Source organism: Microbacterium resistens (assembly GCF_021172025.1).
Lineage (GTDB): Bacteria > Actinomycetota > Actinomycetes > Actinomycetales > Microbacteriaceae > Microbacterium > Microbacterium resistens.
In genome coordinates, this window is record NZ_CP082781.1 from 57,672 (window position 1) to 114,656 (window position 56,985).

49 protein-coding genes (2 of these 49 running past the window's edge) are annotated in these 56,985 nt (G+C 71.5%); 32 read left to right on the plus strand and 17 right to left on the minus strand.

Translation table 11 applies throughout. The features are described 5' to 3' along the window. Positions 1-569, plus strand: the 3' portion of a protein-coding gene (locus K8F61_RS00285; protein WP_231820308.1) for a GlxA family transcriptional regulator. The gene continues 364 nt to the left of window position 1, outside the view; 569 of the gene's 933 nt are visible here — the last part of the coding sequence; its start codon lies beyond the left edge, outside the window; the stop codon is at positions 567-569. A gap of 159 nt (positions 570-728) precedes the next feature. Beyond that, entirely contained in the window at positions 729-1,196 is a 468-nt protein-coding gene (soxR, locus tag K8F61_RS00290) for a redox-sensitive transcriptional activator SoxR (protein ID WP_219085499.1), read from the plus strand. Positions 1,197-1,258: 62 nt separating this feature from the next. On the opposite strand, the gene K8F61_RS00295 is transcribed toward soxR, so the two are convergent. The 4 genes from K8F61_RS00295 to K8F61_RS00310 form a co-directional block, all read right to left on the minus strand. Further along, on the minus strand, positions 1,259-2,710 hold the full coding sequence (locus K8F61_RS00295) for an MFS transporter (RefSeq protein ID WP_231820309.1): 1,452 nt from the start codon (positions 2,708-2,710) through the stop codon (positions 1,259-1,261). An 870-nt stretch (positions 2,711-3,580) separates the two neighbouring features. Continuing rightward, complete coding sequence (locus K8F61_RS00300) at positions 3,581-3,976, minus strand: VOC family protein (RefSeq protein ID WP_231820310.1); 396 nt, start codon at positions 3,974-3,976, stop codon at positions 3,581-3,583. Positions 3,977-4,024: 48 nt separating this feature from the next. Continuing rightward, on the minus strand, positions 4,025-4,753 hold the full coding sequence (locus K8F61_RS00305) for a helix-turn-helix domain-containing protein (protein WP_231820311.1): 729 nt from the start codon (positions 4,751-4,753) through the stop codon (positions 4,025-4,027). A gap of 377 nt (positions 4,754-5,130) precedes the next feature. Next, a complete protein-coding gene (locus tag K8F61_RS00310) occupies positions 5,131-6,534 on the minus strand; it encodes a GntR family transcriptional regulator (protein ID WP_231820312.1) in 1,404 nt (467 codons plus the stop codon). A 467-nt stretch (positions 6,535-7,001) separates the two neighbouring features. Here K8F61_RS00310 and K8F61_RS00315 point away from each other — a divergent pair, with 467 nt between their 5' ends. The 7 genes from K8F61_RS00315 (at position 7,002) to K8F61_RS00345 (ending at position 18,862) form a co-directional block, all read left to right on the plus strand. Beyond that, positions 7,002-11,963, plus strand: coding sequence for a DUF7507 domain-containing protein (locus K8F61_RS00315; RefSeq protein ID WP_231821585.1), 4,962 nt, complete (start codon positions 7,002-7,004; stop codon positions 11,961-11,963). Positions 11,964-12,237: 274 nt separating this feature from the next. Then, a complete protein-coding gene (locus K8F61_RS00320) occupies positions 12,238-13,059 on the plus strand; it encodes a tryptophan synthase subunit alpha (protein ID WP_231820313.1) in 822 nt (273 codons plus the stop codon). Beyond that, positions 13,056-13,898 carry a GntR family transcriptional regulator gene (locus K8F61_RS00325; protein ID WP_231820314.1) on the plus strand — a complete coding sequence of 281 codons (843 nt, stop codon included), beginning with the start codon at positions 13,056-13,058 and terminating at the stop codon, positions 13,896-13,898. Before K8F61_RS00320 ends, K8F61_RS00325 begins: the two co-directional genes overlap by 4 nt. Positions 13,899-13,921: 23 nt before the next feature. After that, positions 13,922-15,427: a sugar ABC transporter ATP-binding protein gene (locus tag K8F61_RS00330; RefSeq protein WP_231820315.1), complete on the plus strand. Its 1,506-nt coding sequence runs from the start codon at positions 13,922-13,924 to the stop codon at positions 15,425-15,427. Beyond that, positions 15,424-16,404 carry an ABC transporter permease gene (locus K8F61_RS00335; RefSeq protein WP_231820316.1) on the plus strand — a complete coding sequence of 327 codons (981 nt, stop codon included), beginning with the start codon at positions 15,424-15,426 and terminating at the stop codon, positions 16,402-16,404. The genes K8F61_RS00330 and K8F61_RS00335 overlap by 4 nt, the downstream gene beginning before the upstream one ends. Position 16,405: 1 nt before the next feature. Further along, positions 16,406-17,875, plus strand: a complete 1,470-nt coding sequence (locus K8F61_RS00340) for an FGGY family carbohydrate kinase (protein WP_231820317.1) — start codon at positions 16,406-16,408, stop codon at positions 17,873-17,875. A 33-nt stretch (positions 17,876-17,908) separates the two neighbouring features. Further along, the gene (locus K8F61_RS00345) at positions 17,909-18,862 is read left to right on the plus strand and encodes a sugar ABC transporter substrate-binding protein (protein ID WP_231820318.1); all 954 of its coding nucleotides are present in this window, start codon (positions 17,909-17,911) and stop codon (positions 18,860-18,862) included. 66 nt (positions 18,863-18,928) lie between these two features. Here the strand turns inward: K8F61_RS00345 and K8F61_RS00350 are convergent, their stop codons facing one another. Together K8F61_RS00350 and K8F61_RS00355 are read right to left on the minus strand one after the other, a co-directional pair. Beyond that, on the minus strand, positions 18,929-19,957 hold the full coding sequence (locus K8F61_RS00350; protein WP_231820319.1) for an ABC transporter substrate-binding protein: 1,029 nt from the start codon (positions 19,955-19,957) through the stop codon (positions 18,929-18,931). Between the two features lie 152 nt (positions 19,958-20,109). Next, positions 20,110-20,490 (minus strand): VOC family protein, encoded by a 381-nt coding sequence (locus K8F61_RS00355; RefSeq protein ID WP_231820320.1) that lies wholly within the window; start codon positions 20,488-20,490, stop codon positions 20,110-20,112. A 145-nt stretch (positions 20,491-20,635) separates the two neighbouring features. Here K8F61_RS00355 and K8F61_RS00360 point away from each other — a divergent pair, with 145 nt between their 5' ends. The 3 genes from K8F61_RS00360 (at position 20,636) to K8F61_RS00370 (ending at position 23,216) form a co-directional block, all read left to right on the plus strand. Continuing rightward, positions 20,636-21,565, plus strand: coding sequence for an aldo/keto reductase (locus tag K8F61_RS00360; protein WP_231820321.1), 930 nt, complete (start codon positions 20,636-20,638; stop codon positions 21,563-21,565). 257 nt (positions 21,566-21,822) lie between these two features. After that, entirely contained in the window at positions 21,823-22,224 is a 402-nt protein-coding gene (locus K8F61_RS00365) for a PLD nuclease N-terminal domain-containing protein (RefSeq protein WP_067249778.1), read from the plus strand. Next, entirely contained in the window at positions 22,221-23,216 is a 996-nt protein-coding gene (locus tag K8F61_RS00370; protein ID WP_418888061.1) for an epimerase, read from the plus strand. Before K8F61_RS00365 ends, K8F61_RS00370 begins: the two co-directional genes overlap by 4 nt. On the opposite strand, the gene K8F61_RS00375 is transcribed toward K8F61_RS00370, so the two are convergent. Continuing rightward, a complete protein-coding gene (locus tag K8F61_RS00375) occupies positions 23,203-23,826 on the minus strand; it encodes a TetR/AcrR family transcriptional regulator (RefSeq protein ID WP_231820322.1) in 624 nt (207 codons plus the stop codon). The genes K8F61_RS00370 and K8F61_RS00375 overlap by 14 nt on opposite strands. Before the next feature lie 94 nt (positions 23,827-23,920). Between K8F61_RS00375 and K8F61_RS00380 the strand changes: the two genes are divergently transcribed. The 4 genes from K8F61_RS00380 to K8F61_RS00395 are packed head-to-tail and all read left to right on the plus strand — an operon-like array spanning position 23,921 to position 28,009. Further along, positions 23,921-24,733, plus strand: coding sequence for a sugar phosphate isomerase/epimerase family protein (locus K8F61_RS00380; protein ID WP_231820323.1), 813 nt, complete (start codon positions 23,921-23,923; stop codon positions 24,731-24,733). Then, on the plus strand, positions 24,730-25,854 hold the full coding sequence (locus tag K8F61_RS00385) for a Gfo/Idh/MocA family protein (RefSeq protein ID WP_231820324.1): 1,125 nt from the start codon (positions 24,730-24,732) through the stop codon (positions 25,852-25,854). The genes K8F61_RS00380 and K8F61_RS00385 overlap by 4 nt, the downstream gene beginning before the upstream one ends. 56 nt (positions 25,855-25,910) lie before the next feature. Further along, entirely contained in the window at positions 25,911-27,005 is a 1,095-nt protein-coding gene (locus K8F61_RS00390; protein WP_418888093.1) for a Gfo/Idh/MocA family protein, read from the plus strand. Continuing rightward, positions 27,002-28,009 carry a sugar phosphate isomerase/epimerase family protein gene (locus tag K8F61_RS00395; protein WP_418888062.1) on the plus strand — a complete coding sequence of 336 codons (1,008 nt, stop codon included), beginning with the start codon at positions 27,002-27,004 and terminating at the stop codon, positions 28,007-28,009. Before K8F61_RS00390 ends, K8F61_RS00395 begins: the two co-directional genes overlap by 4 nt. Before the next feature lie 25 nt (positions 28,010-28,034). On the opposite strand, the gene K8F61_RS00400 is transcribed toward K8F61_RS00395, so the two are convergent. Genes K8F61_RS00400 through K8F61_RS00410 form a run of 3 tightly spaced genes read right to left on the minus strand, consistent with a single transcriptional unit; the run spans position 28,035 to position 30,954 of the window. After that, positions 28,035-28,997: an epimerase gene (locus tag K8F61_RS00400; protein WP_231820326.1), complete on the minus strand. Its 963-nt coding sequence runs from the start codon at positions 28,995-28,997 to the stop codon at positions 28,035-28,037. Between the two features lie 13 nt (positions 28,998-29,010). After that, a complete protein-coding gene (locus tag K8F61_RS00405; protein WP_231820327.1) occupies positions 29,011-29,958 on the minus strand; it encodes an NYN domain-containing protein in 948 nt (315 codons plus the stop codon). A gap of 9 nt (positions 29,959-29,967) precedes the next feature. After that, a complete protein-coding gene (locus tag K8F61_RS00410; RefSeq protein ID WP_231820328.1) occupies positions 29,968-30,954 on the minus strand; it encodes a Gfo/Idh/MocA family protein in 987 nt (328 codons plus the stop codon). Between the two features lie 32 nt (positions 30,955-30,986). Here K8F61_RS00410 and K8F61_RS00415 point away from each other — a divergent pair, with 32 nt between their 5' ends. Then, a complete protein-coding gene (locus tag K8F61_RS00415; protein WP_231820329.1) occupies positions 30,987-31,862 on the plus strand; it encodes a sulfurtransferase in 876 nt (291 codons plus the stop codon). Between the two features lie 112 nt (positions 31,863-31,974). Here K8F61_RS00415 and K8F61_RS00420 read toward each other — a convergent pair whose 3' ends face one another. After that, the gene (locus K8F61_RS00420; protein WP_231820330.1) at positions 31,975-33,513 is read right to left on the minus strand and encodes a UDP-N-acetylmuramoyl-L-alanyl-D-glutamate--2,6-diaminopimelate ligase; all 1,539 of its coding nucleotides are present in this window, start codon (positions 33,511-33,513) and stop codon (positions 31,975-31,977) included. A 62-nt stretch (positions 33,514-33,575) separates the two neighbouring features. Then, entirely contained in the window at positions 33,576-34,394 is an 819-nt protein-coding gene (locus tag K8F61_RS00425; protein ID WP_231820331.1) for a shikimate 5-dehydrogenase, read from the minus strand. A gap of 100 nt (positions 34,395-34,494) precedes the next feature. Between K8F61_RS00425 and K8F61_RS00430 the strand changes: the two genes are divergently transcribed. Both K8F61_RS00430 and K8F61_RS00435 read left to right on the plus strand, forming a co-directional pair. Then, on the plus strand, positions 34,495-34,773 hold the full coding sequence (locus tag K8F61_RS00430) for a type II toxin-antitoxin system RelE/ParE family toxin (protein WP_067248317.1): 279 nt from the start codon (positions 34,495-34,497) through the stop codon (positions 34,771-34,773). 25 nt (positions 34,774-34,798) lie between these two features. Beyond that, a complete protein-coding gene (locus K8F61_RS00435) occupies positions 34,799-35,080 on the plus strand; it encodes a HigA family addiction module antitoxin (protein WP_231820332.1) in 282 nt (93 codons plus the stop codon). Positions 35,081-35,190: 110 nt separating this feature from the next. Here K8F61_RS00435 and K8F61_RS00440 read toward each other — a convergent pair whose 3' ends face one another. The 3 genes from K8F61_RS00440 to hrpA all read right to left on the minus strand — a co-directional run bounded on the left by K8F61_RS00440 (position 35,191) and on the right by hrpA (position 41,701). Further along, positions 35,191-36,525 carry an O-acetylhomoserine aminocarboxypropyltransferase/cysteine synthase family protein gene (locus tag K8F61_RS00440; RefSeq protein WP_231820333.1) on the minus strand — a complete coding sequence of 445 codons (1,335 nt, stop codon included), beginning with the start codon at positions 36,523-36,525 and terminating at the stop codon, positions 35,191-35,193. A gap of 110 nt (positions 36,526-36,635) precedes the next feature. Beyond that, positions 36,636-37,592, minus strand: a complete 957-nt coding sequence (locus K8F61_RS00445; RefSeq protein WP_231820334.1) for a quinone oxidoreductase family protein — start codon at positions 37,590-37,592, stop codon at positions 36,636-36,638. A 98-nt stretch (positions 37,593-37,690) separates the two neighbouring features. Next, positions 37,691-41,701: an ATP-dependent RNA helicase HrpA gene (hrpA, locus tag K8F61_RS00450; RefSeq protein ID WP_231820335.1), complete on the minus strand. Its 4,011-nt coding sequence runs from the start codon at positions 41,699-41,701 to the stop codon at positions 37,691-37,693. A gap of 142 nt (positions 41,702-41,843) precedes the next feature. Here hrpA and K8F61_RS00455 point away from each other — a divergent pair, with 142 nt between their 5' ends. The 4 genes from K8F61_RS00455 to K8F61_RS00470 are packed head-to-tail and all read left to right on the plus strand — an operon-like array spanning position 41,844 to position 44,516. Then, the gene (locus K8F61_RS00455; protein ID WP_231820336.1) at positions 41,844-42,515 is read left to right on the plus strand and encodes a hypothetical protein; all 672 of its coding nucleotides are present in this window, start codon (positions 41,844-41,846) and stop codon (positions 42,513-42,515) included. Continuing rightward, positions 42,515-42,811, plus strand: coding sequence for a transcriptional regulator (locus K8F61_RS00460; protein WP_067248338.1), 297 nt, complete (start codon positions 42,515-42,517; stop codon positions 42,809-42,811). The genes K8F61_RS00455 and K8F61_RS00460 overlap by 1 nt, the downstream gene beginning before the upstream one ends. Next, positions 42,808-43,767, plus strand: a complete 960-nt coding sequence (locus K8F61_RS00465; RefSeq protein ID WP_231820337.1) for an ABC transporter ATP-binding protein — start codon at positions 42,808-42,810, stop codon at positions 43,765-43,767. The genes K8F61_RS00460 and K8F61_RS00465 overlap by 4 nt, the downstream gene beginning before the upstream one ends. Continuing rightward, complete coding sequence (locus K8F61_RS00470) at positions 43,764-44,516, plus strand: ABC transporter permease (protein ID WP_231820338.1); 753 nt, start codon at positions 43,764-43,766, stop codon at positions 44,514-44,516. Before K8F61_RS00465 ends, K8F61_RS00470 begins: the two co-directional genes overlap by 4 nt. A gap of 118 nt (positions 44,517-44,634) precedes the next feature. Here K8F61_RS00470 and K8F61_RS00475 read toward each other — a convergent pair whose 3' ends face one another. Then, entirely contained in the window at positions 44,635-45,420 is a 786-nt protein-coding gene (locus K8F61_RS00475) for an SDR family NAD(P)-dependent oxidoreductase (RefSeq protein WP_231820339.1), read from the minus strand. 134 nt (positions 45,421-45,554) lie between these two features. Here K8F61_RS00475 and K8F61_RS00480 point away from each other — a divergent pair, with 134 nt between their 5' ends. The 6 genes from K8F61_RS00480 (at position 45,555) to K8F61_RS00505 (ending at position 52,147) form a co-directional block, all read left to right on the plus strand. Further along, positions 45,555-46,160, plus strand: coding sequence for a TetR/AcrR family transcriptional regulator (locus K8F61_RS00480; RefSeq protein ID WP_231820340.1), 606 nt, complete (start codon positions 45,555-45,557; stop codon positions 46,158-46,160). 9 nt (positions 46,161-46,169) lie between these two features. Next, positions 46,170-47,006, plus strand: a complete 837-nt coding sequence (locus K8F61_RS00485; RefSeq protein WP_067248354.1) for an aldo/keto reductase — start codon at positions 46,170-46,172, stop codon at positions 47,004-47,006. Between the two features lie 42 nt (positions 47,007-47,048). Continuing rightward, positions 47,049-48,914 carry a thioredoxin domain-containing protein gene (locus K8F61_RS00490; RefSeq protein WP_231820341.1) on the plus strand — a complete coding sequence of 622 codons (1,866 nt, stop codon included), beginning with the start codon at positions 47,049-47,051 and terminating at the stop codon, positions 48,912-48,914. 251 nt (positions 48,915-49,165) lie between these two features. After that, positions 49,166-50,251: a histidinol-phosphate transaminase gene (hisC, locus tag K8F61_RS00495; RefSeq protein WP_231820342.1), complete on the plus strand. Its 1,086-nt coding sequence runs from the start codon at positions 49,166-49,168 to the stop codon at positions 50,249-50,251. Further along, positions 50,248-51,657, plus strand: coding sequence for an amino acid permease (locus tag K8F61_RS00500; RefSeq protein ID WP_231820343.1), 1,410 nt, complete (start codon positions 50,248-50,250; stop codon positions 51,655-51,657). Before hisC ends, K8F61_RS00500 begins: the two co-directional genes overlap by 4 nt. Position 51,658: 1 nt before the next feature. Beyond that, a complete protein-coding gene (locus tag K8F61_RS00505; RefSeq protein ID WP_067248231.1) occupies positions 51,659-52,147 on the plus strand; it encodes an Lrp/AsnC family transcriptional regulator in 489 nt (162 codons plus the stop codon). 121 nt (positions 52,148-52,268) lie between these two features. On the opposite strand, the gene K8F61_RS00510 is transcribed toward K8F61_RS00505, so the two are convergent. Then, entirely contained in the window at positions 52,269-53,840 is a 1,572-nt protein-coding gene (locus tag K8F61_RS00510; RefSeq protein WP_231820344.1) for a dolichyl-phosphate-mannose--protein mannosyltransferase, read from the minus strand. A 22-nt stretch (positions 53,841-53,862) separates the two neighbouring features. On the opposite strand from K8F61_RS00510, the gene rsmI reads away from it, so the two are divergent. The 3 genes from rsmI to K8F61_RS00525 form a co-directional block, all read left to right on the plus strand. Continuing rightward, positions 53,863-54,684, plus strand: a complete 822-nt coding sequence (gene rsmI / locus K8F61_RS00515; RefSeq protein WP_231820345.1) for a 16S rRNA (cytidine(1402)-2'-O)-methyltransferase — start codon at positions 53,863-53,865, stop codon at positions 54,682-54,684. An 86-nt stretch (positions 54,685-54,770) separates the two neighbouring features. Then, positions 54,771-55,886, plus strand: coding sequence for a LacI family DNA-binding transcriptional regulator (locus tag K8F61_RS00520; protein WP_231820346.1), 1,116 nt, complete (start codon positions 54,771-54,773; stop codon positions 55,884-55,886). Between the two features lie 144 nt (positions 55,887-56,030). Beyond that, positions 56,031-56,985, plus strand: partial view of an ABC transporter substrate-binding protein gene (locus K8F61_RS00525; RefSeq protein WP_231820347.1) — the 5' portion only. It continues 713 nt past the right edge of the window; the window shows 955 of its 1,668 coding nt (coding positions 1-955); it begins with the start codon at positions 56,031-56,033; the stop codon falls past the right edge of the window.

Genomic DNA, 56,985 nt, shown 5'->3' on the forward strand with positions numbered 1-56,985 from the left:
GCACCACGCACCATGACATCCAGCAGGAGTTGGGTCGCAGGTACCCGCTCGCGCACGTGGTTCCGGATGTGTTGTTCACCGAGGACGACCGCGTCATGACCTCGGCGGGTATCGCCAGCGGCATCGACCTGGCTCTCCACATCGTCGCGAATAGGCAGGGGGCGGCGGTCGCGGCGCAGGTGGCGCGAAATATGGTCGTGTACGCCCGACGCAACGGGGAAGCGGCACAGCTGAGCGTGCTGCTGAGCTATCGCTCGCATGTCGACGAACTTGTCCACCGTGTACAAGACCACATCGACGAGCAGTTTGACCGTGCGCTCCCTCTCGACCGGCTCGCGAGCATCGCGGGCGTCAGCCCACGAACACTGACCAGGTCGTTCACGGCTGCGACCGGGCTGACTCCGCTCCGGTATCAGCAGATGCTCCGGCAGGAGCACGCCGAGAACCTGCTGGCGCAGGGCTCGACCGCAGAAGCTGCCGCTCGCGCGGTCGGTTTCGAAGACGCTCGCATGCTCCGCCGACTCCGGCAGGGCGCTTCGGCCCCAGCGGCAAGGCCAACCAGAAAGTGATGCCGACCAATGCCAAAAGCGTACTGGGTGAACATGCTTCTTTCGATCTCCGACCCTGGCAGGCTTGCACGGTAAGCCGAGCTCGCCGCAACTCGGATGTCTGTTCCTTCCCGCCGCCTCACAAAGTAGGATCAACCTCAACCAAAGTTGAGGAGGATCATGAGCACCCCGAAGCCTTCTCCGACCGACCTGCTCACCGTGGGTGAGGTAGCGCGGCGCACGGGCGTCGCCGTGTCAGCACTGCACTTCTACGAGCGGGCAGGGCTCATCACATCCACTCGCACCTCGGGTGGACAACGCCGCTACGCCCGCCACGTGATCCGTCGAGTATCGGTCATCCAAGTCGCCAAACGCATGGGCATCCCCTTGTCCGAAGTCGCCGAAGTCTTCGCCGACCTCCCCACCGACCGCATGCCCGGAAAAACCGACTGGCGCCACATCAGCGAACGCTGGCGAGGCCGCCTCGAAGCACGACGCCAAGAAATCGAACGAATGGAAAGTGAACTGGTCGAGTGCATCGGCTGCGGATGCGTCTCACTACGCAGCTGCCGAGTGCTCAACCCCGACGACGAGCTAGGCTCGAACGGCCCCGGCCCCCAACGCCTACCCGAGATCAGCGCGACTTGAGGGCAACGCAGCGGAGGCCGCGTAGAGATCCCGTCAACAGGCAGCACCTGGCGTGGGATCTCTTATGTACTCGTGGCGTTTGAGGTGTCTGATACGTCGGACGGCCAGTTCTCGCCGATGCCCCAGCTGGCACCGCGGGCGATGAAGGTGCCGAGCGCGGTGATGCCGGCGAAGACGAACAGCAGGAGGTGGGCGGATCCGACGTAGACGGGTGCAGAGATGTTGACGAGGACTCCGGCGAACGCGGCACTGAATGCACTCGCGATGATGAGCACGGTGTTCACGGCTGCGGCGGCCTTGGCTCCCTCTTCCTCGTCTCTCGTGCTGCTCAACGCAGCGACGGTGAGGTGCGGGAATCCCAGCCCGATGCCCGAACCCGCCAGGAACAGCGTGACGAACCAGAGCACGATGACCAGCGTCGATGGCCCGTCGTGCTGGAGCAGCCCATAGGCTGCCAGCCCCAAGGCGACGACCACCGGGCCGACCGTGATCAGCACGCGACGCGACCGGATGCCGGTGGCGTTCGCCGCGACGACCTGCGTCAGGGACCACCCCAGTGACAGTGCCGCGCCGAGCAGGCCCGCGACGAACGGCATCAGGCCGCCGATCTCCTGCCCGAACAGCGGGATGAACGCTTCCGTCCCGATCGCGAATGCCAGCACGGCGACGGTCAGGTAGACCCAGCGAAGTGACGGGCCGGAAACGAAGGTGAAAGTCGCCCGGGGAAGGATGCCGTTGCCGCTACGACGCTCGTGACGGAGGAACCAGCCGCAGAGGACGACACCGGAGGCGATGGCTGCCCCCCTTCCGAGATCGTGGGGGACGACGCTCGCGATCCCGACCGCGCCCACGCTGCCCGCGAGGAGCATGAGGGAAGCCCACGGCACCGGGTCGCTTGATCGTCCCTGCGCGGCGCGGGGAAGAGCGCGAACCGCGACGATGCCGACCAGCGCAGTCACGACGGCAAGAGCGATGAACGCCATCCTCCATTCGTCGAACTGAGCGAACAGACCGCCCACCACCGGGCCGAGGATGTTGCCCACTCCCCACATCGCCGACACCAGCGCGGCGGCGCGCGCCCACAGCCGCTCCGGCAGCGCACGCTGGATCAGCGCATAGCCCAGACCGGCAAGCAGCCCACCGCCCAGGCCCTGCACCGCACGCCCGAACAACAAAGCTGACATCCACGGACTTGCCGCGCACAGCACGGACCCGAGTGCGAACAGACCGAGCGCCAACAGGTATGCGCGACGCGCCCCCTGCCGAGTCAGCACCCTGCTCACCAGCATCGCACTCACCACCGAGGCGAGCAGGAACGTCATCATCGTCCACGCGTAGAACTCCGCACCGCCGATCTCGGCGACGATCGTCGGCAGGAGACTGGTGGTGAGGTAGACATTGCTCGCCTCGAGCAGGACTCCCCCCGCAAGAACGGAGGCGACGGGCGCGTAGCGGCTGCTCAACAGTTCGCGCCAACTCCCGTCCACGACGGCGCGTTCAGGATCATGAGCCATGAGGTCGTCTTCCCTTGCGTTCGCGGGTGCGGATACTGGCTCCGCACCGCCGTCATCAGCGGTGCTCCCGAGAGTAGAACCTCAACTAACCTTGAGGTCAAGGGGGTGGGGCGAGGTTTGCGAGCGACTTGCCCCCGAACTCGTTGACGCTCTCAGCGCAGAACTGCCCGAAGGGGCCATCGCAAAGTGGGATCGGGTGGTCGGGCGTCCACAGCGTTACGGCCGGTGGCGCCGCGACCAGCTCGCCTCTCTGGTCGTTCGCGCCACACGAATGACTGGGCATGTTCAGTCCGAGGCCAGGGAGCTGATTCATCGATTCCTAGCGCTCGAGACGTATGAGGTTCTGCAGGTGGGGCTACCTAGAGTGTGTTCGAGACGTACTGCAACCCCTGTGTTCACGGCCCAGCGAGGTAGACTGAAATGCGTGCCGACGTCCTGTCGGAGTGGCTACTCGGCCTCGTGGCAGGAGGGGCGCGCAGAGGGCACGAGGTGCCAGCGGGCTTCAGGAACCGCATGACTCCGCGCTTCTCAACTAGAACTGGGACTTCTAGAAATCCACATCTAGGGTTCAGCCCGCATGGGCGGGTGAGAGGCCCGGAACTGCATGTTCTGCAGTTCCGGGCCTCCTTTCGTGCGGCTTTCGCCCCGCAAGGGGTACAAGGGGGCATGACCGCCCGCGAGTCCACGCGAGTCCGCGGGAGGGGACGACGAGCACTCTGGCCTGCCCCTCTTCGCCCAGGCGGGGCGACCCACGTCGAACTGATGCCCCCGCGCGGGTCACGGGGCAAGCTCATGAGCAAAAGTGAAAAGCTGAACCGCTCTGCACCTAAGCAGGGTGCGGGGCGGTTCAGCGTGACGCGGCCTGTCGATCTAGCTCATCGCGCCGGCGTCGAGGTGGACGGCCTCGAAGGGGTGACCGTCGGGATCGACGAAGGCCCGGTTGTAGAGCCAGCCGAGGTCGATCGCGTCGCGCGTCGACGAGCCGCCTGACTGCAGCGCGGTGTCGGCGAGGCGGTCGACCTCTTCGCGCGACTCGACCCCGAGCGCCAGGATGCTCGATCCCGCCGGCGGGATCTCTCTGTTGGTGAAGCCCTGGAACTTCTCCGGGCTGGCGAGCTGCAGCACGATGTGCTCGGTCACCACGATGTAGGCCGAGTTCTCGTCGCTGAAGTCCGGGTTGAAACCGAACCCGAGCGCCGCGTAGAACCGCTTGCTCGCCTCGATGTCCGCGACCGGCAGGTTGACGAAGATGTGAGTGACAGACATGGTGCGTCTCCTAGGTGCATCGGTGCTTCGATGGGTGCACCGGAGACGCTATTCGGCGGGCCAGCCCGGCGTCTTGTACAGAAGCGAAAGCGGCACGTCAGGGTCCCCGCGGCGCAGCTCGGACGCGGTGCGCCCGATGAACCTCGAGAGCGCGTGGGAGAGGTGGGGCTGGTCGTAATAGTCGAGCTCATGCACCGCTTCGATGATGGGCCTGCCGTCCTGCAGCATCATCGCGGCCGCCCGGGCACGCTCGATCTGGCGGATCGCGGTTCTCGTGAGGCCGGTGAGGGCCTTCACCCGGAGCTGCGTCGCGCGCGGCCCGAGCCCGTGATCGTCGGCGCCAGCCGCAACATCGGCGACGAGGCGATCGTGCCGCAGCAGGCCGGCAGCCGACAGCTTCGCCACGAAGTCCTCGACGCTGTCGTAGCGAGGGATCTCCCAGGTCTCGCCGCCGAGTTCCATGCGCCGTCCGGCGTCGTCGGCGGGCTCGGTCACGGCCGCGTCGACCAGTCGCGGCACGGGGAGCCCCTCCAGCGCGGTTCCGTGCGCGAACACGATCCCGATCGCCGATCCCTCCTCCGGCAGCTCCACGAGCGAAGGGCTCGTCTCGGGCCCGCGCACCGTGACGCTCACGGAACCCTCGAACTCCATGAACACCAGCTCCCAGTTGGAGTTGGTGACCGAGAGCATGCGCTTCGCACCGGGGCCCTGGCTGCGCCACACACGGGTCACGTGGGCTGAGTCCGAGCCGCGATCCACGGTGTTCAAACCGCTCATGCGAACAGTGTCACACGGGAGTCGGTACTTGCCACCCGCCGCGGGAGGGATCTCGCGGTACGAACGGTGGTCTCGGCCATCCGCACCTGGCCTCCTTGTATCCCAGAGCCGCCACGGTACGCTCCCAGTCCTGTCCGACGATGCAAGCCATCTTCGTCAGTGACGCTCGCGAGACGGGTGAGAGATGAGGACAAGACTGGGTCGGCCTTCTCTGCGCGGTTGGTGGCGCGGCATGTCTTCCGGAAGTTCAGGGGTGTCCGGCTCGATCCGGATCAGGCCACCGCGATCACCCGTATCGCCCGGTCGGGGTTGACGCGTGACCTGGGGTGGTCGTCGAATCCGCGAGCGACTCCTCTCTCGGGGGGGGGCGAACCGCCTCACCCACGAGACGCAGGCGGGCCCGGGATCTCCGAAACGGCTGGACGGAGCGGCCCGCCGTCGGTCTGCAGCAGTCTCCCGCGGCGATCGATGCGACCGAGTGTCTCCCGGTGGATCTTCTCCGCGAGCGCCGGGTCGCGGGCGCTGATCGCCCCATAGAGCAGCTGGTGGCCGCGCAACACCAGTGGTTCGAAGGCGATTGTGGCGAACTGTAGGCGGAGGCGACCGTTCAGAAGCTCATCGGCTTCGAGAAAGGCCTTGTTGTCGGCCATCGCGAGAATGTGACGCCGGAACGCGAACATGTGCTCGATCAGAGCGCTGTCATTGTTCAGCCAGGCTACCTTCTCCTGAGTCAGGATGTCGTGGAGTCGACGGTACTCCTCCGTCGCCGGGCGTTGCACAGCGATGCGTGCGGCGCGAGTGGTCATCGTCGCGACGACATCGAGGAGGTCGTCGGACTCTTCGAGACAGGGGACGTGAACGCGCGCCGCAGAACGTGCGGTCGCCGTCGTCACAAGGCCTTCGCGCCTCAAGAGCTCCAGCGCGTCGACGGCCACTGCACGGCTCACTCCGAGCTCTGCGGCGACTCTCCGTGTGCCCAGTCTTTCGCCGGGCGCACGCGTGCCATCGATGATCTGCTCGCGAAGGAGGCTGACGACGCGGAGTACGTCGGCGGGAGACGGCTCTGATGCGACGGAGGGCTCGGGCGCGGAGGGCACGGTGGGCGCGGAGAGCGTGTCGGCGATGTCCTCGTCCATGCGGGGGAGGACGTGCTCGGGGCGGGTGCGACGGATCCTCTTGAGAAGATCCGCCATGACGCTCTCCGCGGCTTCCGAGTCTCGCGCCTCGAACGCCGCCAAGAGTCGACGGAAGGATTGCGCGGGCGACACGGCCTGCGCCTCGCTGAGCGCGATCAGTCGCCTCGTTCTCGTGCGAAACGCGCCCTCGACATTGCAGAGGGGCCGATTCCCGGTCGCGTGATACGTGTGACGGCGAAACTCGCCACCCGCCCTCATAACGGCGAGCGGGTCCACCGCCGCTTCTGCACGGCCCGCCGCCATGACGTCGGCGCGAAGCCGTCTCAGGTCGGCCTCGGACCGCCGCACGGCCGCCTGGCGGACAGCGATCAGGTCCAGGCACTCGTGCATCTCCGTGAGATCGGTGACCTCCGTGCGCGTGAGCGTATGCACAACCGCGCTGTGATGCGTCTCCCTGTCGAGCACGCCTTCCCGGATCAGGCAGTGTATAGCCATGCGCGCGGGGGTGCGACTCACGCCGAAACGGGCGGCGACCGCTTCCTCACGGAGAGGAGTCCCGTTGGGAAGCGCCCCCGAGACGATGTCATCGCGAAGACTCGGGAGCATGTCGGCCGGGAGAGGGGCGTCCGTTCGGTTCGATTCCATCCTGCAGCCGCCTTTCCGTGCCGGAGCGTGAGACTGCCTCGGAGCCCACCGGACTCGTGTCGGGATCCGACTCAGCGATGACGCGTAACAGTCTTCGCAGATCTGGCGTACAAAGTGTCGACATGATCCGCCATGTATCGACGAGAGTACACGCCTGTGCGGCGATATCGTTCCCCTGAGATGCTCGCCCGCGAACGTCTGCGTGTACCAATCTGGCGTACAAAAAGTGTTCCTCGGGTTGCTGGGCATTCAGGAAGCACTTAGGTTTTTGGTGTTCGCAACCGGCGTGGCAGGTCATCGGAGTCCTTCGGGACGACGATGCCGTCGTCGCCTCGCCGGCCCGAACGCAGACAAGGAGCGCCCGTCCGTGGACCAGGGCTCTCGGCGGCAGAACCCGGAGGGACCAGATGACAATGAAGCGGTGGAGGCGGAGAGGGCCGGGCCTGTTTTCGAAGACGATGGGCGTGATGACGGCGATGGTGCTCGTCGCGACCGCGGCCGTCGCGGGAGGAGCCCTCGCGGCCGCCCCGGCGCAGGCCCAGCCGGGCAACCCCGGGACGCCGTCGGATCCGTCTGTGGCGTTCGACGAGGACTTCGAGAACGGCGTCGGCGCGACCGCGATCAGTCTCGCCGACTATCAGAACGATACGGGAGTCAGGTACGAGTCGGACCCGTACTGGGTGCGCACGGACCAGTGCAACGGTGCGGTCCTCCAGTACGACGGAACGGTGTTCCCCTCGGGATACTGCACGACGGGCAACGCCTCTCAGGCCAACATCCGACGGCTCGCGGATGTGCTCGGCCAGGTCAACGCGGGGGTCCAAGGGAGTTCGGATCCTGCTCAGCCGGTGAACGGTTCGACGGCTGAGACACGGACGAACCATGCCGTGACGGCGTGGACCGGAGCCGTGGACGGCCCGTCTAATGCGATCGTGTTCGAATCCTCCCCGCTGAACCTGCAGGAGCAGGACAGCCGGTTCTTCACGGCGTCCATCGATGTGGCCGAGGTCTCGTGCACCTACCGCGGGGGCCAGAACAACTCGCGCCTGAACTTCTTCCTCGTCTCCGAAGGACAAGAGCTCCCCCTCAACAGCTCCCCGATCCGCGCCTGCACCGATGACGGCGTCTCCTACTACACGTCCCCCGATCTCGGAGGCTGGGGCAGCGGCGGCGGATATGTGGCGGCCGGCCACTACTTCTCCGATGGGTCCTACCTCGTCAGCGCGGACGACGCGGACGACATGGTGTTCCGGATGCGCAACCTCACGGGTTCGAGCGCGGGCAACGACTTCGCCTACGACAACGCGCGGCTCGTGGACGCGACTCCGCAGCTGGACAAGTCGTTCTCGCCGACGTCTGTTCCGACCGGGGGCGTTTCCACGCTGACGCTGACGGTGACGAATACGAGCGATCTCGCCGCGAAGAAGGGGTGGAGCTTCACCGACACGCTTCCCGACGGTCTGGTGATCGCCGACCCGGCGAACGTCGGCGGGACCTGCACCGCCGACGTCATGGCCCCCGCGAGCGGCGCGGCGGTGGAGGTGGCGAACGGAGAGCTTGCGAAGGGCGAGTCCTCTTGTACGGTCACCGTCGATGTCACCTCGGAGACCCCTCGCGGTAGCGATCCTTCGCCGAAGCCGTACGAGAACTGCGCCGAGAACATCACTGCGCACGTCGGTCTGGACCTGCCGGGTTGCGCGACCGTCGAGTTCTACAGTGAGCCGGCGCTGGTGGTGGAGAAGGAGTCGACGGGGGATGACACCTCCCGCGTCGGCGACACCGTGAGCTACGAGGTGGACGGGACCAACTCCGGGACAGCGGACTACACCGACGCCAACCCCGCGGTGGTTTTCGACGACCTCTCCGATGTCCTCGATGACGGCGACCTCGTCGAGGGTTCGCTGAAGGCGACGATCGACGGACAGGACGTCGATCCGCCCACCCTCAACGGCTCGCTGCTCGCGTGGGACGGGGCGCTTCCCGCCGGCAAGAGGGTCGTCATCAGTTACGACGTCATCCTCAAGGACGGCGGAGACAAGAACGTGGCGAACGTCGCGTTCCCGTCGGACACCCCTTACGATCCCGACAATCCGCCGACGACCCCTTCGTGCGATGACGACCGCGCCAGCTGCACGATCCTGCCATTGCCCGGGATCGCGCTCGAGAAGAGCGCGGACAAGGAGGAACTGGTGGTGGGCGAGACGGTCACGTACTCGTTCACTGTCACCAACGTCGGCCGCCAGGCGCTCGACGACGTGCGGGTCGAGGAAGGGCAGTTCACCGGTTCCGGTGAGATGTCCGCCGTGACCTGCCCCGAGACCGGCCTCCAGCCCGGTGACTCGACCACCTGCACGGCGACGTACGTGGTGACGCAGGCGGACGTGGACCGGGGATCTGTGGAGAACTCAGCGACGTCGACGGGCAACCCGCCACGGGGGCCAGCGGTCATCTCGAATCCCTCGGAGGCGTCGATTCCGCAGGATCCGAATCCGTCGCTGGTGCTGACGAAGTCTGCCGACCGTGACTCGCTCGTGGCTGGGGAGACGGTCACGTATTCGTTCGTGGTCACGAACACGGGCAATGTCACGTTGACGGATGTGGGTGTCGAGGAGGGTGACTTCAGTGGTTCGGGGGAGCTGTCCGAGCTGACGTGTCCGGAGGAGGCGGCGTCGCTCGCTCCGGGTGGGTCGGTGACGTGCACGGCGACGTATGTGGTGACGCAGGCGGACGTGGACCGAGGGTCGATCGAGAACTCTGCGACCGCGACCGGTACGTCGCCGACCGGTGATCCGGTGACCTCGGTTCCGTCTGATGTGACGATTCCGCAGGATCCGAATCCGTCGCTGGTGCTGACGAAGTCTGCCGACAAGACCGAGCTCGTGGCTGGGGAGACGGTCACGTATTCGTTCGTGGTCACGAACACGGGCAATGTCACGATGACGGATGTGGTCGTCGAGGAAGGCGACTTCACCGGCTCCGGGGAGATGTCGGCGGTCGACTGCCCCGAAGGTGCGGCGTCGCTCGCACCGGGGGAGTCTGTGACGTGCACAGCGACCTACGTGGTGACGCAGGCGGACGTGGATCGTGGCTCCGTGGAGAACCGTGCGACCGCGACCGGTACACCGCCGACCGGCGACCCGGTGACCTCTGATCCGTCCGACGTCACGGTGCCCGCGGACGCGCAGCCCGGGATCAGCCTGGTGAAGTCGGCGGACAAGACCGAGCTCGTGGCCGGAGAGGAGATCACGTACTCCTTCACTGTCACGAACACCGGTAACGTCACGCTCACTGACGTGACGGTCGATGAAGCGAACTTCAGTGGTTCGGGGGAGCTGTCCGAGATCACGTGTCCGGAGGAGGCGGCGTCGCTCGCGCCGGGTGAGTCGGTGACGTGCACAGCGACCTACGTGGTGACGCAGGCCGACGTGGATCGAGGGGCGATCGAGAACTCTGCGACTGCGACCGGTACGCCGCCGACCGGCGACCCGGTGACCTCTGATCCGTCCGACGTCACGGTGCCCGCGGACGCGCAGCCCGGGATCAGCCTGGTGAAGTCGGCGGACAAGACCGAGCTCGTGGCCGGAGAGGAGATCACGTACTCCTTCACTGTCACGAACACCGGTAACGTCACGCTCACTGACGTGACGGTCGATGAAGCGAACTTCAGTGGTTCGGGGGAGCTGTCCGAGATCACGTGTCCGGAGGAGGCGGCGTCGCTCGCGCCCGGCGACCAAATCACATGCTCGGCGACCTACGTGGTGACGCAGGCGGACGTGGATCGAGGGTCGATCGAGAACTCTGCGACTGCGACCGGTACGCCGCCGACCGGCGACCCGGTGACCTCTGATCCGTCCGACGTCACGGTGCCCGCGGACGCGCAGCCCGGGATCAGCCTGATGAAGTCTGCCGACCGTGACTCGCTCGTGGCTGGGGAGACGGTCACGTATTCGTTCGTGGTCACGAACACGGGCAATGTCACGTTGACGGATGTGGGTGTCGAGGAGGGTGACTTCAGTGGTTCGGGGGAGCTGTCCGAGATCACGTGTCCGGAGGAGGCGGCGTCGCTCGCTCCGGGTGGGTCGGTGACGTGCACGGCGACGTATGTGGTGACGCAGGCGGACGTGGACCGTGGCTCCGTGAAGAACAGCGCGACTGCGACCGGTACGTCGCCGACCGGTGATCCGGTCGCGTCTGATCCGTCCGAGGTGACGGTGCCCGCGGACGCGCAGCCGAGTCTCGCGTTGGTGAAGAGCTCCGACACCGACACCATCACCACGCCCGGCCAGACGATCACCTATTCCTTCACGGTGACCAACACGGGAAACGTGACGGTGGCGGACGTCACCGTCACAGAAGGTGACTTCAGCGGTTCCGGCGAGCTCTCCGAGATCACGTGCCCCGATGACGCCTCGTCGCTTGCCCCGGGGGCATCGGTGACCTGCACGGCGACTTACGAGACCACGCAGGCGGACGTCGACGCGGGCGGCATCACCAACACGGCGAGCTCGACGGGCACTTCGCCGTCCGGGGATCCCGTCGTGTCGGCTCCGTCGGACGTGACCATCCCGGCGGCGAGCGAACCCGACCTCACCCTGGTGAAGTCGGCCGACAAGACCGAGCTCGTGGTCGGCGAGACCGTCACCTACTCGTTCATCGTCGCCAACACCGGCAACACGACCCTCACCGACGTGGTTGTCGACGAAGGCTCTTTCAGCGGGTCGGGGGCGCTGTCCGATATCACGTGCCCGGATGGCGCCGCGTCGTTGGCACCCGGTGAGCAGGTGACCTGCACCGCGACCTACACGGTCACTCAAGCGGACGTCAACGCCGGCGCCCTCACCAACTCGGCGATCGCGACCGGAACGCCGCCCGGCGGCGGAGAGCCGGTGTCCTCGGCCCCCTCCGGGGTGAGCATCCCGCAGGATCCTCAGCCGGGTCTCGCACTGGTCAAGAGCGCGGACAGGACGAAAGTGACGAAGGCGGGCGAGGTCATCACCTACTCGTTCCGCCTGACGAACACCGGCAACGTCACCTTGACCCACGTCGGAGTGGAGGAAGGCGACTTCACGGGGCACGGCGTGCTCTCCGCGGTCATCTGTCCGGACGAGGCGGCCATGCTACTTCCCGGCCAGAGCATCGTCTGCACCGCCACATACACCGTGCAGCAGGAGGACCTGACCGGAGCAGCGCTGAAGAACGTCGCGACCGGTACGGGTGAAGTGGCGGGGAGCAATCCGGCGCCCGTGTCGTCGCCGCCATCGGCCTGGTCGGTCGGCACGCCGTCATCGGCCGACGACCCCGGCGTCGACCTGCCGCGTACCGGGGGTGAGATCAGCGGTGGACTCCTTGCTCTGGCTGGCCTCCTGTTCGCCGCCGGCATCACCGCCGTGGTGTTTACCCGCCGCAGAGTCTCCGGCCAGGCGGGCTGAAACTCCGGTAGCACCGTGGGGTGCGGGACTTCTCCTCGCGCCCCACGGTTGCTTGTGCCCACGGTGCGGAACGCCAACGCAGGCACGTGCGGTCGTGGTGCCTGACCGGCCCCCGCCGGGATGCGGGCGGCGGGAGATCCCGCGAGCGTTCGGCGAGGTGGATTCGACGTGGCACCTCGTGTCGAAGGAGGCATGTCGTGGTCCCGCTTGTGCCCGGGCGTTCTTGCCTCTATGGTGATCTAGTACTCTAGAAGAGTTGGTTCGAGGGAGAACGATGGTCACGCGACTGAAGCGCCGGCTGGGGCAGCTGGCCTCCGAACGGCGCGGAATGCTGATGGGGTTCCTGCCCGCGGGGTTCCCGGCGCCGGACGAGTTCCGCCGCGTCGCGCAGGCGGCGTTCGACGCGGGCCTGGACGCTCTCGAGGTCAGCATGCCCGGCCCGGCCCCTGCCCTGGACGGCCCCCTCATCCAGGCCGCCGCCGAGCGCGCGTCCGCCCACCTGGACGGGATCCCCGCGGCCCTGGAGCTGGCCGCGCGCAGCCGGTCGACCGACGACGACACGATCGTCGCCCTCGCCTACGCCTCGACGTTCGACGGGATCGCCACGGACGCGTTCTTCGACGCACTCGTCGCGGCGGACATCGACGCCTACCTCCTCCCGCAGCACCCCATGGCACAACAGCTCGCCCTGGGCGCGCAGGCGCAGGCGCGGGGGATCGAGCCCGTGCTGTTCCTCTACCGGCAGGAGGACCTGCCGCTCCTCGCCGCGAGCGCGATCGACGAGCCCGTGATCTACCTCCAGTCGGCCGACCTCCGCACCGGCGGCGTCTTCAACCCGGCGAAGGCGCAGGAGCGGCTCACCGAGCTCGCCGAGGCCCTCGGCGAGCGTCGCTACCACGTGTGCGTCGGCTTCGGGGTGCGCGGGCCCGACGAGGTCGAGTCGCTCATGGCCACCGGTGCGGACGGCGCGATCATCGGCACCCAGCTCGTCCGCGCTGCGGAGGAGGGGCCCGGGGCCGTCACCGCGCTCGTCGACGCCGTCGCACCGGCCCTCGTCGGCCGCACGCTGCGGAGCGCGGAGGAGGTCATCCGATGACGGTGGAGGGGACCTGGAGTCCGCAGCGCATCTCGTTCAGCCGCAACGACGGACTGCCGAAGTACGTGGCGATCGCCCGCGCGATCACCCTCGCCATCACCGACGGCGAGCTGACCGCCGGGGAGACCCTGCCCGCGCAGAAGGAGCTCGCCGAGAGCTTCGGGGTCACGCTTATGACGGTCCGCCAGGCGATCCAGCTCCTCACGGAGCAGGACCTGCTGACGACCGAGCAGGGCAAGGGCACGTACGTGCGCAGTCGCCCGTTCCATCTCCCGCTCGGCCGGCTGGCGAGCCTCGCCGCCCAGGTCGAGGCGTCGGGGCGACGCCTGAGCACCGAGGTGCTGGGATTCGCGCCGATCGAGATCTCGCCGCTCGAACAGCAGCGGATGGGGCTGCCCGCGCCCGAGGCCGTCGAGCTGGTGCGACTGCGTTTCGTGGACGGCGTGCCGTTCATCCTCCAGACCTCGCTGCTGCCGCCCGAGTTCGCGCGCGGGGTCGAGCCGGACGAGCTCGTGGAGCGCTCCCTCTACGACGTCCTCCAGGACGCGCACGGGATCCGGGTCGAGCGCGCGCACGAGACGGTGCAGGCGACCAGCCTGGACGACGAGTCCGCCCGGCTCCTCGGACGCAGGACCGGCGAGTCCGCCCTGCTCTCGTCCCGGCTGACCTTCAGCTCGGACGGCATCCCGGTCCTGGACGACCGGGCGCTGACGGCCGGGGACACGGTCGTCGTGTCCGCCGAACGCCACGCCAACGACGGGGGGCTGTCGCTGGTGCTCTCCCGCGACGCGACGGCCCTCGCGGACAGCTCGCTCCCGTTCATGCGCGGAAGCCGCTGACGCCCTCACGACAGGAGATGACGATGACGTCAACGCTCACACGGACCGCCGTGCTCGGCACCCGCGGACTCAGCAAGGACTACGGTGCCGTCCGCGTCGTGTCCGACATCACCCTCGACTTCCACGCCGGCAGCATCCACGCCCTCCTCGGCGAGAACGGGGCCGGGAAGTCCACGCTCATCAAGATGCTCTCCGGTGCGACGGCGACGAGTGCCGGCGAGCTCCTCGTCGACGGACAGCCGCGGTCGTTGAAGTCCGTGCGCGACGGGCAGGCGCTCGGTGTCGTCGCTCTGCCGCAGGAACTGACGCTCGTCCCGACGCTCGGGGCGGCCGAGAACATCTTCCTCGGCATGCGGCCGCCGGGGGTCCGCGGGCTGGTCGACCGACGCCGCCTCGACCGCGACGCGGGCGAGCAGCTCGCCCGCCTCGGGCAGCGGATCCCGCTGAACGTCCCCGTCGGGGAGCTGTCGGCCGTCCAGCAGACGATGATCGCGCTGGCGAGGGCACTGGCCCGGGACGCCCGCGTGCTCATCCTCGACGAGCCGACGGCCGCCCTCACCGACACGGAGACGGAGCAGCTGTTCGGCGTGCTGCGCGCGCTGCGCGACGCCGGCACCGCGATCCTCTACGTCTCGCACCGCCTGGAGGAGGTCTTCGCGCTCGCCGACACGGCCACCGTCATGCGCAACGGGCGCCACGTGTGGACGAAGCCCATCGCGGAGACCGACACCGACGACGTCGTCTCGGCGATGATCGGGCGTGAGCACGGACAGGTGTACCCGCCCCGGTCCGACGCTCCGGGCGAGGTCGTCCTGCGCGTCGAGGGGCTCTCCGGGTACACGCTGCGGGACGTCACGCTGGAGGCGCGATCCGGTCGCGTGCTCGGGATCGCGGGGCTCGCGGGAGCCGGACGCAGCGAGCTGCTGAAGATCGTCGCCGGGGCCCAGCGGGCCCGAGCAGGGACGGTCCGGCTGGGCGACGCCGACGTCACCGGGCGCTCGCTCGGCGCGTCCATGGATGCGGGGATCTCCCTCGTGCCGGAGGAGCGCCGCAGCCAGGGGCTGGTCATGACGGACTCGGTGCAGGCGAACATCGCCCTCGCGAACCTCCGTGCGCTCAGCACCCTCGGGGTGCTCAGCCGCGCCCGGGAACGGGAGACGGCGCAGCGCCGGGCGACGGAGCTGCAGATCAAGGCGACCTCGATCCGCCAGCCCGTCGACGAGCTGTCCGGCGGCAACCAGCAGAAGGTCGTCCTCGCGAAGTACCTCGAACGCCGCCCCCGCGTCCTGCTGCTGGACGAACCGACCCGCGGCATCGACATCGGCACGAAGGCCGAGATCTACCAGCTGATCCGCCGGCTCGCCGACGAGGGCGTGGCCGTCCTGGTGGTGTCGAGCGAGATCCCCGAGCTGCTCGGCCTCGCCGACGAGATCGCCGTGCTGCACGAAGGACGACTCACCGGAGTCGTCCCGGCGGCGGGCGCCACCGAAGAGTCCATCCTCCACCTCTGCTACAGGAAGTCCGCATGATGACAACGACCGAGACGACCACGGCGACGACGCCGCGGCGTGCCGCGCTCCCCGCGCGCCTGGCCTCCTACGGAACCCTCATCGGCCTGGTCGGGCTGATCGTCCTGTTCGCCGCCATGAAGCCGCAGGTGTTCTTCACGCCGCTGAACTTCACCAACATCCTGGAGCAGGTCGCGATCCTGGCGATGATCGCGGCCGTGCAGACGGTGGTCATGGTGGTGGGCGACTTCGATCTGTCCGTGGGATCGCTCGCGAGCCTCGTCGGCGTCATCACCGCACAACTGCTGGTCGGCGGGATGCACCCGGCGGTGGCGGTGCTCATCGGCCTGGGCGCGGGCGTGATCGCCGGCGCCGTGAACGGGTTCCTCGTCGCCTACCTCGGGCTGTCCGCCTTCATCGCGACCCTCGCCACCATGACCTCGTTCTCCGGGCTCGCCCTGCTGCTCTCCAGCGGCACGACCGTCTTCGGTCTCCCGGACGCGTTCGTCTGGCTCGGGCAGGGCAGGCTCGGCATGATCCCGGTGCCCGTCGTCATCGCCGTCGTCGTCGCCCTGATCGTCTGGTTCGTCCTGTCCAAGACCGTCATCGGCCGCAGCTGGTACGCGGTCGGCGGGAACGCGGAGGCGGCGCGACTGTCCGGGGTGAAGACGCGCGCGGTGCGGTTCTCCGCGTTCCTCGTATCCGGGTTCGGCGCTGCGCTCGCGGGCATCGTCCTGACCGCACGGCTCGCCTCCGCGCACCCGTCCGCCGCGGATCCGTTCATGCTGTCCTCGATCGCGGCGGTGTTCCTCGGGATCACGCTCTCCCGGGCGGGCCAGCCGACGATCGGGGGGACGGTGGTGGGCCTCGGGATCGTCGGGGTCCTGAGCAACGGCCTCAACATCATGCAGGTCAACAGCTACGTGCAGCAGATCCTGACCGGTCTCATCATCGTCCTGGCGGTCAGCCTCAGCCGTCTGAGCAGGAAGCGCCGCTGACGTGACCGTCATCGCGGGTCTCGACTTCGGCACCTCGAGCGTGAAGCTCGCCGTGGCGTCCTCCGACGGCACGGTCCTCGCCCGGGCACAGGCCGGGTACCCGACCGTGACGGGACCGGGCGGGCGCGCCGAGCAGGATGCGGACCACTGGTGGGCGGCGGCCGCCGCGGTCATCGCCGAGACGGGACTGGGCGCTCGGATCGACGCGATCGGCGTCACCGGCCAGATGCAGGATCTGATCACGGTCGCCCGCGGGCGCGCCCGGGGCCCGGTGCTCCTCTACTCCGACACCCGCGCCGGCGCCGCGCACGCACGACTGCGGGCCGCGCACGGGGACTGGGAGGGGCGGACCGGGAACCACCAGGACCCGACGAACGTCGCGGCGAAGATCGCCTGGCTCGCCGAGAACGACCCGGACCGTCTGGACGGCGCCGAGCACCTGCTGTTCGGCGCACCCGGATACATCGCCTGGCGGGCGACCGGCGTCGCGGCCTGCGACGTCGTGACCGCGTCGACCACCGGACTGCTCGACGTGTCCCGCCGCACGTGGCTGACCGAGCTCCTCGTCTCGACGGGAGCGAGGGCCGAACAGCTCCCCGTGCTCCTGGGGGCCGGGTCGGACGACGCGCTGATCGGCGGCGTCGGCACGGCGGCGGCGGGGGAGCTCGGCGTGCGCGCCGGGATCCCCGTCGTGCACGCCCTGGGCGACGCGGGCTCGGCGACCGACGGCCTCGTGGGCGTCGCACCGGGTGACGCCTACGTCTACCTCGGCACCACCGGCTGGCTCGCCGCGGTCACCGAGGCGGACCCGGCCGCGGTCCCGTCGCCCATCCATTCGCTCGTGATGCCCGGATGGGAGACCCGGCTGCGGATCGGTGCCGTGCAGTCGGCGGGATCGACGGCGGACTGGTCGCGCCGGACGTTCCTCCCCGGGCTCGATTTCCGGGCGGTCGACGCGCTCGCGGCAGACCGTATGGCGGATCCGACGGCGCTCGGCGTCCGACCGCTGGCCCTGCCGGGGCTCGCCGGAGAGCGGACCCCGGTGCGCGACGCCGACTTCCGCGGGGCGTTCGTCGGCGTGCACGAGGCGACACAGCCGATCGACTTCCACCTCGCGGTGCTGACCGGCGTGGCTCTCGCGCTGCGCCACGCCAGCGACGAGCTCGGCATGGCCCAGCACCGCATCCCGCTCGTCGGCGGGGCGGCATCCAGCCCCGCCTGGCGGCAGATCCTCGCCGACGTCTTCGGCGCGACGATCGTCACCGGTGAGGCGGAGGATCCGGGCACGCACTCCGCGATCCGGGCCGTCGGGGCCGTCCTCGGACTGCCGACCCGGCCGGAGCCGCTCTTCGGCACGCTCGACGCCGGGACCGTGACGCGACCGTCCGCCCAGTCCTCCGCATACGAGCGTCTGATCCCCGTCCACCGTGCCCTGTACGACGCGCTCGCCCCGACCTTCCGCGATCGCTGATCCGTCCCGACCCACCCACGAAAGGCATCCACGATGAAGAAGACAAGGACCCTCGCGCTGATCGGCGGCATCGTCGCCGCCGCGAGCCTGGCCCTCACCGCCTGCTCCGGACCGGCGTCGGCCGGCTCGGCGGGCAGCGGCGACGCCGCCATGACGATCGCCGTCGTCACGCCGTACCTCAGCAACGCGTCCACCAAGGAGGTCATCGACCTCTTCAGCGAGGACGCGGAGTCCCGGGGCTGGCAGGTCAGCGTCGAGGACACCGCCGGCGACATGAACAAGCTCAACAGCGCGTTCCAGAACGCTGCGGCGCAGCAGCCCGACGCGATCGTGCTCGGCATGGGGGACCCCACCCAGGTCTCGCTCGGACTGAAGTCCGCGGCGGATGCGGGCGTGCCGGTGTTCGCGATCGACGCCGCCGAGGCCGACGGCATCGCGGCCAACGTCACGAGCGACAACACCGACCTCGGCGAGCAGAGCGCGAACGCCCTGATCGAGGCCATGGGCGGCACGGGCGCGGTCGTCATGCTGACGCATGACCCGCACCCCGGAGTCAAGGAGCGTGCCGCCGGTGCGAAGGCCGTGTTCGAGAAGGCGGGCATCACGATCCTCGAGTCCAAGCACGTCGAGGTGCCCGGTCCCGTCGACGACGCCCGCAAGTCGGTGCAGGATCTCCTCTCCGCACATGGCGACGCGGTGACCGGCATCTGGGGCGGTTGGGACGAGCCGGCTCTCGGCGCCACGCAGGCGCTGCAGGCCGCGGGCGTCACCGGCGTCCCGGTCGTCGGCATCGACGGGCAGGACTTCGCCCTCGCCGAGGTGGCGAAGGGCGGCCCGTTCACTGCGACGGTGAAGCAGGACTGGGAGTCGATCGCGGCGCAGGTCGCCGATCTGATCGAGGCGAACGCCGCCGGCACCGCGCCGGAGAAGACGCAGTACGAGCTTCCGGGGACGCTCGTCACGAAGGACAACGCCGGGCAGGACTGAGGCCCGTCGACGAGACCGCGCGCGTCCTTCTCCGGAAGGACGCGCGCGGTCTCGCCGCGCATCCCGTCAGTCGAGGGCCGCAGAGACGGTCTCGGCGACGGCATCGATTCCCCAGTCGATGCCGAGCGGGGTCGCCGTGGACAGCGCCAGCCCCACCATGCGGTCCTCCAGAAGGGCCACGCGCTCGTGGGCAACCGGATCCCAGGACGCGAACGCCGCGTGCGCCGTCACCGCCTCCCGCCAGACGTCGTGCTCCGCGAAGGTCACGAAGACGTCCGGTTTCAGCGGGAGGAGCTCCTCCAGGCCGATCGTGAAGCTGCTCGGATCGCCGGCGCGGTGCTGGAGGGCGACGGTCTCGTCGAGCTGTCGGAGCCCGAGCCCTGCCAGCACCGTGCTGCGCGCGTCGGCCGTCCCGAAGAGGACGAGCTGGCCGTCGTCCGTCGGGACGAACCCCTGCACGTAGCTCACCCCGGACAACTCCGGATGGCGCGCGGCCGTCTCGGCGATTCGGTCCTCGACGCCCTCCCGGATGCTTACGGCGAAAGCGGGGCGCCCGAGGGCAGCGCCCATGAGTTCGATGTGCTCGTCCACGGAGGTCGCCCAGGCTGTGCCGGGGAAGGCGATCGTCGGCGCGATCTCCGTCAGACGTCGGTACTCGGCTTCCGTGATGCCGGAGTTGATCGCCACGATGAGGTCGGGTCGCTGCGCGAGCACATACTCCAGATCCACTTCGCCGCGCTCCAACGACGCGTCGACCGCGGGGAGCGGGGCACCGAGTTCCTCGATCGCGTCCTCCACCCAGGGGTAGTACTCCCTCTCGCCGCCGGCCGCGATGCCCTGCGCGACGGGTACCGTGCCGAGCTGGATGGCGATGTCCGCCCCGCTCCAGCCGATCACGACGAGACGCTGGGGCTGCGCCCGGACGGTTGTCGTCCCATACGCGTGGTCGATCTCCACCGGGTAGGCACCGGCCTCAGGCTCAGCGAACACGCGTCGCTCGCCACCGTCCTCGGTCGGTGCGGACGGGGCGCATCCGGTCAGGACGAGGGCGCACACGAGGGCGGCGACGGCAGCGACAGCGGAACGGATCGACATGGAGACCTCGGGGACGCGGGAGCAACAGAACGGGGAGGCGGAGCTTCGCCTCTCGACGGTAACCACCGTCGGTTCCGCGGAACGGACAACGTCAATCGCGTTGCCGACAGCCCGCTTCCCGGCGCCTCTCCGGCCGGGCCTGCCCGGATGGGTCAGACCTGTGCCGAGCGGTCCGGGCGCTGCTGCAGCGTCCAGGTGTTGCCGTCCGGATCGGCGAAGCGCACGAACCGGCCCCACGCCTGCTCGTCGACGCCCTCCGCCTCGACGCCGAGTCCGCGCAAGTGCGTGAGCGCCTCGTCGGCGTCGGGGACGACCACCTGGATCGTGTTCTGGCGACCGGGCTCGAGGTCCAGCCCGAGGCCCGTGCCGAACGCGATCGAGCAGGCCGATCCCGGAGGAGTCATCTGAACGAACCGCAGCCCCTCGAACGGGACCTGGTCGTGGTCGGCATGGAAGCCGATCTTCACGTAGAAGTCCTTCGCGCGGTCGACGTCGGTCACCGGCACGAAGATGAGCTCGATCTTCCAGTCCATGCTCGCCCTCCTCTGCGGGAGTCCGTCTCCCGCTGCCGCACACGCTACGCCGGGGCACCGACACGGGACAGACCCGCCGGAACGGCCCTCGCGTCACGACTCGTCCCGCGCCAGAATGGGCCGGGACGCCGAGGAGAGGGAGAGCATGAAACAGGTCGCATTCGGGACGGGGACGGCCCCTGCGGTGATCGCGGGGATGATGCGGATCGCCGACAAGACGGACGCGCAGATCCGCGAGCTGTACGCCGCGGCGCGGGAGTCCGGCATCGACTTCTTCGACCACGCCGACATCTACGGCGGCGAGATGCACGCCTGCGAGCGGCGTTTCGCCGAGGCGCTGCGGCTGAGCCCCGCCGAGCGCGACGAGATCACGATCCAGACCAAGTGCGGCATCGTTCCGCAGCAGGGGATGTTCGACTTCTCGGCGGAGCACATCCTGCGCCAGGTCGACGGCTCGCTGCGCGCCCTCGGCACGGACCGACTGGACGTGCTCCTGCTGCACCGCCCCGATGCGCTCGTCGAGCCGGACGAGGTGGCCCGCGCGTTCGACCAGCTCGAGGCCTCCGGCAAGGTGCGCGCGTTCGGCGTCTCCAACCACACGCCGCGTCAGATCGACCTGTTGCGCACGGCGGTGCGTCAGCGCTTCGTCGCGAACCAGCTGCAGCTGTCTCTCGTGCACGCGCCGATCATCGCGCAGCCGGTCGCCGCGAACATGGCGGGTGTCGAGCAGAGTACCGTGATCGACGGCGGGGGGATCGTCGAGTACTGCCGGATCGAGGGGATCGCGATCCAGGCCTGGTCCCCGTTCCAGGCGGGCTTCTTCACCGGGGTCTTCCTCGGCCACCCCGAGTACGCGGAGCTGAACGCCGTCATCGATCGGCTGGCCGCCGCGCACGGCGTCACGCCGACGGGCATCGCGACGGCCTGGATCGCCCGCCACCCGGGCGGCTTCCAGACGGTGCTCGGGACGACGACGCCGCAGCGGGTGCGGGATGCGGCCGCGGGCGCCGACGTCGTGCTCAGCCGCGCCGAGTGGTACGAGCTCTTCCGCGCCGCCGGCCACCTCCTGCCCTGACACCCCCGTCCACCGCCGCCTCGGCCCCGCGTGGGGTCAGGCGGACCCGTGGGATCAGGCGGATGGGCGCGTGGGGTGCCTGTTCTGGTGCGTGTGCCTGATCTGGCGGGGCGTGTGTGTGCTGCGTTGCTGCCGCGTGGGATCAGGCGGACGCGCGGGATCAGGCGGATGGGGGCGTGGGATGCCTGTTCTGGCGCGAATGCCTGATCCGGCCGGGGGTTCCTCGGGGATGCGGGCGGCGCGGCTAGGCTGAGGGCATGGCGGTCCTCTTCTCGCTGTTGGTGCTCGCGCTCATGATCGGGGCGCTGATCGACATCATCACGCGCGAGGACGGGCAGGTGAAGCACCTGCCGAAGGTGTTCTGGATCATCCTCGTGGTCATCCTGCCGCTCGCCGGGAGCATCATCTGGTTCCTCGTCGGGCGCGAGTACGGCGACTCCGGCGTCCGCATCCCGCGGATGCGCGGCGAACGGCGCGGCCCGGCCGCGCCCGCGGCGCCGTCGGTCCCGCCGGCGCCGGTCGACACCCGGACGACGGAGCAGCAGATCGCCGACCTCGACCGCGAGATCGAGGAGTGGCGCCTGCGCGCGGAGATCGAGCGGCGCCGCCGCGAGTCCGGCGACGGGACGCCCTCGGACGGGAACGGCTCGGGCTCGTGAGCGCCCTGCCGCCCCAGCGTCCTCGCGCCGTGATCGGCGGCGGCAGCGGATACCTCGGCACCGCGCTGCGCGACGCCCTCCGCGTCGACGGGTACGAGGTCCGCACCATCGGCCGCTCCGGAACGGCCGATGCCCGATGGTCGGACCCGGACTCCCTCCGCCGCGTCGTGGACGGGGCGGAGCTCGTCATCGGCCTCGCCGGGAAGCGCGTGGACTGCCGCTACACGGACCGCAACCGCGAGGAGATCCTCCGCTCGCGGGTGGAGACGACCCGGGCGCTGCGCCGGGCCATCGCCGACGCCGCGCAGCCGCCCGCCGTGTGGATGAACGGAAGCTCGGCGACCGCCTACCGCTACGCGCTGGACCGCCCGCAGACCGAGGCCGACGACTCCCTCGACACCGGCTTCTCACCCGACGTCACCAGGGCGTGGGAGGCGGCGCTGTTCGAGGGCGAGCTGCCGGGGACCCGACGGATCGCCCTGCGCACCTCCCTGGTGCTCGGTCGCGACGCGCCGGTGATGACCATGCTCCTGCGGCTGGCCCGTCTCGGGGCGGGCGGCCCGCAGATCGACGGGTGGTGGTTCCCGCACCGCCGCTACCGCGGGATCGGACCGGAGCCGACCGAGCCGGCTCCGCCCGGATACGTCCGCTCGCACGGGCGGCAGATGTTCAGCTGGATGCACGAAGCGGACTTCGTCGAGGCGATCCGTTTCCTGCGCGACCACGACGAGATCTCCGGCCCCGTGAACATGGCGGCCCCGCACGCCGTGGACAACCGCACCCTCATGCGCACGCTTCGTCGCGCCGTCCATGCCCCGTTCGGCATCCCCGCGTGGCGGTTCGTGCTGGAGCCGGGGATGTGGGTCCTGCGCACCGAGTCGGAGCTCGTGCTCAAGAGCCGGTGGGTGGCTCCCGGCGTGCTCGCCGACGCCGGGTTCCGCTTCCGCTACCCGCGGCTCGACGAGGCCGTGGCGGACATCACCCGCCGCTGACGTCCGCGGGCCGCGAGGGGCGGAAGAGGTCGATCAGCGCCCGGAGCCGATCCGTCATGTCGAGTCCCGGATCCAGCAGCCACTGGATCTGCAGCCCGTCCATGGCGGCGACGAGCAGGCTCGCCGCCGTGTCGGGGTTCAGGTCGCCGCGGAGGAGGCCGGCCTCCTGCCCGCGCGCGATCCGCCGCCGGAAGCCCTCGGTCGTGCGGCGGTAGCGTTCCGTGAAGTACGCCCGTCGATCCGTGTCGGTGGTGTCCGCGGCGGCGAGGGCGGCGACGGTGGTGAAGAGGGCGACGAGCCCCGGCACGGTGGCGTTGTGGTCGACGAGGGCGAGGGACGCCCCGAAGCCGCCGTCGTCGTCGGCCGGGAACATCCGGCGGTTCACCTCGTCGCGGTGGCGCACGATCTCGAGCATCAGTCCCTCGCGGGAGCGGAAGTGGTGGAGCAGGCCCGGCTTGGAGCGCCCGACCTCGTCGGCGATGCGCTGGAGGGTCGCGGCGTCCCAGCCGTCCTCGGCGAGCACGCGGAGGGCGGCGTCGAGCACGTCGAGCCGGAACTGCTCGGTCTTGGCGTAGCTGCCGCGGCGTGCGCCGCCCTCGGGATCGGACATGGCGAAACTCTACCGTTGTTCCGGATTCGGGTGTAGCGTCGATGAAAACCGACCTCTGGTCGAGGTTCGGATATTCGACGACGAAGGCACCGGCATGACATCTCCCGAACTCTCCCTCCAGCTCTACACCGTGCGCGACGCCCTGTCCGCAGACCTTCCCGGAACCCTCGACCGCATCGCCGCGCTGGGTGTGCGCAACGTCGAGGCGTTCGGCTTCGTCGGCAACGCCGCGGCCCTCCGGGCGGCCTACGACGCCGCGGGGCTGACGGCACCGAGCGGCCACGCGAACTTCCTCTCCGACGAGCTGCGCTTCGGGGACGACGTGGTGACGGTGCCCCCGTTCACGTCGATCCTCGACGACGCCGCGACACTCGGCGTGGAGGTCCTGATCGACCCCATGGTGCTCGCTCCGCGCTGGTCGAGCGCCGACGAGGTCGCCAAGACCGCGGAGCGGCTGAACGGGCTGGTGGATGAGGCCGCGTCCCGCGGGATCCGGCTCGGCTACCACAACCACTCGCAGGAGTTCCATCACGACATCGACGGCGTCCCCGCGCTGGAGCACTTCGCCGGGCTCCTCGACGACCGCGTCGTCCTCGAGGTGGACGCGTTCTGGGCGGCGACCGGCGGGCAGGACGTCCCCGCTCTGCTCCGGCGCCTGGGCGACCGGGTCCGGCTCCTGCACATGAAGGACGGCGTGATCGGCGCCGATCCCTTCCGCGCGGACGACCCCACCGAGGTGACCCTCGATCAGCGCGTCGCGGGCGAGGGCGACCTCGACACGGGCGCGATCCTCGCCGCGGCCCCGGCCGCCGAGTACGCCGTCATCGAGTTCGACGTGTACGACGGCGACCTCTTCGACGCGATCGCGCGCAGCGCCGACGCCCTGCGCGCGGAGGGCGTGCGATGAGCGCCGGCCCCGTCGGAGTCGGCTTCATCGGCACCGGGATGATCAGCGACACGTACCTGGAGAACCTCACCTCCTTCCCGGACATCCGCGTGGTGATCCTCGGCGACATCGACACCGCGCGGGCGGCCGCGCAGGCGGCCACGCACGGGGTGGCCGAGAGCGGCACCCCGGAGCAGGTGCTCGCGCACCCGGACGTGGAGATCGTCGTCAACCTCACGATCCCCGCGGCGCACGTGCCGGTGAGCCTGGCGGCGATCGCCGCGGGCAAGCACGTGTGGAGCGAGAAGCCGATCGGGATCGACCGCGACGCGGCCCGGGAGCTGCTCGCCGCCGCCGACGCCGCCGGGCTACGCGTGGGGATCGCCCCGGACACCGTCCTCGGGCCCGGGCTCCAGACCGCTCGCCGCGCCATCGCGCGGGGTGACATCGGCACGCCCCTGTCGGCGCAGACGGCGATGCAGTACATCGGCCCGGACGTCTTCCACCCGAACCCCGACTTCCTCTTCGCCCGGGGTGCCGGACCCGTGATCGACATGGGCCCGTACTACGTCACGGCCCTGGTCAACGTGCTCGGCGCGGTGGCGAGCGTGGCGGCGGTCGGGCTGCGCGGTCGCGAGGTGCGGACGGTGCAGGTCGGGGACCGGGCCGGGGCGGAGTTCCCCGTGGAGGTGCCCACGCTCGTCCAGGCGATCGCCCGCTTCGAGCAGGGCGCCACCAGCCAGAGCGTGTTCAGCTTCGACTCGCCGCTGGGCCGGACGGGCCTCGTCGAGATCACCGGCACCGAGGGCACCATGGTGATCCCGGATCCCAACACGTTCGGCGGGGAGGTCCGGATCACGCCGGTGCCCACCCTCGCCGGGATGCGGAGCGAGCCGGAGTGGCGCACCGTCCCGCGGGTCGGCGTCGAGGCCGGTCGAGGCCTCGGCGTGCTGGACATGGCGAGGGCGATCCGGGGCGGTCTGCCGCACATCGCCACGGGCGAGCTCGGCTACCACGTCTTCGACACGCTGATGGCGATCGAGGAGTCGGTCGGAAGCGGGCGGTTCGTCGACGTGGAGAGCACCGTCGGCGAGATCCCGCTGGTGCCGGAGGACCGGGATCCGTTCGAGGCGACGCTGTGACGCGATCGAAGCTCTCCGGTATCGGGCTGCGCGCGGGGTTCCTCGGCACCGGGTTCATGGCGGCGGTGCACAGCCGTGCGGCGCGCGCCGCGGGGGCGGAGACCGCGGTGATCGCGGGCTCGCGTCCCGAGCGCGGTGCCGTGGCCGCCGGCGAGCTCGGCATCGCGGCGGCCGCCGCGGGCATCGAGGACCTGCTGGAGTCCTGCGACGTGGTGCACGTCTGCACGCCGAACGCGCGGCACGCGGAGCAGGCGCACGCCGCGATCGCGGCCGGGCGTCACGTCGTGTGCGAGAAGCCGCTGGCCACCACGGTCGAGGACGCCGAGGCGCTCGCCGCCGCCGTGACCGCCGCCGGGCTCGTCGGCGCCGTCCCGTTCGTCTACCGCTACCACCCGATGGTGCGCCGCGCCCGGGAGATCGTGGCCTCCGGGGAGGCGGGCGCCATCCTCACGATCGACGGCGCGTACCTCCAGGACTGGATGCTCCGGGCCACCGACACGAACTGGCGGGCCGACGCGGCCGCGGGCGGGGCGTCCCGTGCCTTCGCGGACATCGGCTCGCACCTGTGCGACCTCGTCGAGTTCGTGACCGGGGACCGCATCGTCGCGCTCAGCGCGCGGACCCGGACCGTGTTCGGCGAGCGCGGGGGCGCGAGCGTGGCGAACGAGGACATCGCCGCGGTGGTGGCGCAGTTCGCCGGCGGAGCCCTCGCCACCCTCCTGGTGAGCCAGATGGCCCCGGGCCGCAAGAACGGGCTCGTCATCGAGCTGCATGGGACCTCGTCCTCCGTGCGCTTCGAGCAGGAGGACCCGGAGCGCCTGTGGATCGGGGAGGAGAACGGTTCCCGGCTCATCCGTCGCGAACCCGGGATGCCCGGCGACCGAGGGCTGTCGCTCGTCCCGTCCGGTCATCCGATGGGCTATCAGGACGCCTTCGATGCGTTCGTGGCGGACGTGTACGCCGCCGTGCGCGGCGCGGAGCCGGACGGCCTGCCGACGTTCGCGGACGGCCTCCGCGCCGCCGTCGTCACCGCCGCCGTCCTGGAGTCCGCCGCCGGCGGCGGGCGCTGGGTCACGCTCGCGCCGGCCGCATCCGGCAGCACCACCACGGACACCGACACCGAGGACACCGACACCGAGGAGAAGTCATGACCACGCACCCGGTCACCCTGTTCACCGGCCAGTGGGCCGACCTGCCGTTCGAGGAGGTCGCGCGCCTCGCCGCCTCCTGGGGGTACGACGGCCTGGAGATCGCCGCGTCCGGCGACCACCTCGACCTCCAGCGCGCCGATGAGGACGACGCGTACGTCGCGTCCCGGAAGGAGATCCTGGATCGCCACGGCCTGACCGTCTTCGCCCTGTCCAACCACCTCGCGGGCCAGGCGGTCTGCGATGCGCCCATCGACTTCCGCCACCGCGCCATCCTTCGCGAGTACGTGTGGGGAGACGGCGACGCCGAGGGGGTGCGGCAGCGTGCCGCCGAGGACATGAAGCGCGCGGCCCGGGTCGCCCGCAAGCTCGGCGTGGACACGGTGGTGGGCTTCACGGGCTCGTCGATCTGGCCGTACGTGGCGATGTTCCCGCCGGTCGGGGCAGAGGTGATCGAGGCGGGCTTCGAGGACTTCGCCTCCCGGTGGAACCCGATCCTGGACGTGTTCGACGGCGAGGGCGTGCGGTTCGCCCACGAAGTCCACCCGGGCGAGATCGCCTACGACTACTGGAGCTCCGTGCGGGCGCTGGAGGCGATCGAGCACCGCGAGGCGTTCGGCTTCAACTGGGATCCGTCGCACATGATGTGGCAGAACATCGATCCGGTGGGGTTCATCGTCGACTTCGCGGACCGGATCTACCACGTCGACTGCAAGGACACCCGGATGCGCCCGCACAACGGCCGCGCCGGCGTGCTCGGCTCGCACCTGCCCTGGGGCGACCCGCGCCGCGGCTGGGACTTCGTCTCGACCGGGCATGGGGACGTGCCGTGGGAGGACGCGTTCCGGGCCCTGGACGCGATCGGCTACGCCGGGCCGATCTCGATCGAGTGGGAGGACGCCGGGATGGACCGGCTGCACGGCGCCGCCGAAGCGGTGACGTTCGTGCGATCCCTGCTGTGGCCGAAGCCCGCCGCCTCCTTCGACGCCGCGTTCTCGAACCAGTAGCCCGGGTCCGCCGCGTCCCGTGCGGTCACGCGGCCCGGACCGCCTCCTCGATGTCGGTGTGCCGGAACCGGTAGCCGGCGTCGAGGAGGCGATCGGGCCGCACCCAGCGGCTCTTCAGGACGAGCTCGGTCTCCGTGCGCATCGCCCAGGCGCCGATCTCCAGCGCCGCACGAGGCAGGGGCGGGCCGATCCGTGCGCCCACGGAGCGGCGCACCGCCGCCATGAACGTCCGATTGTCCACCGGCGTCGGGGACGAGGCGTTGACCGGGCCCTCCAGCTCCGGGTGAGCCTCCAGGAAGTCCAGGACCCCCGCGATGTCGTCGATGTGGATCCAGCTGAACCGCTGCCGCCCCCGCCGGGCGCCGGGGGCATGCCCTGTGCCGGCCGCACGACGCGCGGCGCCGATCGGCCAACGCCCGTCCCACTGCGCGCCACCGAGCCCGAGGCGGGCCAGTCGGCGCAGCGGCCCGAGGACGCCGCCGTCGCCGAGGACGATGGCGGTGCGCAGCGCCACGCGGCGGGTTCCGGGCAGATGGCCGTCGAACAGCGCCCGTTCCCAGGCTCGGGCGACCTCGACCGAGAAACCCGTTCCCAGCTCCCCGGTGGCCTCGGTCATCGGGCGGTCCTCGGCGTGGCGGTAGATCGTCGCCGTCGAGGAGTTCACCCACAGCGGCGGCGGTGCGTCCGAACGGCGGATCGCCGCCGCAAGCTCCGCGGTGGTGTCCAGCCGGGATTGGAGGATCTCCGCGCGGTTCGCGGCGTCATACCGGCAGTTCACGCTCTTGCCGGCCAGCCCGACGACGAGCGCGGCGCCGTCCACGGCCTGAGTGATCCCATCCCGGTCGCCCCAGGACAGATCGGCTCGGGACGAGGCGGCTCCGCGGCGGGAGATCGTGACGACCTCGCGGCCTTGCGCACGGTACCGGCGCGTCAGGTGCGTGCCGAGGAAGCCGCCCGCCCCACCGATCACCACGCGGTCGGAGGTCATCGTCGCGGCCCGGTCAACTCTCCCGGAGGCGGACGAGGCGCTCGTGCCCGTCCTCGGACAGCTCCGCCAGGTCGCCCCGCGACTTCAGGAAGTCGGAGAACGACCGGTAGCCGAGGGCCTTCTCACTGAACGACGGGTCCATGCGGCGCATCTGGGTCTTCACCGCGGAGCTGTGGAGCCATTCGTCGGCGTCGCCCTTGTCGTGTCCCAGACGCAGCGCCCGCTCCAGCGTCTTGGTCGCCTGGTCCTGGTCGGTGAGCGCGGGCGGGTCGGCGGGAGCGGGCGCCGTCTTGGCGGCGGGCGCCGTCTTGCCTCCGGTTGCCGGCGCCGCGGCCTTGGTCCTGGCGGTGCGCTTGGGCTCCGCCTTCGGCTCCTGCTTCGGCTCCGGCTGCGGCCGGGCGACGCCCGGGAGGGAGTCGTAGGCCTCGAACTCGTCGCACGCGGCCGCGAGGGACTTGGCGGTGGAGCCGGCCACGCCGATCCCGATCACGTAGCGGCCCAGGCGCTTGCACCGCTGCGCGAGCGGCACGTAGTCCGAGTCGCCCGCCACGATCACGACGTGGGTGAGCCCGGGCAGCCGGAACATGTCCTCGACGGCGTCGACGGCCAGGCGGATGTCCGCGCCGTTCTTCGCGTACGCCGCGGCGGGGAACAGCTGGACGAGGTCCACGGCCCGCGCGACGAGCTGCGAGCGGTAGTCGGCGTTGACGGGGGAGGACCAGTCCGCGTACGCGCGGGTGAGCACGAGCGTGCCGAAGGAGGAGGCGTAGTCGATGATCGCCCCGACGTCGATCGCCGCGCGGGACAGCCTCTCGGCGACCTCGGCGTCGTTCGGGTCTTCCAGGATCCGTTGCCGGTCCTTGTTGTACGCGTTGCGCCCGTGGACCCGGTCGTACCAGGAGATGACGATGTTGTCGAAGTCCAGGTAGACGGCGACGCGGGTGTCCTGGGGCTCGGCCATGGGGTGCTCCTACGCGGTCTCGGAGGGGTATCGGACGCCGATCTGGGCGCGGATCTCGTCGAGGCACGCCATGATGGCCACGCTCTCGGCGACGGGGAGGAGGTCGCTGTCGAGGGTGCCCTCGGTGACGAAGCGCTCCGCGGCGCGTGCCTGGAACTGCATGCCGCGGCCGTCGACGGCGCCGTCGAACTCCTCGATCACGGTCCCGTCGGTGGCGGTGACGCGGAAGGTGGTCGGCGCGTACCAGACGCGGTCGATCTCGATCCGCGCCTTCGTGCCGACGATCGCGGCGGCGTTGGCACCGGCGCCGCGCGAGGACGACAGCGTCGTCGACACCGCTCCGCCCCCGTGGGTCATCACGGTGGCGACCTCGGCATCGGCGCCGTTGTCCAGAAGCCGTCCGACGGCCTTCACCGCGGTCGGCGCCCCGAGGACGTCCCACACGAACGAGATCGGGTAGATCCCGAGATCCAGGAGCGCGCCGCCGCCGAGCTCCAGCGCGTTGATCCGGTGGGCGGGGTCCGTCGGCAGGGACTGGGTGTGGTCCGCGGACACGGCGCGGATCTCCCCGAGCGTTCCCGCGGCGATGATCTCGCGGATCCGGGCCATGTGCGGCAGGTACCGCGTCCACATCGCCTCCATGACGAGCAGGCCCTTCTCCGCCGCGAGGGCGCGCAGCCCTTCCGCCTCGGCGGCGTTCACCGTGAACGCCTTCTCGACGAGGGCGTGCTTGCCGTGCTCCAGGGCGAGGCGGGCGTCGGCCGCGTGCATCGGATGCGGTGTCGCGACGTAGACGATGTCCACGTCGGGATCGGCCGCCAGCGCTTCGTACGAGCCGTGTGCCCGCGGGATGCCGAAACGGGCGGCGAAGGCGTCGGCGGAGTCCTGCGAGCGGGATCCCACGGCGACGAGGTCCAGGCCCGCGGTGCGCAGGTCGGCGGCGAAGGCGGCGGCGATGCCGCCCGTGGCGAGGATGCCCCAACGAAGACCGGTCATGCATCCCAGCGTAGGGGCTGAGACAATGGAGCATGGCCGACTCCCTCCCCGGTTCCCCGCTGATCTCCGCCGTCGAGCTGCGTAAGCTCCTCGCCGCGGACGCCCCGGTCCGCCTGCTCGACGTGCGCTACCGCCTCGGGCACGACGACGGCCGGGAGCGCTACGCGGAGGGGCATCTGCCCGGGGCCGTGTTCGTGGACCTGGAACGCGAGCTCGCCGCGCACGGGGATCCCCGCGACGGGCGTCATCCGCTGCCGGAGGACGCGGATCTCGCGGAGGCCGTGCGCCGCTGGGGCGTGCGCGCCGAGGAGAGCGTCGTCGTCTACGACGACTCCCGCTCCCTCCCCGCCTCGCGGGCCTGGTGGGCGCTCACCCGCGCGGGACTCCGGGACGTCCGGGTGCTCGACGGCGGCCTGTCCGCGTGGCGGGCGATCGGCGGAGAGACGGAGCGGGGCGAGGTGATCCCCGCCCCCGGGGACGTCGAGCTGGGATCGCCCGGCACGGCCGACGTGCTCGACACCGATCAGGTCGCCCTCTGGACCGGCGTGCTCCTGGACGCCCGGGCCCCGGAGCGGTACCGCGGGGAGACCGAGCCCATCGACCCGGTCGCCGGGCACATCCCGGGCGCGCGGAACCTGCCGATCGCCGAGGTGCTCACCGAGGACGGGCGCTTCCGCGAGCCCGAGGAGATCGCGGACGCGTTCGAGGTCGCCGGCGCCGGGGAGAACATCCCGATCGCCGCCTACTGCGGCTCCGGGGTGACCGCCGCGCAGCTGGCACTCGCCGGCGCGCTCATCGGGCGCGAGGTCACGCTGTACCCGGGCTCGTGGAGCGCGTGGTCGAACACGCCCGGACTTCCCGTGGCCACGGGCGCGGACCCGGCGGAGGACGATCCGCTCGAGGGCTGATCGGCGCGGCATCGCGATTCGACACACGCTCGCCCGGGCGCGGCGTTTCGTCTCGTCGCTGCGCTCCTCGCTCAACGACCGGGGCGGCGGCTGTCGGCGGCACGGTGCCGGGTCAGAGCTCGGCGATGACCTCGCGCAGCACGTCGGGGTCGTACCAAGGGATCTCGCCCCCGGCGAGGGCGTGGTAGCGCTCGTGGCCCTTCCCGAGGATCACGACGGTGTCGTCGGGGCGTGCCATCCGCACGGCCGCGGACATGGCCTCGCGCCGGTCGCCGATCTCCACGATCTCGGCGGACGACGAGCGAGCGCCGTCGATGAGCGCCGCGCGGATCTCGGCGGGATCGTCGTCGTACGGGTTGTCGTCGGTGACGATGAGCACGTCGGCCGTCATCGCCGCGAAGCGGCCCATCATGCGCCGCTTGGCGGTGTCGCGATTGCCGTTCGCGCCGAGCACCGCGATGATCCGTCCCTGCGGGGAGGTGGTGCGGACGGCCCGCAGTGCCGCGGCGACCGCCTCCGGCTTGTGGGCGGAGTCGACGATCGCCGTGAAATCCTGCCCGAAGTCGAAGCGCTGGAGGCGCCCTTCGACGCTGGCGAGCTCGGCGATCCCGGCGGCCATGTCGGCGAGGGAGCGCCCGTCCTCGGCCAGCGCGGCGACCGCGGCGAGGATGTTGTTGACGTTGAAGGCTCCGGTGAGCTGCGTGCGGAACGGCACGGCCTCACCCTCGGGCGAGCGGACGAGGAAGCTCGATCCGTCCGCGCGGAGCCGGATGTCCTCCGCGCGCCAGTCGGCGTCGGCGCCGGCGGCGGAGGCCGTGCGCACGGGGACGGTCGCCTGCGTGGCGAGCACGCGACCCCAGTGGGAATCGACGTCCACGATCCCGACCTTCGCGTGCTCCGGGGTGAGCAGCAGGGCCTTGGCAGCGAAGTAGTCGGCCTGGGTGGGATGGTAGTCGCGGTGGTCGTGGCCGAGGTTGAGGAAGATGCCCGCGTCGAAGGCGAAGCCGTCCACGCGGCCCTGCACGAGCGCGTGACTGGACGCCTCGACCGCCACCGTCGTCAGTCCCTGCTCGCGCATCACGGCGAACAGCGCCTGCAGCTCCGGGGCCTCCGGCGTCGTGAGCGTCGGCGGGAAGAGGACGTCGTGGATGGTCGTGCCGATGGATCCGATCGTGCCCGCCGAGTCCATCCCGGCGGCGGCCGCGACGTAGAACGCCGTGGTCGTCTTCCCCTGGGTGCCGGTGATGCCGACGGTGGTGAGGGCGTCGGCGGGGGAGCGGTAGAGGTGCACGGCGGCGGGCCCGACGGCACGGCGGGGATCCTCGACCACGAGGGTCGGCAGGGCGCCGTCGACGAGCGCGGCCCCCTCCACGTCCGTGAGGACGGCCGCCGCACCGGCCTGGAGCGCTCGATCGACGAAACGAGCCCCGTGCGCGCTCGCCCCGCGCAGAGCGACGAACAGGTCGCCGGGCCGCACGGCGTCGGTGGCGAGCGCCATACCGGTGAAGGCCGTGGCCGGGCTCACCGGGGCGGGGACGATCTGGCTCGTCGCGGTGCGCAGCACGCCGGCGAGGTCGCCGAGCGTCGAGGAGAACCGCTCGACGGGGCGGGAGTCGAGGCGAGGCGTGGCGTAGCTGGAGGCGGAGGGCATGACCTCCTGAGTCTACCGGCGCGTCCGCGCCCCGACCGGCGCGGCGTGCAGGCGCCGGAGTCTCACGACGCGCGCATGAACGCGGCGGCGGCGTCGACCAGGTCGTCGTCGGGCCGGACGCCGGTGTAGAGCACGAACTGCTCCAGCGCCTGGAGCGTGGCGACCTCGGCGCCGGTGATGATCCTCTTGCCCGCGGCACGGCCCACGGAGATCAGCGGGGTCTCCGCGGGGAGGGCGACCACGTCGAACACGGTCGCCGCGGCGTCGACGGCGGACTCGGGGAAGGACAGCGTGTGCTCCTCCAGGCCGCCCGCCATGCCGATCGGGGTGATGTTGACGAGGATGTCGGCGGTGCGCTCGCCGAGGTCCGGCGCCCAGGCGAAGCCGTACAGGTCCGCCAGCGCGCGGCCCGCGCCCTCGGAGCGGGCGACGATCGTCACCGCGCGGAAGCCGGCGTCCCGGAACGCCGCCGCCGTCGCCTTCGCCATGCCGCCCGAGCCGCGCAGGAGCACGGTGGCGGCCGGATCCAGGCCGTTGCGCGCGATCAGGGTCGCGATGGCCGAGTAGTCGGTGTTGTACGCCGTGAGGACGCCGTCGTCGTTGACGATCGTGTTGACCGAGTCGATCGCCGAGGCGGAGGCGTCCATCCGGTCCACGAGGGCGATCACGTCCTCCTTGTACGGCATCGAGATCGCGCAGCCGCGGATGCCCAGCCCGCGCACCCCCGCGATCGCCTGCGCGAGGTCCGTGGGCGCGAAGGCCTTGTAGATCCAGTTCATCCCCAGCTCCTCATAGAGGAAGTTGTGGAAGCGCGTCCCGTTGTTGCTCGGCCGTGCGGACAGCGAGATGCACAGCGTCATGTCCTTGTTCAGGATGGGCATGCGCCCAGGCTACCCGCGCCGTCCCGCCGTCGTCGTCGCGGGCCGCTCACCGACCCCTCTCCCGATTGTAAAGTGATGCGTTACGCGATACGATCGGATCGTGATCGTGAGCTTTCGGCACAAGGGGCTCGAACAGCTCTACCGCACGGGCTCGAAACGAGGAGTGCAACCCGCGCACGCGCCCAAACTGACGCGCATCCTCGGGCTCTTGGATGTGGCACGTGAGCCGGCGGACGTCGCTATCCCGGGATTTCGACTGCATGAGCTCCGCGGCGATCTGACCGGGCACTGGTCAATCTGGGTGAACGGCAACTGGCGGGTGACGTTCCGGTTCCTCGGCGACGACGTGGAGCTCGTCGATTACCAGGACTATCACTGATCGGAAGAGTGGAAGGAGCGTCGGGATGATGAAGGTTCCCCCGCACCCGGGCGAGATCCTGGGCGAGGACGTGATCGGCGAGTTGGGACTGACCGTTGCGGATGCGGCTGCCCGGCTGGGCGTGTCGCGCGTGACCCTCAGCCGTGTCATCCATGGTCACGCGGGGATCAGCCCGAACCTCGCTGTCCGCCTGGAGCGCGCCGGTGTCGGCACGGCGCGGGCGTGGTTGGCGCTGCAGTCGCAGTACGACCTCGCCCGTGAGCTCGCCCGCGGCGGTCACCAGGTCACCCGGCTCGGCGTCGCGTGAACGCCGAGGGCTCGCGCGCGTCGTCCCGCGGGCGCCGCTGCCTCGGGCAATGACGGACGTGCGGGCCGAACCGAGGTCCGCGCCGTCCCGCCGGCGTCGTCGCGGGCCGCTCACCGACCGGCGGCGAGGGCGTGATCCAGATCGGCGATGAGGTCGGCGGGGTCCTCGATGCCGATCGAGAGCCGGAGCGTCGTGGCGCCGATCCCCGCCGCGGCGCGCTGTTCGGCGTTCAGGTGCGAATGGGTCATGGACGCCGGGTGGGCGACGAGACTGCGTGCGTCGCCGATGTTCGCCACCAGGCGGATGACGCGCAGCGCGTCCACGACCTCCTCGACCCGGCGTCGGTCCCCGTCCGGCGTGCCGGTGGGGGCGAGGTCGATGGAGAAGACCGACGGAACGCCGCGCGGGAGGTAGCGCTCGGCGAGCGCGTGCCAGCGGTTGTCCGCCAGCCCGGGGTGATGCACCGCGGCGACGGCCGGGTGCGCGGCCAGGTGCTCGGCGATCCGCAGCGCGGAGGCCGACTGACGGGAGACGCGCAGATCGAGGGTCTCGATCCCGAGGAGGATCTGGTGCGCGTTGAACGGGGAGAGGGACGGGCCCAGGTCGTGCACGTACTTCGACTTCACCAGGGTCGCGAACGCGAACCCCGGGCCGAACCGGTCCCACAGCACGAGGTCGCCGAACCGGGCGTACGGTGCGGTGAACTGCGGCCACCTCTGCGGCTCCGCGCCGAAGTCGAAGCTGCCGAGGTCGACGGCCACGCCGCCGAGCGACGTGCCGTGCCCGCTGAGGAACTTCGTGGCGGAGTGCACCACGAAGTCCGCGCCGTGCTCGCCCGGGCGGATCAGGTACGGCGTCCCGACGGTGTTGTCGATGACGAGCGGGACGCCGGCCGCGTGGGCGATGTCGGCGACCGCCCGGATGTCGAGGACCTGCGCGATGGGATTCGCGACGGACTCGGCGAAGAACACCCGCGTCTCCGGGGTGACGGCGGCGCGCCAGGCCTCGGGGTCGTCCTGGTCGACGAACGTGACCCCGATCCCGAAGTCGTCGAACGTCTCCTGCAGGAGGTCGACCGAGCCGCCGTAGAGCTGGTGCGCGGCGACGATGTGCCCGCGGCGTCCGGCCAGTGCGAGGAGGGTGACGGCGACGGCGGCCTGCCCCGAGGCGACCGCGACCGCCGAGACCCCGCCCTCGAGCGACGCGACGCGCTCCTCGAGGAGCTGCTGAGTGGGGCTGGCGTTGCGGCTGTAAATGTTGCCGACCCGGCGCAGGGCGAAGAGATCCGCCGCTTCGGCCAGGGAGGAGAACTCGTAGGCCGCCGACTGGTACAGCGGGGGCACGGCGGTGTTCTGCGCCTGGCCGGGGACGTATCCGGCCTGGATCTGCCGCGTGGCGAAGCGCGTCCCGGGCTCGGTCCCGGTGCCGTCGGTGTCGGTGGTCACGGCGCTATCCTCCCGCGCCGTGTCCGCGGACCCCGAGACGTGTGTCGAACTGTTGCACCGTCGGGCGCCCACCGCGGTCGGTCCGGCCGGGTGGATCCCTCGCCCTGGGATCAGGGGATGAGGATGATCTTGCCCCGGGCGGCGTGCGCCTCGACGAGCCGGTGCGCCTCGGCGGCCTCGGCGAGCGGGAGCTCGGGGCCGAACTCGACGGAGAACTGGTCGTCGGCGATCAGCGCGATCGTCTCCGCGAGGGCCTCCGCGCGCCACGCCTGCTCCCGCTCGGTGAGGGGGACCGGGCTTCCTCCGCTGAACGCGCGGATGCCGAACGAGGCGGCGTCCGGACCGCGCACGATGGTCGCGATCCGGTCCCGGTCCGCGACCAGGGCCAGGGACGTCTCGATCGCCTCGTCGGTGCCGGCGTTGTCCATCGCCACGGTCGGTGCGGTGAGCCCCGCCTCGGCGAGGGCGGCGCGGACGCGGTCCTCGAGTCCGTCCCCGTAGGCGACGGGGATCGCCCCCAGCTCGCGCAGGCGCTCGTGCGTGGCGGGGCTGCCGGTGGCGACGACCGATGCGCCCCACGCGACGGCGAACTGGATCGCCGCCTGGCCGACGGCGCCGGACCCGGCGTGCAGCAGGAGGACGTCGCCGGATCCCACGCCGAGCGACTTCAGCGACTGGTAGGCGGTGCCGGCGGGGATGCCGAGGGCGGCACCCTCGGCGGCGGTGACCGCGTCCGGAAGGGCTGCGAGATGAGCGACGGGCACGACGAGCGTGCTCGCGTAGGTGCCCAGCGTCTCGCGGATCGCGACCCGGTCGCCCACGGCGTACTCCGTCACGCCGTCGCCGACGGCCGACACCGTGCCGGCCCCGTCGAAGCCGACCCGCCGCGGCGCCGTGAGCGGAGGCAGCGGCCGCACGCCGCCGCGCTGCTTCGCATCGATCGGGTTGACCCCGGCGGCCTCGATCCGCACCACGACCTCGCCCGCTCCGGGCTCCGGCTCCGGGATCTCGACGAGGGTCAGGACATCCGGTCCGCCGATGGCGGAGTGCACGATCGCGTGAGCCATGACGCCAGGCTAACGCGGGTTCGGGGCGCGTTCGCCGGATTCGGGGCTCGTCGTGGGGGAGATCGACCCCCGATCCCGCCCCGAAACCAGAACCGGGATCAGCGGGACGCGAGCGCCTTCGCGATGCGCTGCGGGGACACGGGCTGCGCGGTGCCGAGTCGCTGGGCGAAGACGCTCACGCGGTACTCCTCCAGCAGCCAGCGCACCTCGACGAGCGCGTCCGGTGCGCCGGGGGAGAGCGGGATCGTCCCGCCCGCGTCGGTGTAGAGCGCCGCCACGCGCTCGTACTCCGTCATGCGCGCGCGGTCCTTGCCCGGGGCCTCCGCGAGGGTCTTCAGCCGGTCGAGCATGGCCTCCAGGTACCTCGGCAGGTGCGTGAGCCGGTCGACGCCGGTGGACGAGACGAAGCCCGGCGGGAGAAGGCCCGCGAGCTGGGTGCGGACGTCGTTCAGCGGGCCGAGCAGCGCGAGGGAGTTCTGCTGCTTGATCGCGCGCTCGACGTCCCGCGAGCGGGTGAGGATCCGCGCGACCAGCGAGACGCAGGCGAACAGGCGGTCGACGATGGCCGAGGAGACAACGTCGCGGACCCGCGCGAACTCCTCCGCGGTCCGGACGACGCCGGATCCCTCCGCGCCGCCCGTCCCGGTCGCCTCGTCGATCAGCGCGCGCACGACGGCGGCACGGCAGTCCTCGATCAGGGCGGCGACGGACGCGTACGGCGAGGCGGCCAGCGCGAGCTTCTCGGCGCTGGTGAGATGCTCCTGCACGTACGAGACCGGCGAGGGCACCGCGAGCAGGACGAGGCGGAGGACCCCGTCACGGGTGGCGGCGAGGGCGGCGTCGGCGGTCGCCTCGACGCGCACCGCCACGCTCTTGCCCTCGTCGACCAGCGCCGGGTAGCCGCGGACGACCCCGCCGGCCACACGCGTGTCCAGGACCTCCGGCAGCGCGCCCCCGACGGCCTCCGCGACCCCGTCCCAGGTGCCGATCCCCGATCGCTCGATCCCCGCACGCGCGCCGGGTCCCGCCGGTCCCGCCTCGGCGACGCGGGCGGCCCCGGCGGGACCCGCGGCCTTGGCGACCGAGCGGGCGACGCTGCTGCGGGAACGGTCGGCGAGGCGGGACTGCAGCTCGCCCAGGTCCCGGCCGGATCCGACCACGCGACCGCGCTCGTCCACGGCGCGGAAGTTCATCCGCAGGTGGCCGGGAACGCGGTCCTGGTCGAAGTCCGCCGTCGAGACCGGCTGGTTCGCCAGCGGCTGCACGAGCTTCGCGAGCGCCTCGGTGAGGCTCCGTTCGGGGAGGCCGCCGTGGTGCTCCGGACCGCTCGCCGCGAGCTCCTGGCCGAAGCGATCCGCCCAGTCGGCGGCGGGGACGACGTGACGGCGGATCGCCTTCGGGAGGGCGCGCAGCAGAGCGGTCACCAGCTCGGCGCGCAGGCCGGGGACCTGCCAGTCGAACCCCGTGTCGCGGATCTGCTGGAGCAGGGCCAGCGGGATCACCACGCTCACGCCGTCGTCGAGCGCCCCGGGCTCGAAGCGGTACGCCAGTCCCAGCACCTGGTCGCCCTGCGTCCAGCGGGTCGGGAACTCGCCCTGGTCGGCGCGTCCGTCGTCGTCGAGCAGGTCGCCCTCGCGCATGACGAGCAGCTTCGGCGTCGTCGCGAGCGCCTCGCGCCACCAGGACTCGAAGGAGCGGACGTCGAAGACCTCTGCCGGGATCCGCTCGTCGTAGAAGCGGAAGACGGCCTCGTCCCCGGCGAGGATGTCCCGACGCCGCTCGCGCTCCTCGAGCTTCTCCAGCCGGCGCCGCAGCTCCGCGTTGCTCCGCCAGAACGCGCTCACCCGCTTGTCGAGGCGGGACGGATCCCACTCGCCGTCGACGAGGGCGTGGCGCACGAACAGCTCCCGCGCGCCGGCGCGGTCGATGCGGGCGAACTGCACGCGCCGGCGCGGGATGATCTCGACCCCGAACAGGGTCACCTTCTCGAACGCGACGGCGGACCCGGCGTCCTTGGACCAGTGCGGCTCGGAGACCTGACGCTTGGCGAGGTCCCCGGCCAGGCTCTCGGCCCACGCCGGGTCGATCGCCGCCACCGTCCGGGCGAAGGTCCGCGACGTCTCCACCACCTCGGCGGCCATGACCGCCTGCGGCGACTTCTTTCGCAGCGCCGAGCCGGGGAAGATCGAGAACCGGATGCCGCGCGCGCCGCGGTACTCCGCGATCCTCCGGCGCTGCTCCTTGGACGGGGTCTTGGCCGGCCCCTTGGCGGCCGTGCGCTCGTCCAGGACCCCGATCTGCGAGAGGAGCCCCGCCAGCAGCGCGCGGTGCACGGCGTCCGGATCGGCGGTGCCCGTGGCGTCCGTGGACTCCTCTTTGCGGTCCCGCGGCAGGAGGGAGCGCAGCTGACGGTGCACGTCGAACCACTCCCGTACGCGGACGTAGTTCAGGTGCTCGCTGCGGCACAGCCGCCGGAACGCGCTGGACCCGAGCGCGCGCTGCTGCTCGCGCAGGTGGTTCCAGAGGTTGAGGAGGGTCAGGAAGTCGCTCGTCGGGTCCGCGAACCGGGCGTGCGCGCGGTCGGCCTCGTCCCGAACCCCCTGCGGCGCCTCGGCCGAGGGGCGCTCGCGGACGTCCTGGATCGACATCCCCGCGACGATGGCGAGCACGTCGCGCGACACCCGCGGGCCGGCGGACCGTGCTTCCACCAGCATCCGGGCGAAGCGCGGATCGATCGGCATGCGGGCGATCTCGCGCCCGATGCGGGTCAGCCGCGGCGCGTCCTCGGCTCCCCGGCCGGACGGCGCCGACACGGCGCCGAGCTCGACCAGCAGGTCGAACGCGGCGCGGACGCCTCGCGCGTCGGGAGGGGTGAGGAAGGGGAAACGGGCGATGTCGCCGAACCCCAGGCTCAGCATCTGCAGGACGACGGAGGCGAGGGAGGTGCGCAGGATCTCCGGCTCCGTGTACTCCGGTCGCCGCGCGTAGTCGTCCTCGCTGTAGAGGCGGATCGCGATGCCGGAGCTCGTGCGGCCCGCGCGGCCGGAGCGCTGCGCGGCCGAGGCCTGGGAGATCGCCTCGATCGGGAGGCGCTGCACCTTCGAGCGGTTGCTGTAGCGCGAGATGCGGGCGGTCCCGGTGTCCACGACGTACTTGATGCCGGGGACGGTGAGGCTCGTCTCGGCGACGTTGGTGGCGAGGATCACGCGGCGACGGAGCCCGGCGACCGAGGAGCGTTCGAACACCCGGTGCTGCTCCGCGGCGGACAGGCGGCCGTAGAGCGGCAGGACCTCGGTGGGGGCGCGGTCGCCGGCGTACGCGGCGCGCACGGCGTCGGCCGCGTCACGGATCTCGGCCTCGCCCGGAAGGAACACGAGCACGTCCCCGGGGGCCTCGCGGTCCAGCTCGCGCAGCGCCGAGACGATCGCGGACACCTCGTCGGCCGGTTCTCCGGCCGGTGCGCTCGCCCCCTCGGCGTCGTCCACCAGCGGCCGGTAGCGGATCTCCACCGGGAAGGTCCGGCCGGAGACCTCGATCACCGGCGCGGGCGTCGGCTCGCCCCCCGGCTCCGCGGGAGGGGCGGCGAAATGCCGTGCGAAGCTCTCCGGGTCGATGGTCGCGGAGGTGATGACGACCTTCAGATCCGGGCGCTCCGGGAGGATCCTGTGCAGGTACCCGAGGAGGAAGTCGACGTTGAGGGAGCGTTCGTGCGCCTCGTCGATGATGATCGTGTCGTACCGGCGCAGCAGCCGGTCGCGGTGGATCTCGTTGAGGAGGATCCCGTCCGTCATCAGCGCGATCCGCGTGTCGGCGGACACCTGGTCGGTGAAGCGGACCTTGTAGCCGACGAGGCCGCCGAGCTCCACGTCCAGCTCCTCCGCCACGCGCTCCGCGATCGTGCGGGCGGCGAGCCGCCGCGGCTGGGTGTGCGCGATGCGCTCGCGCCCCAGCTCCAGGCAGATCTTCGGCAGCTGCGTCGTCTTGCCCGATCCGGTGGCGCCTGCGACCACGACCACCTGGTGGTCGCGGATGGCAGCGGCGATCTCGTCGCGCGCCGCGCTGACCGGCAGCTCCGGCGGGTACGTGATCACGGGAAGGGGCGCAGACATAGCCCTCCAGCCTATCGCGCCGTGCTCCGCGCCCGCCGGAGCCGTCACATGAGCGCGGGGTCCGCGTCGTTGACTCGCAAACAACTTTGCGTTACAAAGTTAACGACGTCGGATTCCCGACGTCGGATCGGAGGACGCCGAGATGTCGGAGAACGACGAGGGCGACGCCCCGCTCAGCCCGGAGCGGATGCTCGCGCTGCTGGAGGACCAGCAGCGCACCGTGACGGGCCGGATGGCGGCGTTCGTGCCGTGGATCCTGGCGAGCTGGGGAGTGGCCTGGCTGGCGGGCTTCCTCGTGCTCTGGTCCGATGCGAGCGGGCGGCCGGCCGGGCAGCCGCCGTCCGCCGTCGCCGCGATCGTGTTCGCCGCGCTCCTCGTCGCCGCCGGGGCGGCCTCCGCGGTCCTGGGCGTGCGGTCCGGGCGGGGGACGCGAGGAACCCGCGAGTCGGCCGTGATCGGGATCGTCTACGGCAACCTGTGGTGGCTGGGGAGCCTCGCCGTCTGGGCGATCGGTCAGGCGCTGGTGCGCGCGGGCATGCCCGCGGACGCGCTCGGCACGTTCTATCCCGCCGTCTTCATCTTCTACGCGGGGATCATGTACGTGATGTCCGGGCTCATCTGGAAGGCCTATCCGATGATGGTCCTCGGGGTGTGGTCCGTGGTCGTGAGCGCCGTCGGGGCCTTCCTGCCCCCGCCGGCGCACTACCTGCTCTACGCGTTCGCCGGGGGAGGGGCGTTCCTGCTCGTCGCGCTCTGGAGCGCGTGGTGGGTGGGTCGGGCCCGACGCCGGGTGGCCGCCGCGGGAGCGCGCTGATGGACGACCTCGATCCGGTGATCCACGCCCAGGCGCGGCTGCGGATCGTCGCCGCGCTCGCGACGCTGGACCCGACGGACCAGATCACCTTCCCCCGGCTCCAGGAGCTGCTGGACATGACCGCCGGCAATCTGTCGACGCACCTGCGAAAGCTCGAGGATGCGGAGTACGTCACCGTCGACAAGACCCACCGCGGCCGCACGCCGGTCACCTACATCGCCCTGTCCCGGCGCGGTCGCCGCGCCTTCGAGGACTACACCGCGCGACTGCGCGAGCTGCTGGGAGGAGCATCATGAGCGCCACGTCAGCGGGGTCCCTCGCCTCGTTCGACCGGGTGACCCGCCGCTTCGGCACGATGACCGCCGTGGACGACGTGTCGCTCGAGATCCCGGAGGGACAGATCCTGGGGCTCCTCGGGCCCAACGGGGCCGGGAAGTCCACGATGCTGTCCCTGCTCCAGGGGCTGCGCCGCCCCACCTCGGGACGCGTCGCGTTGTTCGGAGGGAATCCCGCCGACCCGCGGACCCGGATGCGACTGGGATGCACGCCGCAGGAGACGGCGCTGCCGGAGACGCTGCGGGTGGGCGAGGTGCTCGACTTCGTCGGACGTCACTTCGAGGAGCGCGTGCCCACCGTGGAGCTCGCCGAGCAGTTCGGCTTCCGTGATCTGCTGCGGCGTCAGACCGGCGGGCTCTCGGGCGGGCAGAGGCGCCGGATCAGCGTCGCGCTCGCCTTCGTCGGCGCTCCGCGGCTCGTGCTCCTCGACGAGCCCACGACCGGCCTCGACGTCGACGCCCGGCGCGTGCTGTGGGAGGCGATCCGCGAACGCCATGCGCAGGGGGCGACGGTCGTCGTCACCAGCCACTACCTGGAGGAGGTCGAGGCGCTCGCCCAGCGCGTCGTGGTGGTCGACCGCGGGCGGCTCGTCGCGGACGACTCGCTGCACGGGGTGCTGGGACGCGTCGCCCGGTCCCGGGTGACCCTGCGCACGTCCGAGCCGGAGGCGGTCGCGGCGCTGGTCGAGGACGCCGCCGGCTCCCTGGACGCGGTGTCGGGGGAGCTGACCGTCATGGTCGGCGACGCCGACGGCTTCGTCCGCCGGCTCGTCGCGAGCGGGATCGACTTCTCGGGGCTCGGCGTGCGCGGGGCGACGCTGGAGGAGGCGTTCCTCGCCCTGACCACGCCGGCGGGCGCCGATCCGTCCTCGTTCCGGGCGGATCCCTCCTCGTCCAGGAAGGAGGGCGTCCGATGAGCGTCGCCTCGCTGACCGCCGTCCACGCCAAGTACAGCCTTCTGGAGACGCTGCGCGTACCGATCGCGGTGATCGGCACGATCGCGTTCCCCGCGCTCGCCCTGCTCTTCTTCATCGTCCCGAATCGGGCGGTCGCCGACGACCCGTCGTTCGCGACGCAGGCGATCGTGTCCATGGGGGTGTTCGCCGTGATGTCGAACGGATTGTTCTCCTTCGGGCTGACGATCGCGGAGAACCGGGCCAAGCCGTGGGATCCGTATCTGCGGACGCTGCCCGCTCCCGGGATCGCGCGGGTGCTCGCGCACGTCTTCTCGACCGGCGCTCTGGGGCTGCTGGCCCTCCTGCCCGTCGTCCTGATCGGCGCCGTGGCGACGAGGGCCGAGGTCGAGCCGTGGCGAGTGCTGGCCGGGCTCGCGGCCGTCGCGGTGTCGGCGTTGCCGTTCATGCTGATCGGCACCTGCATCGGCTACGCGATGTCGCAGAAGGCGGCCATCGCCGTGGTGCAGGTCGTGATGTTCGGGCTGGCGTTCGCGGGCGGACTGTTCCTGCCGCCGATCCTGTTCGCGGACTGGCTGGACGTGCTGTCGCGGTTCTTCCCGTCGCGTCAGGCCAGGGAGTTCGTGATCTGGGCCGTGCAGGGCGGGGACCTGCCCTGGTGGTCCTGGACGGGGATCCTCGTGTGGACCGCGGTGTTCCTCGCCCTCGCTCTGCTGCTGTTCCGCCGCGACGAGGGGCGCCGGTTCCGCTGAGTGGTGCCGCGGCGCCCGCCGGTTCGGGTCGGGCGGGCGCCGCGGGGTCGTGAGGTCGGTTCCCGGTCTGTCCGGGTCGGGGACCGGCCGGCGGCTCACCCGGGGACCGGCCGGTGGGTCAGAAGTGCGTGCCGCCGTCGATGCGGACCTCGGTGCCGGTGATGAACGCGCCGTCGGCGCTCGCCAGCATCGCCACGACGCCCGCGACCGCCTCGGGGCCGGCGAAGCCCTGTCCGATGGCCGGGGCCAGCTTCAGGAACAGGCTCATGTCGGCGTCCTCGGGAAGACCCGGTCCGGCGCTCTGTCCGCTGCGTCCGGAGCCGTCGGTCATCCCGGACGAGATGGAGCCGGGCTGCACGGCGGTGAAGCGGATCCCCTGCTTCGCGTACTCCGCGGCCAGCGCGTGGGTCATCGACTGCACCCCGCCCTTGCTCGCGGCGTACGCGGCCATGTAGGGATGGGCGAACATCGCCGACGTGGAGCTGAAGTTCACCACGGCCGCGTCCTGCCCGTCGAGCAGGGCGGGGATCGACTCGCGGATCATCAGGAAGGTGCCGACGAGGTTCACGCGCAGGATCGTCTCGAACTGCTCCAGCGTCGTCTCCGCCGTGTGCGAGGAGCGCAGGATCCCGGCGGCGTTGACCAGCACGTCGAGCCCGCCGAGGGCGTCCACCGCGGTCGCGACCGCGGCCTTCACGGAGGCCTCGTCGGCGACGTTCACCTCCACGGTGGTCAGGCGCGCGGCGGCGTTGCCGGCCTTCTCGACGGTGTCGGCGAGACCCGCGGGGCTGACGTCGGCGGCGACGACGCGTCCTCCCTCGGCGAGCATGCGCAGGACGGTGGCCTGGCCGATGCCGGATCCTCCGCCGGTGACGAGCGCGCGGCGACCTTCGTAGCGGTTCATGGTGTTTCCCTTCGTCGGTTCCGGGTCCGGGAGGGCCGGATCCGTCGGCACCGTCTTGCAGTGCCTAACTGGCACAACGTGTCATATTGTCACGAACGACGCGCGAGCGCCAGGTATTCCCGTACCCTCGGAGGATGAACGAGGCACCGGGCCTGCGCGATCGTCGGAGGGCCCAGACCGCGCAGGAGATCGCCGAGGCCGCCGCCGCTCTGTTCGCCGAGCGCGGCGTCTCGGGCGTGACGGCCGCGGAGATCGCCGAGCGCGCGGGCGTGTCGCTGCGCACCTTCTACCGGTACTTCGCCACGAAGGAGGACGCGGTCGCGCCCGTCCTCGAGGTCGGCGCCGCCCGGTGGCAGGCGGCGCTGGCGGAGTCCGCGGACGACCCCGCCGTCGCGATCCCTGCGGTGATGGGCGCCCAGCTCACGCCCGGAAGCGACGCGGAGGCCGACGGGCTCGCCCGGATGCGGCCGCTCCTGCGCGGCATCGACGAGGATCGCGAGCTGCGCGCGGTGTGGCTGCGCGTGAACGAGGAGTCGGAGCGCCGGCTCGTGACGATCATCCGGGACCGGGCCGGCGCGGACCGCTTCCAGGCCGGGCTCCTCGCCGCCGCCGCGACCGCCTCCATCCGGCTGGCTCTGGAGGAGTGGGCCAGGACCGAGGCGGGCGTGCACGGCGAGGGCTCGCCCGCGCAGCTGGCGAAGCGGGCCTTCGCGGCCCTCTCGCCGGCCGCCGCGTCCTAGTCTGGGGACATGACGATCCCTACTCTCGGACTCAACGACGGTCATCGGATCCCCCAGCTCGGCTACGGCGTCTTCAAGGTGCCGGCCGCGGAGACGGAGCGGGCCGTCAGCGACGCGCTCGAAGCCGGATACCGGCACATCGACACGGCGGCGGTCTACGGCAACGAAGAGGGCGTCGGTGCGGCCATCGCCCGCAGCGGCATCGCCCGGGACGACCTGTACGTCACCACGAAGCTCTGGAACGACCGCCACGACGGCGACGAGCCCGACGCGGCGATCGCGGAGAGCCTGGAGAAGCTGGGCCTCGACCGCGTCGACCTCTATCTCGTGCACTGGCCGACCCCCGCGAACGACAACTACCTGCACGCGTGGGAGAAGCTCATCGGGATCCGTGACCGGGGCCTGTCGACCTCCATCGGGGTCTCCAACTTCCTCGTGCCGCACCTGGAGCGCATCGTCGCCGAGACCGGCGTGGTCCCCGCCGTGGACCAGATTGAGCTGCACCCCGCGTACCAGCAGCGCGACGTCGTGTCGTGGGCCCGCGACAACGACGTCCGGATCGAGGCCTGGGGTCCGCTCGGGCAGGGCAAGTACGACCTGTTCTCCGTCCCCGCCGTCGCCGACGCGGCCGCGGCGCACGGCAAGACGCCCGCCCAGGTGGTCCTGCGCTGGCACCTGCAGCACGGCAACGTCGTCTTCCCGAAGTCCGTCCGCCCCGAGCGGCTGCGCGAGAACCTCGACGTGTTCGACTTCACCCTGACCGACACGGAGTTCGCCGCGATCGACGCCATCGACCCGGGCGACGGGTCGGGCCGCGTCGGCAGCCACCCGAACGACGTGAACTGACGGCGCACGCGCAGGACGGGCACCGAGAGCGAGGAGCGGATCATGGCGAACCGGCTCGCGGGATCCCTGAGCCCGTACCTGCGCGCGCACGCCGACAACCCGGTGGACTGGTACCCCTGGGGCGAGGAGGCGTTCGCGGAGGCGGAGCGGCGCGACGTGCCGCTGCTGATCTCGATCGGCTACTCGACCTGTCACTGGTGCCACGTGATGGCGCGGGAGTCGTTCGCGGATCCCGTCACCGCGGCCGCGATCGCCGCCGGGTTCGTCGCCGTGAAGGTCGACCGCGAGGAGCACCCGGAGGTCGACGCGGCGTACATGGCCGCCGCATCCGCATTCACGCAGAACCTCGGCTGGCCGCTGACGGTGTTCACCACGCCCGGCGGCCACGCGTTCTACGCCGGCACGTACTGGCCGCCGACCGCCCGGGCGCCGTTGCCGGCCTTCCGCGACGTGCTCGGCGCGGTCCGGGAGGCCTGGGCGCTGCGCCGCGCCGACGTCGAGGCGTCGGCGGGCGCGGTGGCCGACGCGCTGGTCCGGGCCGCGGCCGACGCCGCCGCGGGTGACGCGCCGCTGCCGAGCGCCGCCGCGCTCGCCGAGGCCGCGCGCGGGATCGCCGCGCGCGAGGACGCGGTGCACGGCGGATTCGGCGGGGCGCCGAAGTTCCCGGTGGCCACCGCGCTGCGTTTCCTGCAGCAGCCGGTCGTGCGTCGCGAGGCCCCCGACGCCGCGGGCGCCGCCGAGCGGGCGCTGCGCGCGATGTCGGACAGCCCCCTGCGGGATCCGGTCGACGGCGGGTTCTTCCGTTACGCGACGCAGCGGGACTGGAGCGTGCCGCACTACGAGCGGATGCTCACCGACAACGCCCAGCTCCTGGACGTGGCACGGTGCTCGGACGCGTTCGCCGCCGGTGACGAGAGCGTCGCCCGCGGGATCGCCCGGTTCCTGCTCGATGTGCTTCGCCGACCCGGCGCTGCGGGGGAGCACGCCCTCTCCGGAGGCTTCGGCGCGGCCCAGGACTCGGAGTCGTGGATCGACGGGCTGCGCAGCGAGGGCGGCTACTACGCCTTCGACGCGGCGGGGCGCGCGGGGCTCGAACGGCCCGCCGTCGACGCCAAGGTGGTCACCGGATGGAACGGCCTCGCGATCGGCGCCCTCGCCCGCGCCGGGGCGCGGATGGCGGAGCCGACCTGGATCGAGGCGGCGGCCGAGGCGGCCCGGTTCGTGCTCCGGGTCAACCGGGACGCGGACGGGCGGCTCGTGCGGACCTCCACCGACGGCCGCGCCGCCGCGGCGGTCGCGACACGCGCCGACCTCGGTCTTCTCGCGGACGGCCTGTTCGCCCTCGCGCTCGCCACCGGTGAGGCGGAGTGGGCCGCCACCGCCCGCACCGTGCTGTCCGAGGCCGTGTCGCTCGGCGGGGACCCGGTCCTGTCGGCGCGCGGGATCGGCGGGACCGGCGACGACTCCGACGGGGACCTGCCCTCCGGGGCCTCCGCCCTCGCCGCCGCCGAGCGGACGGCCTGGCTCCTCGGGGCCGGGGAGGAGCATCGCGCTCGCGCGGAGGCGCTGGTCGCCGAGCGGGCGGGCCGCGCTCTCGCGCAGCCCTTCGCCCACAGCGCGACGCTGGCGGTGGCGGCCGGGCTGGCGGAACCGCCCCGGCAGATCGTCGTGGTCGCCGACGCGCCCGACGGGCCGCTGGCCCGCGCGGCACGGGCCGCGGACGCCGACCTCGTGGCCGTCGTCACCCCGGCGCAGGCCCGCGCGTTCGCCGAGGCGGGGTTCGCCCTGTTCGACGGCAAGGCGGTGTCGCCCGATGCGGGCGGAGCGGGCGGGGTCGCGTTCGACTGCCGGTCCTTCGTCTGCCGCCTGCCGGTGTCCGACCCGTCGGCGATCGCCCGGACGCGCTGAGGGGCGTTCCGCGCGACGTCGGCCCGAGGTCGGCTCGGGGCCGGCGCGCAGGTCGGGGCCACCCGTCGGATCGCCGGAAGAAGGCGAAAGGACTGTGCAGTCTGTTCAGTGTCGATGCGGAGACGCCGGTGCGACTGCACGCCGTGCGCAAGGATGGCTGAACCGATTGCCTCATCGGACCGATCCGTCCTAGGGTGTCGCAACGTGCCGGTGATCCGGTCGCCACCCCTCACAGCAAGGACGCTCTGACGATGACCCTCCCCTCGCGCCCCGCGCTCGCGCACGTGCCCGCGTACCGCCAGGGGCGCTCCGCCCCGGCCGGTGCGTCGAAGCTCTCCTCGAACGAGTCGCCGCACCCTCCTCTGCCCTCGGTGGTGGAGGCGGTCCGCGAGCGCCTCACCGCACTGCACCGCTATCCGGACATGAGCGCGGCCGCGCTGATCAACCGCCTCGCACGGCGCTACGACGTGGACCCGCGCTCGGTCACGGTCGGCGCAGGCTCGGTCGAGCTCGCAGCGCAGCTCATCCACGCCGTCGCCGGCGAAGGCGACGAGGTGGTCTTCGCCTGGCGCTCCTTCGAGGCCTATCCGTCCCTCGTGCGCATCGCGGGGGCGACGCCCGTCCCCGTGCCGCTCGACGCCGACCACCGCCACGATCTCGACGCGATGCGCGCGGCGATCACCGACCGGACGCGCCTCGTCTTCGTCTGCAACCCGAACAACCCCACCGGCACCGTCGTGACGGCCGCGGAGCTGGAGCGGTTCGTGGACGCCGTCCCGCGCGACGTGCTCGTCGTCGTCGACGAGGCGTACGTCCACTTCGACCGCACCGCGCGCGTCGACGGCGAGGCCCGGGGTCTCGGGATCGACCTCTTCCGGCGCTACCCGCACGTGGCCGTCCTCCACACCTTCTCGAAGGCGTACGGTCTGGCGGGGCTGCGCATCGGCTACGCGATCTCGCCGGTCTCCGTCGCGGACGACCAGCGCAAGGTCGCCGTGCCGTTCGGCGTGACCGACCTCGCGCAGGCGGCGGCCCTGGCGTCGCTCGACGCCGAGGCGGAGCTGGCGGTCCGGATCGACGAGGTCGTCGCGCAGCGCGACCGGCTGGCCGGGATGCTCCGCGACGCGGGCTGGCCCGCCGTCGCCTCCGAGGCCAACTTCGTCTGGGTCCCGGCGGGCGACCGCGCCGCGGAGCTCGACGAGCTGCTGACCGCGGGCGGGGTCGTGGCCCGGACGTTCGCCGGGGAGGGGGTGCGGATCTCCTCCGGATCGGGGGAGGACGTCGACCGCGTCGCCGCCGCGCTGGCCGCCCGCGCCGTCGAGGGGGTGCGCGCATGAGCGCCGAGGTCCCCGTCGTCACCACCACGACCCGCGGCCTCCAGCCCGGCCTCACCCGCCGCCAGATCTCCATGATGGGTCTGGGCGGGGCGATCGGCGCCGGCCTGTTCGTCGGCTCCGGGCAGGCGATCGGGATCGCCGGTCCGGCGGTGCTGATCTCGTACTTCGTCGGCGGCGCCATCGTCGTGCTCGTCATGGCCATGCTCGCGGAGATGGTGGCCGCGCGTCCGAGCTCGGGGGCGTTCAGCTCCTACGCCCAGCGGGCCCTCGGACGCAGCGCGGGAAGCGCGGTCGGATGGCTCTACTGGATCCAGCTCATCGTCGTGATCGCCGCGGAGGCGACCGGCGCGGCCGGCATCGTGGCCGGATGGGTGCCGGGCGTCCCGGCCTGGGTCTGGGTGCTCGTGTTCGTCGCCGCCCTGACCGCGGTCAACCTCTTCGGCGTGCGCAACTACGGCCGTTTCGAGTTCTGGTTCGCGGCCGTCAAGGTCATCGCGATCATCGCCTTCCTCGTGGTGGGGGTGTGCGCGATCCTGGGCCTGATCCCCGGCGTGCCCGCGACCGGGATCGGCAACCTCGTGGCTCACGGCGGCTTCGCTCCTGCGGGCGTCGCCGGTGTCGCGGCCGCGCTGCTGATCGTCGTGTTCGCCTTCGGGGGCACCGAGGTCGTCGCGATCGCGGCGGCCGAGTCCGACGACCCGGCCCGCAACATCCGGCGCATCGTGCGCGAGGTGATGGTGCGCATCCTCGTCTTCTACCTCGGGTCGATCTTCGTGATCGTGACGGTCCTGCCCTGGAACGACCCCGCGGTGAAGGAAGGCCCGTTCTCCGCCGTCCTGGCGACGATCCGGGTGCCCGGCGTGGACCTGGTGATGTCGGTGATCGTCGTCGTCGCGCTGCTGTCGGCGATGAACGCCAACATCTACGGCGCCTCGCGGATGGCGTTCTCGCTCGGCGAGCGCGGGCTCGCCCCGCAGGTCGTCACGCGCACGAGCGCGGCGGGCGTTCCCCGGGTGGCCGTGCTCGCCTCGGTCGCGTTCGGCTTCGTGACCGTCGGATTGAACTGGGCTTTCCCCGACGTGGTGCTCCCGGCCCTGCTGAACGTCGTGGGGTCCACGCTGCTGGTGATCTGGATCTCGACGGCCGTCGCGCAGATCGTGCTGCGCCGTCGCGCGGACCGCGCGGGCGAGGACATGCCGGTGCGGATGTGGGGCTTCCCGTGGCTCTCGTGGCTCTGCCTGGCCCTGCTGGTCGGGGTGATCGTGCTGGCGATGACCGATGCGGCCGCGCGCACGCAGCTGCTGCTCACCCTGGGCCTCACGGTGGCGCTCCTCGTGATCGCGCGGCTCACCCGCGGGATCTCGCGCCCGGGCGTGCTGCGCGAGACCGACGCCGACGGGGCGTGACGTGCGCATCGACCGGCTCGACGCCGACCTCATCCGCCTGCTCACCGAGACGCCGCAGCTGCCCGTGCTGGAGTGCGCGCGTCGGCTGGGCGTCGCCCGCGGGACGGTGACCAGCCGCCTGGCGCGGCTCCACGAGGCCGGCGTGATCGAGGGGATCGTGCCCCGTGTCGATCCGGGCGGCTTCGGCTACGGACTGGTCGCGTTCTGCCTGGTGGAGATCGATCAGAAGATCGGTCACGACGAGGTGGCGGCGGCGCTGGCGGACGCGGTGCCGGAGATCATCGACATGTACACCGTCACGGGGGCCAGCGACATGCAGCTGCGCCTCGCCGCCCACGACGCGGAGCAGCTCCAGGACGTGCTGGACCGCGTGGCACTGGTCCCGGGGGTCGCGAGGACGGCGTCGTCGATCGCGATGCGCACGCACCTGTCCAACCGCACGCTGCCGCTGGTGGATCACGTCGCCGGGGGCCCGGGGGCCTCGGTCTAGCGCCTCGCCATCGGTCCGATCCGCACATCGAGTCCCGATCTGCACACGGATCCGCAGGGATCCTGTGCAGATCGGGGCGATGTGTGCAGATCGGGACACATCGCCCCGGCGTGCGGGCGGATCAGACCCAGCTCGGCATCCAGTTGTGCAGGAGCCAGAAGTCGTAGGGCACGGCCATGCCGGTCCACAGCGGATAGAAGAACGCGGACACCAGCAGCACCGCGACCACGACGACGAGCACCGTGCGCTGACCGGCCTGCCGGCGGTGTCGCGGGGCATCCGGCGACCCGGCGATCTCCCGCAGCGTCAGCACGAGGGCGAGGATGAGGAAGGGCGCCATCGCCACCGTGTAGAACTGGAAGATCGTGCGTCCCGGGACGAGCAGCCACGGCAGGTACGTCGCCGCGAGCCCGACCAGCGGGATCACGAACGACCACGGCATCGGCCGCCCCTCGCCCAGACCGCGCACGAACCGGAACAGCAGGTACAGCGCCGCCGCCACGCCCAGGTACCACAGCAGCGGGTTCGGGATGGTCGAGATCGTCGCGATGCAGTCGTCCGCGCCGGGGCACGGCGCGTCCCGTCCGCCGACCCACACGGCCGTCGGACGCAGCAGCAGCGGCCACTGCCATGCGGGGCTGGCGTACGGGTGCCCGCTCGTGAGCGAGACGTGGAACCCCATGATCGCCTCGTGGTACTTCCACAGCCCGACGAACGGATTCGGATCGATCCGCCGGTCGTAGCCTCCGGTGCTCGCGAACCACCCGGCCCACGACGCGAGGTACACGACCAGGGCCGGGGGGACGAGGAGCAGGAACGACACCGGCCCCTGCCGCAGCGCCGCATCCGTGGGCCAGAGCGCCACGCCGGCGCGACGGCGGGCGAGGGCGTCGGTGACGACGAGGTACAGTCCGAGCGCCGCCAGGGCGTACAGACCCGACCATTTCACCGCCGTCGCCGCGCCGAGGGCGAGTCCGGCGGCGACGATCCAGGGGCGCCGCCACAGCACGCGTCCCCAGAGGGGAGGGGCGTCGTCGCGGGCGTGCGTGCGCGGGTCCTGGAGGCGGTGCATCGTCCGGCGCCGGTCGAGGAGCACGAAGAGGAACCCCAGAAGGACGAAGAACGTGAGGATCCCGTCGAGCAGCGCGATCCTGCTGAGCACGATCCCGAGCCCGTCCACGGCCAGGAACAGCCCGGCGAGCGAGGCGACGGCGATCGAGCGGGACAGCTCGCGGGCGATGAGGTAGACCAGCAGCACGGAGAGCGTGCCGAGTACCGCCGTCATGAGCCGCCAGCCCGCGCTGGAGCCCGGCCCGAGCAGGCCCAGTCCCAGCGCGACGATCCATTTGCCCAGCGGCGGATGCACGACGAAGCTCGTGTCGGTCTGGAGCGCGCTGGTGTCGCCCCGCGCGAACAGCTCGTTCGCGGTGGCTCCGTCGGCATCCCGCCAGACCCCCTCGTACCCCTGCACCCACAGCGACCAGGCGTCCTTGACGTAGTACGTCTCGTCGAAGGCGAGCGAGTGGGGGTGGCCGAGGTTCGCGAAGCGAAGGATCCCGGCGAACAGCGTCAGCACCAGCGGCGCGAGCCACGTCATCAGACGGCGGCGGCCCGGCTCCAGCATCCGGGAGGCGCGCACCCGCTCCCAGGCGGTCGGCCGCAGGTCGACGGAGGGAAGCAGAGGCGCGGTCACCCGCCCAGCCTATGCTGGGCAGGTGCTGATCCTCGCGGCGACCCCGATCGGGAATCTCGGCGACGCCTCGGCGCGTCTGATCGAGGTGCTGGAGAACGCCGTGGTGGTCGCCGCCGAGGACACCCGGACGACGCAGCGGCTGCTCCAGGCGCTGGGCATTGGCAACCGGCCCCGCCTGATCGCCCTGCACGATCACAACGAGAAGGCGAGGGCCGCGGAGCTGGCGGCGATCGCCGCGGACGAGGACCTCGTCGTGCTCAGCGATGCGGGGATGCCGACCGTCAGCGACCCGGGGTACGGTCTCGTGGCCGCGGCGGTCGATCAGGGCGTGACGGTCACCTCGATCCCTGGGCCGAGCGCCGTGGTCACCGCGCTCGCGGTGTCGGGGCTGCCCACGGACCGGTTCGCGTTCGAGGGCTTCCTGCCCCGCAAGGCCGGGGAGCGCGCCCGTGTGCTGCACGCCCTCGCCGCCGAGGCGCGCACGCTGATCTTCTTCGAGTCCCCGTCCCGGCTGGCGGCGACGCTCGCCGACATGGGCGACGCGTTCGGCGACGACCGCCGCATCGCCGTGTGCCGCGAGCTCACCAAGCTGTACGAGGAGGTCCGGCGCGGCACGGCCCGCGAGCTGGCCGCCTGGGCCGCCGCGGGCGTGAAGGGCGAGATCGTCGTCGTCGTGGAGGGCGCGCCGGAGCGCTCGGTGTCGCCCGACGACGCGCTGGCGCAGGTGCAGGACCTCGTTGCCGGCGGCGTCCGGCTCAAGGAGGCCGCGGCCGAGGTCGCCGCGCAGACGGGGCTGTCCTCGCGGGAGCTCTACCAGGCGGCGCTCGCCGCCCGTGGCCGCTGAGCGAGGCGGTGCTCGGTGAACCGGCCTGCTGCTCGCCGGTTAGCCTGGGGACATCCGCAGACCGGAGCCATCGGAAGGAGCGCCGGATGGCGAAGACGCCGACCGTGTACGACGTCGCCGAGCACGCGGGCGTGTCCATCGCGACGGTCTCCCGGGTCCTTCGCCTGCCCGATGCGGTGCGTCCGGCGACCCGCGACCGCGTGCATGCGGCGATCGCCGCCCTCGGCTACGTCCCGAGCGGCAGCGCCCGCGGGCTCGCCGAACGGCGCACCGGCGTGCTCGGCCTGTACTTCCCGGGTTTCGACGCGGTCGACGAGGTGCTGGACTTCGACGCTCTCGCGGGCGACGCCACGCCGGCGCCGCCCTTCACGGTGGTGCGCGAGCCGGAGGACGCGGCCGGGCCCGAGGACGCGCAGGGATCCATGCTGTTCATGGACGAGGTGCTCCGCGGCGCGGAGCTCGAAGCCTGGCGGCAGGGATTCGTCCTCATGGTGGGGGTCGGCCGGGACGATCCCGTCCGCTCGACGGTGCGCGACATGGCCGGGCGCGTGGACGGCCTGGTGGTCCTCGCCTCCAGCGTGCCGGACGACGAGCTCGACCACCTCGCGCAGCGGATCCCGGTGGTCGTGCTGTCGGGGCCGGCGCACGGTGACCGCTTCGACCACGTCACCGTCAGCAACACCGAGGCGATGGCCGAACTGACGCGCCACGTGCTGGCGCGGACCGGTGGGCGGGCGCCGGCGTACGTCGCGGGGCCGGCGGACTCCCCGGACAGCGCGGAGCGGTGGACCGGGTTCGCGCGCGCGGTCGCGGACGCCGGCATCGCGATCGACGAGGTCCGCGTGCTGCGCGGCGACTTCACCCGGGCCTCGGGCCGGCGTGTCGCCGACGAGCTGCGGGCGAGCGGACTGCCCCCGGCGCTGATGTCGTCCAACGACCAGATGGCGCTGGGGGCGCTCGACGGCTTCCGCGACGCCGGGATCCGTGTTCCGGAGGACCTCGTCGTCACCGGCTTCGACGGCATCGACGCCGCCGCGCATGCCTCGCCGCGACTGACCACCGTGCGCCAGCCGATGATCGAGCTCGGCCGAGCCGCGGTGCAGGTGCTCGCACGGCGCCTGGAGGATCGCGACGCCGCGCCGATGTCGGTCCGGCTGCCCGTCGAGATCGTGCTGCGCGCAAGCTCCCTGCCTCCGGCCTGAACACCGCCGACTCGGGCCCGCCCGGGCGGAGGGGGTTGTGATCGTCAAATGTATGCGCTTACAATCAGAGGGCGCGGCAGGGACGCCGCGCAGGCCCCCGAGCTTCGGGAGGCCCTGATGACAGAGACGACATGGGGTCACACCGTGACACAGACGCACAGGAGCGGACGCTGGAGGCGCATCGCCGCCGCCGGTCTCGCGGCCGCCGCGCTCGCCCTCAGCGGGTGCAGCATCCAGATCACGTCGCAGCCGGATCCCTCGATCGGCGACGACACGATGCTCATCAACGCCGATCACGGGAACCCGCTGTTCACCCGCAACTTCAACCCGTACCTGACCAACACGCGCACGGCGTCGCGATGGATCTACGAGCCGCTGATCCTGATTAACCCGCTCGACGGCGCGCGCAACCCCTGGCTGGCCACGGACTGGGCCCAGCCCGACGCGCGCACCATCGTGATGACCCTGCGCGAGGGGGTCGAGTGGAGCGACGGCACGCCGTTCACGGCGGACGACGTCGCCTTCACATTCCAGATGCTGAAGGACACCCCGTCCCTGGACATCAAGGGGGCGTGGCAGCACATCGACACGATCGAGACCTCGGGCGACACGGTGACGTTCCGGCTGAAGAGCGAGGACGCGCCCTCGCTGTCGATCATCGGGCAGACCCTCATCGTGCCCGAGCACATCTGGTCCGAGGTGAAGGACCCGGGAACGTGGCGCAACGAGGAGCCGGTCGGCACCGGGCCGTTCGTCCTCGGCAACTACAACGACCAGCAGTACTCGATGGACAAGTACGACGGCTACTGGCAGGCCGACAAGGTGCAGATCGAGCACGTGCTGCTGCCGTCCACGAACACGCAGCTCGACACCGTCTCCCGCGGGTACGACTGGGCCTACTCGTTCATGTCCGACATCGAGGGCACGTGGGGCGCGGCGAGCCCGCACAACCAGTGGTGGTTCCCCGCGGGCGGAGTGATCTCGCTCATGCCGAACCTGGAGAAGGCGCCTTTCGACGACGTGAACGTCCGCCGGGGCATCTCCCTCGCGCTGGACCGTGAGGCCATCGCGGAGACGGCGTCCGAGGGGTACATGCAGG

Bases quoted from the DNA above. Each gene is read 5' to 3' on its own strand.
- soxR (WP_219085499.1), top strand. From the start codon at position 729: ATGAGCACCCCGAAGCCTTCTCCGACCGACCTGCTCACCGTGGGTGAG.
- K8F61_RS00295 (WP_231820309.1), bottom strand. From the start codon at position 2,710: ATGGCTCATGATCCTGAACGCGCCGTCGTGGACGGGAGTTGGCGCGAA.
- K8F61_RS00300 (WP_231820310.1), bottom strand. From the start codon at position 3,976: ATGTCTGTCACTCACATCTTCGTCAACCTGCCGGTCGCGGACATCGAG.
- K8F61_RS00305 (WP_231820311.1), bottom strand. From the start codon at position 4,753: ATGAGCGGTTTGAACACCGTGGATCGCGGCTCGGACTCAGCCCACGTG.
- K8F61_RS00310 (WP_231820312.1), bottom strand. From the start codon at position 6,534: ATGGAATCGAACCGAACGGACGCCCCTCTCCCGGCCGACATGCTCCCG.
- K8F61_RS00315 (WP_231821585.1), top strand. From the start codon at position 7,002: ATGACGGCGATGGTGCTCGTCGCGACCGCGGCCGTCGCGGGAGGAGCC.
- K8F61_RS00320 (WP_231820313.1), top strand. From the start codon at position 12,238: ATGGTCACGCGACTGAAGCGCCGGCTGGGGCAGCTGGCCTCCGAACGG.
- K8F61_RS00325 (WP_231820314.1), top strand. From the start codon at position 13,056: ATGACGGTGGAGGGGACCTGGAGTCCGCAGCGCATCTCGTTCAGCCGC.
- K8F61_RS00330 (WP_231820315.1), top strand. From the start codon at position 13,922: ATGACGTCAACGCTCACACGGACCGCCGTGCTCGGCACCCGCGGACTC.
- K8F61_RS00335 (WP_231820316.1), top strand. From the start codon at position 15,424: ATGATGACAACGACCGAGACGACCACGGCGACGACGCCGCGGCGTGCC.
- K8F61_RS00345 (WP_231820318.1), top strand. From the start codon at position 17,909: ATGAAGAAGACAAGGACCCTCGCGCTGATCGGCGGCATCGTCGCCGCC.
- K8F61_RS00350 (WP_231820319.1), bottom strand. From the start codon at position 19,957: ATGTCGATCCGTTCCGCTGTCGCTGCCGTCGCCGCCCTCGTGTGCGCC.
- K8F61_RS00355 (WP_231820320.1), bottom strand. From the start codon at position 20,490: ATGGACTGGAAGATCGAGCTCATCTTCGTGCCGGTGACCGACGTCGAC.
- K8F61_RS00360 (WP_231820321.1), top strand. From the start codon at position 20,636: ATGAAACAGGTCGCATTCGGGACGGGGACGGCCCCTGCGGTGATCGCG.
- K8F61_RS00365 (WP_067249778.1), top strand. From the start codon at position 21,823: ATGGCGGTCCTCTTCTCGCTGTTGGTGCTCGCGCTCATGATCGGGGCG.
- K8F61_RS00375 (WP_231820322.1), bottom strand. From the start codon at position 23,826: ATGTCCGATCCCGAGGGCGGCGCACGCCGCGGCAGCTACGCCAAGACC.
- K8F61_RS00380 (WP_231820323.1), top strand. From the start codon at position 23,921: ATGACATCTCCCGAACTCTCCCTCCAGCTCTACACCGTGCGCGACGCC.
- K8F61_RS00385 (WP_231820324.1), top strand. From the start codon at position 24,730: ATGAGCGCCGGCCCCGTCGGAGTCGGCTTCATCGGCACCGGGATGATC.
- K8F61_RS00390 (WP_418888093.1), top strand. From the start codon at position 25,911: ATGGCGGCGGTGCACAGCCGTGCGGCGCGCGCCGCGGGGGCGGAGACC.
- K8F61_RS00395 (WP_418888062.1), top strand. From the start codon at position 27,002: ATGACCACGCACCCGGTCACCCTGTTCACCGGCCAGTGGGCCGACCTG.
- K8F61_RS00400 (WP_231820326.1), bottom strand. From the start codon at position 28,997: ATGACCTCCGACCGCGTGGTGATCGGTGGGGCGGGCGGCTTCCTCGGC.
- K8F61_RS00405 (WP_231820327.1), bottom strand. From the start codon at position 29,958: ATGGCCGAGCCCCAGGACACCCGCGTCGCCGTCTACCTGGACTTCGAC.
- K8F61_RS00410 (WP_231820328.1), bottom strand. From the start codon at position 30,954: ATGACCGGTCTTCGTTGGGGCATCCTCGCCACGGGCGGCATCGCCGCC.
- K8F61_RS00415 (WP_231820329.1), top strand. From the start codon at position 30,987: ATGGCCGACTCCCTCCCCGGTTCCCCGCTGATCTCCGCCGTCGAGCTG.
- K8F61_RS00420 (WP_231820330.1), bottom strand. From the start codon at position 33,513: ATGCCCTCCGCCTCCAGCTACGCCACGCCTCGCCTCGACTCCCGCCCC.
- K8F61_RS00425 (WP_231820331.1), bottom strand. From the start codon at position 34,394: ATGCCCATCCTGAACAAGGACATGACGCTGTGCATCTCGCTGTCCGCA.
- K8F61_RS00435 (WP_231820332.1), top strand. From the start codon at position 34,799: ATGATGAAGGTTCCCCCGCACCCGGGCGAGATCCTGGGCGAGGACGTG.
- K8F61_RS00445 (WP_231820334.1), bottom strand. From the start codon at position 37,592: ATGGCTCACGCGATCGTGCACTCCGCCATCGGCGGACCGGATGTCCTG.
- hrpA (WP_231820335.1), bottom strand. From the start codon at position 41,701: ATGTCTGCGCCCCTTCCCGTGATCACGTACCCGCCGGAGCTGCCGGTC.
- K8F61_RS00455 (WP_231820336.1), top strand. From the start codon at position 41,844: ATGTCGGAGAACGACGAGGGCGACGCCCCGCTCAGCCCGGAGCGGATG.
- K8F61_RS00460 (WP_067248338.1), top strand. From the start codon at position 42,515: ATGGACGACCTCGATCCGGTGATCCACGCCCAGGCGCGGCTGCGGATC.
- K8F61_RS00465 (WP_231820337.1), top strand. From the start codon at position 42,808: ATGAGCGCCACGTCAGCGGGGTCCCTCGCCTCGTTCGACCGGGTGACC.
- K8F61_RS00470 (WP_231820338.1), top strand. From the start codon at position 43,764: ATGAGCGTCGCCTCGCTGACCGCCGTCCACGCCAAGTACAGCCTTCTG.
- K8F61_RS00475 (WP_231820339.1), bottom strand. From the start codon at position 45,420: ATGAACCGCTACGAAGGTCGCCGCGCGCTCGTCACCGGCGGAGGATCC.
- K8F61_RS00480 (WP_231820340.1), top strand. From the start codon at position 45,555: ATGAACGAGGCACCGGGCCTGCGCGATCGTCGGAGGGCCCAGACCGCG.
- K8F61_RS00485 (WP_067248354.1), top strand. From the start codon at position 46,170: ATGACGATCCCTACTCTCGGACTCAACGACGGTCATCGGATCCCCCAG.
- K8F61_RS00490 (WP_231820341.1), top strand. From the start codon at position 47,049: ATGGCGAACCGGCTCGCGGGATCCCTGAGCCCGTACCTGCGCGCGCAC.
- hisC (WP_231820342.1), top strand. From the start codon at position 49,166: ATGACCCTCCCCTCGCGCCCCGCGCTCGCGCACGTGCCCGCGTACCGC.
- K8F61_RS00500 (WP_231820343.1), top strand. From the start codon at position 50,248: ATGAGCGCCGAGGTCCCCGTCGTCACCACCACGACCCGCGGCCTCCAG.
- K8F61_RS00520 (WP_231820346.1), top strand. From the start codon at position 54,771: ATGGCGAAGACGCCGACCGTGTACGACGTCGCCGAGCACGCGGGCGTG.